Annotated in this window: 59 protein-coding genes, 6 pseudogenes, 4 riboswitches and 1 other annotated feature; of the genes and pseudogenes, 21 read left to right on the plus strand and 44 right to left on the minus strand. The window is 36.9% G+C overall.

Going from position 1 to position 57671, the window contains the following annotated elements:
• Window positions 1-277: 277 nt before the first annotated feature.
• The 3 genes from L3V42_RS10885 to L3V42_RS10895 all read left to right on the plus strand — a co-directional run bounded on the left by L3V42_RS10885 (window position 278) and on the right by L3V42_RS10895 (window position 3660).
• Window positions 278-613 carry an ArsR/SmtB family transcription factor gene (locus tag L3V42_RS10885; RefSeq protein ID WP_235762855.1) on the plus strand — a complete coding sequence of 112 codons (336 nt, stop codon included), beginning with the start codon at window positions 278-280 and terminating at the stop codon, window positions 611-613.
• Between the two features lie 17 nt (window positions 614-630).
• The gene (locus tag L3V42_RS10890) at window positions 631-1575 is read left to right on the plus strand and encodes a cation diffusion facilitator family transporter (protein WP_238471979.1); all 945 of its coding nucleotides are present in this window, start codon (window positions 631-633) and stop codon (window positions 1573-1575) included.
• A 240-nt stretch (window positions 1576-1815) separates the two neighbouring features.
• Window positions 1816-3660, plus strand: a complete 1845-nt coding sequence (locus L3V42_RS10895; RefSeq protein ID WP_235762803.1) for a monovalent cation:proton antiporter family protein — start codon at window positions 1816-1818, stop codon at window positions 3658-3660.
• 89 nt (window positions 3661-3749) lie between these two features.
• On the opposite strand, the gene L3V42_RS10900 is transcribed toward L3V42_RS10895, so the two are convergent.
• The 5 genes and pseudogenes from L3V42_RS10900 to L3V42_RS10920 form a co-directional block, all read right to left on the minus strand.
• Window positions 3750-4301, minus strand: coding sequence for a GNAT family N-acetyltransferase (locus L3V42_RS10900; protein WP_235762804.1), 552 nt, complete (start codon window positions 4299-4301; stop codon window positions 3750-3752).
• Window positions 4302-4324: 23 nt separating this feature from the next.
• Window positions 4325-5968: pseudogene (metG, locus tag L3V42_RS10905) on the minus strand (methionine--tRNA ligase).
• Window positions 5969-6025: 57 nt separating this feature from the next.
• Window positions 6026-6292, minus strand: a binding site (T-box leader).
• A gap of 104 nt (window positions 6293-6396) precedes the next feature.
• Entirely contained in the window at window positions 6397-6750 is a 354-nt protein-coding gene (locus L3V42_RS10910; RefSeq protein WP_235762806.1) for a VOC family protein, read from the minus strand.
• Window positions 6751-7058: 308 nt separating this feature from the next.
• Window positions 7059-7535: an HIT family protein gene (locus L3V42_RS10915; RefSeq protein WP_238471980.1), complete on the minus strand. Its 477-nt coding sequence runs from the start codon at window positions 7533-7535 to the stop codon at window positions 7059-7061.
• 148 nt (window positions 7536-7683) lie between these two features.
• Window positions 7684-7851, minus strand: a complete 168-nt coding sequence (locus L3V42_RS10920; protein ID WP_438822759.1) for an aldo/keto reductase — start codon at window positions 7849-7851, stop codon at window positions 7684-7686.
• Window positions 7852-8036: 185 nt separating this feature from the next.
• Between L3V42_RS10920 and L3V42_RS10925 the strand changes: the two are divergent.
• Window positions 8037-8427, plus strand: a pseudogene (locus L3V42_RS10925) (OsmC family protein).
• A gap of 73 nt (window positions 8428-8500) precedes the next feature.
• On the opposite strand, the gene L3V42_RS10930 reads toward L3V42_RS10925, so the two are convergent.
• Window positions 8501-9127, minus strand: coding sequence for a metal-dependent hydrolase (locus L3V42_RS10930; RefSeq protein ID WP_238471981.1), 627 nt, complete (start codon window positions 9125-9127; stop codon window positions 8501-8503).
• A gap of 296 nt (window positions 9128-9423) precedes the next feature.
• Between L3V42_RS10930 and dacB the strand changes: the two genes are divergently transcribed.
• The 7 genes from dacB (at window position 9424) to L3V42_RS10965 (ending at window position 15436) form a co-directional block, all read left to right on the plus strand.
• Window positions 9424-10959 carry a D-alanyl-D-alanine carboxypeptidase/D-alanyl-D-alanine endopeptidase gene (dacB, locus tag L3V42_RS10935; RefSeq protein WP_238471982.1) on the plus strand — a complete coding sequence of 512 codons (1536 nt, stop codon included), beginning with the start codon at window positions 9424-9426 and terminating at the stop codon, window positions 10957-10959.
• A 488-nt stretch (window positions 10960-11447) separates the two neighbouring features.
• A complete protein-coding gene (locus L3V42_RS10940; RefSeq protein ID WP_238471983.1) occupies window positions 11448-12236 on the plus strand; it encodes a MerR family transcriptional regulator in 789 nt (262 codons plus the stop codon).
• 95 nt (window positions 12237-12331) lie between these two features.
• Window positions 12332-12479: riboswitch (FMN riboswitch) on the plus strand.
• A 346-nt stretch (window positions 12480-12825) separates the two neighbouring features.
• Entirely contained in the window at window positions 12826-13482 is a 657-nt protein-coding gene (gene ribE / locus L3V42_RS10945; protein ID WP_238471984.1) for a riboflavin synthase, read from the plus strand.
• Window positions 13475-14107, plus strand: a complete 633-nt coding sequence (ribB, locus tag L3V42_RS10950) for a 3,4-dihydroxy-2-butanone-4-phosphate synthase (protein WP_369412886.1) — start codon at window positions 13475-13477, stop codon at window positions 14105-14107. The genes ribE and ribB overlap by 8 nt, the downstream gene beginning before the upstream one ends.
• A 29-nt stretch (window positions 14108-14136) precedes the next feature.
• Window positions 14137-14601: a 6,7-dimethyl-8-ribityllumazine synthase gene (gene ribH, locus L3V42_RS10955; protein WP_238471985.1), complete on the plus strand. Its 465-nt coding sequence runs from the start codon at window positions 14137-14139 to the stop codon at window positions 14599-14601.
• A gap of 182 nt (window positions 14602-14783) precedes the next feature.
• Window positions 14784-14984 carry a helix-turn-helix transcriptional regulator gene (locus L3V42_RS10960; RefSeq protein ID WP_235762814.1) on the plus strand — a complete coding sequence of 67 codons (201 nt, stop codon included), beginning with the start codon at window positions 14784-14786 and terminating at the stop codon, window positions 14982-14984.
• Entirely contained in the window at window positions 14981-15436 is a 456-nt protein-coding gene (locus L3V42_RS10965) for a DUF3278 domain-containing protein (RefSeq protein WP_238471986.1), read from the plus strand. The genes L3V42_RS10960 and L3V42_RS10965 overlap by 4 nt, the downstream gene beginning before the upstream one ends.
• Before the next feature lie 926 nt (window positions 15437-16362).
• Here L3V42_RS10965 and L3V42_RS10970 read toward each other — a convergent pair.
• The 3 genes from L3V42_RS10970 to L3V42_RS10980 form a co-directional block, all read right to left on the minus strand.
• Window positions 16363-17286, minus strand: a complete 924-nt coding sequence (locus L3V42_RS10970) for a glycine betaine ABC transporter substrate-binding protein (RefSeq protein ID WP_235762816.1) — start codon at window positions 17284-17286, stop codon at window positions 16363-16365.
• A gap of 191 nt (window positions 17287-17477) precedes the next feature.
• Window positions 17478-18014: an OmpA family protein gene (locus L3V42_RS10975; protein WP_235762817.1), complete on the minus strand. Its 537-nt coding sequence runs from the start codon at window positions 18012-18014 to the stop codon at window positions 17478-17480.
• 513 nt (window positions 18015-18527) lie between these two features.
• A complete protein-coding gene (locus L3V42_RS10980) occupies window positions 18528-19733 on the minus strand; it encodes a Bcr/CflA family efflux MFS transporter (protein WP_238472054.1) in 1206 nt (401 codons plus the stop codon).
• A 210-nt stretch (window positions 19734-19943) separates the two neighbouring features.
• Here L3V42_RS10980 and L3V42_RS10985 point away from each other — a divergent pair, with 210 nt between their 5' ends.
• The 7 genes and pseudogenes from L3V42_RS10985 (at window position 19944) to L3V42_RS11010 (ending at window position 24465) form a co-directional block, all read left to right on the plus strand.
• Window positions 19944-21353 (plus strand): SulP family inorganic anion transporter, encoded by a 1410-nt coding sequence (locus L3V42_RS10985; RefSeq protein ID WP_235762818.1) that lies wholly within the window; start codon window positions 19944-19946, stop codon window positions 21351-21353.
• A gap of 12 nt (window positions 21354-21365) precedes the next feature.
• The gene (locus tag L3V42_RS10990; protein WP_235762819.1) at window positions 21366-21779 is read left to right on the plus strand and encodes a universal stress protein; all 414 of its coding nucleotides are present in this window, start codon (window positions 21366-21368) and stop codon (window positions 21777-21779) included.
• Between the two features lie 399 nt (window positions 21780-22178).
• Window positions 22179-22484: a PadR family transcriptional regulator gene (locus L3V42_RS10995; RefSeq protein WP_235762820.1), complete on the plus strand. Its 306-nt coding sequence runs from the start codon at window positions 22179-22181 to the stop codon at window positions 22482-22484.
• Entirely contained in the window at window positions 22481-22924 is a 444-nt protein-coding gene (locus L3V42_RS11000) for a hypothetical protein (protein WP_238471987.1), read from the plus strand. Before L3V42_RS10995 ends, L3V42_RS11000 begins: the two co-directional genes overlap by 4 nt.
• Window positions 22925-23269: 345 nt before the next feature.
• A pseudogene (locus L3V42_RS18645) lies at window positions 23270-23353 on the plus strand (hypothetical protein); the annotation flags it as partial.
• On the plus strand, window positions 23327-23731 hold the full coding sequence (locus tag L3V42_RS11005) for a helix-turn-helix domain-containing protein (RefSeq protein ID WP_439651889.1): 405 nt from the start codon (window positions 23327-23329) through the stop codon (window positions 23729-23731). The pseudogene L3V42_RS18645 and the gene L3V42_RS11005, both read left to right, overlap by 27 nt.
• 8 nt (window positions 23732-23739) lie before the next feature.
• The gene (locus tag L3V42_RS11010; protein ID WP_238471989.1) at window positions 23740-24465 is read left to right on the plus strand and encodes a transposase; all 726 of its coding nucleotides are present in this window, start codon (window positions 23740-23742) and stop codon (window positions 24463-24465) included.
• Between the two features lie 31 nt (window positions 24466-24496).
• On the opposite strand, the gene L3V42_RS11015 is transcribed toward L3V42_RS11010, so the two are convergent.
• Window positions 24497-24886 carry an EamA family transporter gene (locus L3V42_RS11015; RefSeq protein ID WP_235762824.1) on the minus strand — a complete coding sequence of 130 codons (390 nt, stop codon included), beginning with the start codon at window positions 24884-24886 and terminating at the stop codon, window positions 24497-24499.
• Between the two features lie 40 nt (window positions 24887-24926).
• On the opposite strand from L3V42_RS11015, the gene L3V42_RS18515 reads away from it, so the two are divergent.
• A complete protein-coding gene (locus L3V42_RS18515; RefSeq protein ID WP_369412890.1) occupies window positions 24927-25154 on the plus strand; it encodes a helix-turn-helix transcriptional regulator in 228 nt (75 codons plus the stop codon).
• A 23-nt stretch (window positions 25155-25177) separates the two neighbouring features.
• On the opposite strand, the gene L3V42_RS11020 is transcribed toward L3V42_RS18515, so the two are convergent.
• The 17 genes from L3V42_RS11020 to L3V42_RS11100 form a co-directional block, all read right to left on the minus strand.
• A complete protein-coding gene (locus L3V42_RS11020) occupies window positions 25178-27055 on the minus strand; it encodes a heavy metal translocating P-type ATPase (RefSeq protein ID WP_238471990.1) in 1878 nt (625 codons plus the stop codon).
• 205 nt (window positions 27056-27260) lie between these two features.
• A complete protein-coding gene (locus tag L3V42_RS11025; protein ID WP_235762826.1) occupies window positions 27261-27659 on the minus strand; it encodes a PAS domain-containing protein in 399 nt (132 codons plus the stop codon).
• The gene (locus L3V42_RS11030) at window positions 27604-27975 is read right to left on the minus strand and encodes a hypothetical protein (protein WP_238471991.1); all 372 of its coding nucleotides are present in this window, start codon (window positions 27973-27975) and stop codon (window positions 27604-27606) included. The genes L3V42_RS11025 and L3V42_RS11030 overlap by 56 nt, the downstream gene beginning before the upstream one ends.
• Window positions 27972-28211: a DUF438 domain-containing protein gene (locus L3V42_RS11035; protein ID WP_235762828.1), complete on the minus strand. Its 240-nt coding sequence runs from the start codon at window positions 28209-28211 to the stop codon at window positions 27972-27974. Before L3V42_RS11035 ends, L3V42_RS11030 begins: the two co-directional genes overlap by 4 nt.
• A 123-nt stretch (window positions 28212-28334) precedes the next feature.
• Window positions 28335-29036: a hypothetical protein gene (locus L3V42_RS11040; RefSeq protein WP_235762829.1), complete on the minus strand. Its 702-nt coding sequence runs from the start codon at window positions 29034-29036 to the stop codon at window positions 28335-28337.
• Window positions 29029-29895 carry an ABC transporter ATP-binding protein gene (locus L3V42_RS11045; protein WP_235762830.1) on the minus strand — a complete coding sequence of 289 codons (867 nt, stop codon included), beginning with the start codon at window positions 29893-29895 and terminating at the stop codon, window positions 29029-29031. The genes L3V42_RS11040 and L3V42_RS11045 overlap by 8 nt, the downstream gene beginning before the upstream one ends.
• A complete protein-coding gene (locus tag L3V42_RS11050; RefSeq protein WP_235762831.1) occupies window positions 29885-30262 on the minus strand; it encodes a GntR family transcriptional regulator in 378 nt (125 codons plus the stop codon). The genes L3V42_RS11045 and L3V42_RS11050 overlap by 11 nt, the downstream gene beginning before the upstream one ends.
• A 198-nt stretch (window positions 30263-30460) precedes the next feature.
• Window positions 30461-31801, minus strand: coding sequence for an LLM class flavin-dependent oxidoreductase (locus tag L3V42_RS11055; protein ID WP_310739812.1), 1341 nt, complete (start codon window positions 31799-31801; stop codon window positions 30461-30463).
• A gap of 33 nt (window positions 31802-31834) precedes the next feature.
• Window positions 31835-32683, minus strand: a complete 849-nt coding sequence (locus tag L3V42_RS11060; RefSeq protein WP_235762858.1) for a MetQ/NlpA family ABC transporter substrate-binding protein — start codon at window positions 32681-32683, stop codon at window positions 31835-31837.
• Window positions 32684-32715: 32 nt separating this feature from the next.
• Entirely contained in the window at window positions 32716-33366 is a 651-nt protein-coding gene (locus L3V42_RS11065; protein WP_235762832.1) for a methionine ABC transporter permease, read from the minus strand.
• On the minus strand, window positions 33308-34387 hold the full coding sequence (locus L3V42_RS11070) for a methionine ABC transporter ATP-binding protein (protein ID WP_235762833.1): 1080 nt from the start codon (window positions 34385-34387) through the stop codon (window positions 33308-33310). The genes L3V42_RS11065 and L3V42_RS11070 overlap by 59 nt, the downstream gene beginning before the upstream one ends.
• A gap of 32 nt (window positions 34388-34419) precedes the next feature.
• A complete protein-coding gene (locus L3V42_RS11075) occupies window positions 34420-35226 on the minus strand; it encodes a MetQ/NlpA family ABC transporter substrate-binding protein (protein ID WP_439651890.1) in 807 nt (268 codons plus the stop codon).
• Between the two features lie 46 nt (window positions 35227-35272).
• Window positions 35273-36460, minus strand: a complete 1188-nt coding sequence (locus tag L3V42_RS11080) for an amidohydrolase (protein WP_235762835.1) — start codon at window positions 36458-36460, stop codon at window positions 35273-35275.
• 14 nt (window positions 36461-36474) lie between these two features.
• Window positions 36475-36993, minus strand: a complete 519-nt coding sequence (locus tag L3V42_RS11085; protein WP_238471993.1) for a GNAT family N-acetyltransferase — start codon at window positions 36991-36993, stop codon at window positions 36475-36477.
• 21 nt (window positions 36994-37014) lie between these two features.
• Window positions 37015-38028, minus strand: coding sequence for an LLM class flavin-dependent oxidoreductase (locus L3V42_RS11090; protein WP_238471994.1), 1014 nt, complete (start codon window positions 38026-38028; stop codon window positions 37015-37017).
• Window positions 38029-38173: 145 nt separating this feature from the next.
• Window positions 38174-38338: a DUF2292 domain-containing protein gene (locus L3V42_RS11095; protein WP_238471995.1), complete on the minus strand. Its 165-nt coding sequence runs from the start codon at window positions 38336-38338 to the stop codon at window positions 38174-38176.
• Window positions 38339-38429: 91 nt separating this feature from the next.
• Window positions 38430-38534: riboswitch (SAM riboswitch) on the minus strand.
• Window positions 38535-38962: 428 nt separating this feature from the next.
• Entirely contained in the window at window positions 38963-39460 is a 498-nt protein-coding gene (locus tag L3V42_RS11100) for a GNAT family N-acetyltransferase (protein WP_238471996.1), read from the minus strand.
• Between the two features lie 142 nt (window positions 39461-39602).
• Window positions 39603-39704: riboswitch (SAM riboswitch) on the plus strand.
• Between the two features lie 85 nt (window positions 39705-39789).
• Here L3V42_RS11100 and L3V42_RS11105 point away from each other — a divergent pair.
• Window positions 39790-40839, plus strand: coding sequence for a homocysteine S-methyltransferase family protein (locus tag L3V42_RS11105; protein ID WP_235762840.1), 1050 nt, complete (start codon window positions 39790-39792; stop codon window positions 40837-40839).
• An 896-nt stretch (window positions 40840-41735) separates the two neighbouring features.
• On the opposite strand, the gene L3V42_RS11110 is transcribed toward L3V42_RS11105, so the two are convergent.
• The 11 genes and pseudogenes from L3V42_RS11110 to L3V42_RS11155 form a co-directional block, all read right to left on the minus strand.
• Window positions 41736-42296, minus strand: coding sequence for a LemA family protein (locus L3V42_RS11110; RefSeq protein WP_235762841.1), 561 nt, complete (start codon window positions 42294-42296; stop codon window positions 41736-41738).
• A gap of 17 nt (window positions 42297-42313) precedes the next feature.
• Window positions 42314-43393, minus strand: coding sequence for a DUF3137 domain-containing protein (locus tag L3V42_RS11115; RefSeq protein WP_235762842.1), 1080 nt, complete (start codon window positions 43391-43393; stop codon window positions 42314-42316).
• 875 nt (window positions 43394-44268) lie between these two features.
• Window positions 44269-44583, minus strand: a complete 315-nt coding sequence (locus tag L3V42_RS11120; protein WP_238471997.1) for a hypothetical protein — start codon at window positions 44581-44583, stop codon at window positions 44269-44271.
• Window positions 44584-45193: 610 nt separating this feature from the next.
• Window positions 45194-46213: an ABC transporter substrate-binding protein gene (locus tag L3V42_RS11125; RefSeq protein WP_235762844.1), complete on the minus strand. Its 1020-nt coding sequence runs from the start codon at window positions 46211-46213 to the stop codon at window positions 45194-45196.
• Window position 46214: 1 nt separating this feature from the next.
• The gene (locus L3V42_RS11130) at window positions 46215-46955 is read right to left on the minus strand and encodes an ABC transporter permease (RefSeq protein WP_238471998.1); all 741 of its coding nucleotides are present in this window, start codon (window positions 46953-46955) and stop codon (window positions 46215-46217) included.
• Window positions 46956-46958: 3 nt separating this feature from the next.
• Window positions 46959-47735, minus strand: a complete 777-nt coding sequence (locus L3V42_RS11135) for an ABC transporter ATP-binding protein (protein WP_238471999.1) — start codon at window positions 47733-47735, stop codon at window positions 46959-46961.
• 21 nt (window positions 47736-47756) lie between these two features.
• Window positions 47757-49052 (minus strand): acetylornithine deacetylase, encoded by a 1296-nt coding sequence (locus L3V42_RS11140; protein WP_238472000.1) that lies wholly within the window; start codon window positions 49050-49052, stop codon window positions 47757-47759.
• 681 nt (window positions 49053-49733) lie between these two features.
• Window positions 49734-49967 (minus strand): thiaminase II/PqqC family protein, encoded by a 234-nt coding sequence (locus L3V42_RS11145; RefSeq protein ID WP_235762848.1) that lies wholly within the window; start codon window positions 49965-49967, stop codon window positions 49734-49736.
• Between the two features lie 214 nt (window positions 49968-50181).
• Window positions 50182-50282: riboswitch (TPP riboswitch) on the minus strand.
• A gap of 1112 nt (window positions 50283-51394) precedes the next feature.
• Window positions 51395-51766, minus strand: coding sequence for a response regulator (locus L3V42_RS11150; protein WP_369412887.1), 372 nt, complete (start codon window positions 51764-51766; stop codon window positions 51395-51397).
• 16 nt (window positions 51767-51782) lie between these two features.
• Window positions 51783-51947: pseudogene (gene sda / locus L3V42_RS18520) on the minus strand (sporulation histidine kinase inhibitor Sda); the annotation flags it as partial.
• Window positions 51948-51970: 23 nt separating this feature from the next.
• A complete protein-coding gene (locus L3V42_RS11155) occupies window positions 51971-52525 on the minus strand; it encodes a PilZ domain-containing protein (RefSeq protein WP_235764056.1) in 555 nt (184 codons plus the stop codon).
• A gap of 100 nt (window positions 52526-52625) precedes the next feature.
• Here L3V42_RS11155 and L3V42_RS11160 point away from each other — a divergent pair.
• A pseudogene (locus tag L3V42_RS11160) lies at window positions 52626-53366 on the plus strand (IS4 family transposase); the annotation flags it as partial.
• Here the strand turns inward: L3V42_RS11160 and L3V42_RS18525 are convergent.
• The 6 genes and pseudogenes from L3V42_RS18525 to L3V42_RS18690 form a co-directional block, all read right to left on the minus strand.
• The gene (locus L3V42_RS18525) at window positions 53324-53728 is read right to left on the minus strand and encodes an EAL domain-containing protein (protein ID WP_369010274.1); all 405 of its coding nucleotides are present in this window, start codon (window positions 53726-53728) and stop codon (window positions 53324-53326) included. The pseudogene L3V42_RS11160 and the gene L3V42_RS18525 sit on opposite strands and share 43 nt — an antisense overlap.
• Before the next feature lie 167 nt (window positions 53729-53895).
• Window positions 53896-54318, minus strand: a complete 423-nt coding sequence (locus L3V42_RS11165; RefSeq protein WP_235764055.1) for a hypothetical protein — start codon at window positions 54316-54318, stop codon at window positions 53896-53898.
• Window positions 54319-54330: 12 nt separating this feature from the next.
• Window positions 54331-54552 (minus strand): type II toxin-antitoxin system RelE/ParE family toxin, encoded by a 222-nt coding sequence (locus L3V42_RS11170; protein WP_340455720.1) that lies wholly within the window; start codon window positions 54550-54552, stop codon window positions 54331-54333.
• 703 nt (window positions 54553-55255) lie between these two features.
• Complete coding sequence (locus L3V42_RS11175; RefSeq protein ID WP_238472002.1) at window positions 55256-56554, minus strand: hypothetical protein; 1299 nt, start codon at window positions 56552-56554, stop codon at window positions 55256-55258.
• Between the two features lie 373 nt (window positions 56555-56927).
• Complete coding sequence (locus L3V42_RS18685) at window positions 56928-57254, minus strand: WCX domain-containing protein (protein ID WP_500797182.1); 327 nt, start codon at window positions 57252-57254, stop codon at window positions 56928-56930.
• Between the two features lie 36 nt (window positions 57255-57290).
• Window positions 57291-57473 (minus strand): annotated as a pseudogene (locus tag L3V42_RS18690) (WYL domain-containing protein); the annotation flags it as partial.
• Window positions 57474-57671 lie beyond the last annotated feature (198 nt).

A 57671-nucleotide genomic window follows, 5' to 3' on the forward strand; every position in this document is an offset into this window, starting at 1 on the left:
CACAATACAGCTTGAACCCTTTCATCCAATGTGTGTTTCATTACTTTCTCAGACATAATAAAAACTCCCTTTATAGTAGTAGAGATCTTTTATTATTTCTCTGTCTACTATAAAGGGAGCATATCACTGACCCCATGTCCCACTTAAATCATAGCATAGGTTGACTAGGATTTATGACTTGTTTCTTGACATTTAATATGTTTTATCATAAATTATATACATGAGCATGTGTTCATACATTGAGATGAATTAATGAATAGATGGAGGAGCTGAAATGATGATGGAGGAGCAAGAACGGGAACAGTTATTTACGGAAGATACGGAGCATTTGGATGAAGAGACATTGTTTGTCGTGTCACAAACGTTTAAAGCATTGAGTGATCCGACACGCATTCGAATCTTGAATTTATTATGTACAGGGGAACATTCCGTGAACGATATTGCAGAAACATTAAATTTAAGCCAATCCAGTGTCTCCCATCAGTTACGTTTCTTGAAAAATTTACGATTGGTTAAATACAGAAGAGCTGGGAGAACCTTATATTATTCAGAAGATGACGAGCACGTTATGAATTTATTGAAGCAAGCAATCAAGCATGCTTTACATCATTGATGGAGGAGGAACTTGAATTGGGACACAATCATGCACATGATCATTCGCATGGTGCAAATAAAAAAGTTTTACGGATAAGTTTTATTATCATTTCTCTCTATATGATTGTAGAGGCGGTTGGCGGGTTTCTTACAAATAGCCTTGCCTTACTGGCCGATGCGGGTCATATGTTAAGTGACGCCATCTCCCTCGGCATTGCCTTACTCGCTTTTACACTCGGTGAAAAAGCAGCGAACTATAGTAAAACATATGGTTATAAACGTTTTGAAATATTAGCCGCCGTCCTTAACGGTGTAACACTCATTATCATTGCCGGTTATATTTTCTATGAAGCAATCGGACGTTTCCAAAATCCGCCTGAAGTTGCTTCAACAGGGATGTTAGTCATTGCAATAATTGGGCTGTTCATTAATATCCTTGTCGCTTGGATCATGTTTCGCGGCGGAGATGTGGAAGATAACTTGAATATGCGCGGAGCATACTTGCATGTCATCAGTGATATGCTCGGTTCGATTGGTGCAATTATCGCTGCTCTGCTTATCATTTTCTTTAACTGGGGCTGGGCGGACCCGCTCGCAAGCGTTATTGTCGCTGCCCTCGTCCTTCGCAGTGGTTACTATGTTACAAAATCGGGACTCCATGTTCTAATGGAAGGAACACCGGATAATGTGGATATGGAAAAAGTGGTAAAAACCATTCAAAATGCTAACGGTGTTCAAGGCGTTCATGACTTGCATGTCTGGTCGATTACAAGCGGATTAAATGCTCTTTCCTGTCACGCGGTTGTTGACGAAGAAATGTCCATCGCGGAAAGTGAGGCGTTGCTCCGCCAGATTGAGCACGACTTGGAACAGCAAAATATTCACCATATGACGATTCAGCTAGAGACAATTGCACATTTACACGACAATTCAATTCTTTGCAAGATGCAGCCGGAATCACCGGGACATCACCACCATTAATAAAGGAAGTCCTTTAGATAAGGGCTTCCTTTTTAATCTAAAATTACTTTATATTAATTATACATATCAGACACACAGATTGTTATTTTACAAGACTCTTTTTCTTCATGTTTCCGACATAAAAAACCCCTTGATAGATTAAATTAGACAAAAGAATTATTCTGTTGTTTAATAGTGCTTTACAACTTTGCGTATTCCATGTTATATTGACAATTATTTTAAAAAAAGGGGGATTATAAAATGGAACATGGTGCAACTTCAATTGTATCTCTCATGATCGTTACGGGTGTTGCGTTTTTCATTCCAATTCTGCTCGAACGATTGAAATTAAAAGTGATACCGATTGTGGTAGCAGAAATTATTGCTGGAATCATCATTGGTCAGAGCGGCCTGAATCTGATTGATGTCGATAACGCATGGCTTACTCTGCTATCCAGTTTAGGTCTTATATATTTGATGTTTTTAAGTGGTTTGGAAATTGACTTTAACTCCTTCCGTGTGAAGAAGGGGAATAACTCTGGGAAGTCGAAGGAAATTAATCCCTTCCTCGTCTCAAGTACTATTTTTGTCTTTATGTTAGCTCTTGCTTACGGATTCTCTTTAATACTTGTTTCTCTTGGGATGATTGATGATCCGTATTTCATGACGATTATCTTATCAACGATTTCCTTAGGTGTTGTCGTACCGGTACTAAAGGAAAGGAAAGTGCTGAATACAAAATTAGGGCAAACCGTATTGCTCATCGCAGTCATATCTGACTTTGTCACGATGATTTTGTTTGCTTATTATTTAGCTGTAAAAGACGGAGACACGACGATTGTCTGGTGGATCATTCTGCTTGTTGCCCTCGTATTTATGCTTTATTTCATACTGAACTTTTACCGAAAGAAAACGAACATGGCATTGATTGATGCGCTAAAAAGAGGGACAGCGCAAATCGGAACGCGCGGTATCTTTGCATTAATCCTATTATTCGTAGCTTTATCGGAAACAATGGGCGTAGAGAATATCCTTGGCGCTTTCTTAGCCGGAGTTGTTGTGTCATTGCTTTCACCAGACAGAGAGTTCGTCCATCAGCTAGATAGTTTCGGCTATGGATTCTTGATTCCTATCTTCTTTGTTATGGTTGGGGTGGAGTTTGATTTCGGTTCTTTACTGGAAAACCGCAGTATTTTGCTGCTCATCCCGGTTGTGTTAATATTTCTTTTCCTGACACGTAATCTGCCGACATTGCTTCTTAAACGCTGGTTCTCTTGGAATGAAGTGTTCAGCTCAGGAATGTTACTGACATCCACTCTTAGCCTTGCAATTGTGGCCGCTACCGTATCGCTGCAAATGGGAATCATTTCAGAGGGAATGAACAGCGCGATTGTACTCGTTGCGATTTTAACCTGTTTTACTTCACCGATATTATATGCAAGAATATTGCCTGAAGTAGAGGAAACAGAAAGAAGCTTAGCTATTATAGGTGCTAACCGTGCGGCACTCCGAGCAAGCCTTAACTTTCAAAAGAGTAATTATAAGGTAACGATTTTTTCCGAGAAGCAAGGGAAGTTAAAATCAGAATCAGATAGCGAATTTCCGATCATTGAAATGAACAACATGACGTTGGAAAAGTTAATCGAAATGAATCTCTTTGAATCCTTCGATGGGATTATAGTTGCAACGAGTAATGATAATTTCAACGTGGAGATTGCCAATTACGCGAATGCAATCGGCTATGAAAACATCATTATCCGAATTGAAGAGCCGACATTGAATAAACAATATACAGATATGGGATTGGCGATTTATTCGAATGCATTCGCAGGAGAAATGGTGTTAAAAGCGATGGTGCATAGTCCGAGTCTTGTGCGTCTATTAACGGATAATGATGAGATTATTCGTGAATTTGTTTTAGATGGTATGAGATATGACCGGATACCGCTTCGTAAGCTGCCATTCTTGGGTGATACGCTTATCCTGTCCATTTATCGCGGGGAACGGGCGATTACACCGAATGGAGATACGATTTTACAACAAGGTGACCGTTTGATTATTAGCGGCAGCGGAGATTCGATGGAAAAAGTGGCAGAATATTTATAAAGGGAATTATTCCCTTAGCGTGATGGAGATACTGAGTGTAGACTTCATCACGCTATTTTTCTTCAGCGGATTGTGTATAACCAATATATTTATTTTTTTAAATACCAATCAAGAAATGTCGCTTTTTCTATTACGTTCAACAAGCAAAGGTCATCCACTTGTTTCTCCAATTTCTTATATTCATCTGGAAATTCTGACCGTACATCTATTTTTACATAAGGAAGCTTTTCCTGCGCTTTTTGAGAGCGTATATTAGTTAACTTGGCACCAGCGAAGACATATTCCATATTAAGTTCTGTAAAGGCAGTATATAGAATAGCTTCTTTTGCTAATTCATTATACCCTTTCCCCCAATAAGGATGACCGATCCACGTACCGATGTGACAAGTCTTTTTCACGTTATCTATTTCTTTTAAGGTTATTACCCCGATTAACTCATCATTTTCATTCAGGATTACTCTCGAATATTGTTTTCCTAATCGTTCATTCTCTTGCACAAATTCAATAAATTGAATTGTTCCATCGATTGAGGTTTGATCATTATTCAGTCCTAATGATTCCCTAACCTGTGGAGCTTGCGAGAGCGAAGATATTGTTTTTGCATATTTTTTATCATGGGGAGCTAATACTATCTTTTTCATTTATAACCCTCCAGCATAGAATTTTAATTTAATAAAGATGATTGTTGCTTTAACTTCTTAATCTCTATATCAATCATTGAGAGATCAAGTCTTTCAAAAAGCGGATGCACATTCGCTATTGTAGATGTTAATTTGTCTAACGGTTCCCATTTTAAAGCTGGCAGTTGTAAGAGCTTCTTAATTTCATCACTTGAAAACGGCAGAAATGGACTTAATAATTGTGCTATATTCGCAATGATATAAATACAAGTAATTAACGTATCTGCACATGCATCAGCAGATTCGTTTACTTGAACCCACGGTTTTTGTGTATCGAAATATTTATTCGCTCCACGGATAAATTCGAAAAGTGATTCTAAAGCTTGTTTGAAATGACCAGCTTCAATCAGCGAGCCAATTTGAGGATACAGCTTTTGAACGTCGTCTTTAATCTTATGGTCAACCTCCCCATCGGGCACGTTTCCTCCAAAAGATTTCTCGATAAATTTTAATGTACGATTTATCAAATTTCCGTACGCACCTAATAATTCGGCATTATGACTATAGACGAACTCTCTCCACGAAAAATCTGAATCTCGATTCTCTGGTGCATTTATCGTTAAGAAATACCTGATCGAGTCGGGATGATACGTTTCCAGTATTTCAGGTATCCATACTGCCCAATTTTTACTTGTAGATAGCTTTTTCTTCTCAATGGTCACATACTCATTGGAGATGATCTGCGTTGGTAATCCACTTTCCCCGATCCCTAATAATATTGACGGCCAAATGATGGAATGAAATGGGATATTATCTTTTCCATGTATATAATAAGACTTTGTATCTTTACTCCAAAAAACAGAATCATCTTTATTATTATTTTCAGCCCAAATTTTACTAGCAGAATAATAGCCTGAAACAGCTTCAATCCACACGTAAATCCTTTTGTCTTCATAACCAGTAACAGGAACCGGAACACCGATTGATAAATCCCTTGATACTGCCCGATCAGGCAGCCCCTCTTTTAGATATCTCTCCGATAAGCTAATTGCATTACCACGCCATAATCTTTTATCTTAGGCATTCTCCACATATTCCTGCAACTTGTCCTGAAATGCGCTTAATTTGAAATAGAAATGTTCTGTGTTTCTCGTTGTCGGAGGCTTCTCGCATACCTTACATTTTCTTTCTAACAGATCTAAGGGTTCCAAGATTTTTGAACAATGATCGCATTGATCCCCTCTGGCTTCCTTCCCGCAATTTGGACAGAGACCTTCTACAAATCGATCAGGTAAAAACTGCTCACAGGTATTGCAATAAGCCTGCTCAACTTCTTTTTTATAGATTTTTCCATTCGTTAATAGCTTTAAAAATATCTCTTGAACAATTTCATGATGTCGTTTTGCATCTGTTCGTATATAGCAATCATAAGTGAACCCAAGTTTCTTAAAGCTTTCATTAAACTCCTGATGATATTTATCCGCTATTTCCTCCGGCTTGACCCCTTCCTGCTTCGCTCTAATTGTGATTGGTGTTCCATTACAATCACTGCCAGAGACGTATAGCACATGATCTCCCTTCATTCTATGATAACGCGCCAGGATATCCCCAGATAATAAACTTGCAATGTGTCCAATGTGCAACGAACCATTTGCATAAGGCCAAGCTCCACCAATCAATACATTCATTTCATTTCCTCCTTAAAAAAATGCATATAAAAAACCCCATCCCCAGATAAAATATTATCCAAGGACGAGGTTATACCCGTGTTACCACCTTTATTCACTAATCACTCACATGATCAGCCTCAACAAGTACGGAACATGATTTTATGTTCTTATACCCTGACATTTATAACGAGTGCCAACTCTCGTCACAGCCTAACCCTTTCAGCAAGTTCAGCTGTGCAGCTCAGAGACCATATTCAAACAATTTATTCCTGCTTCTTTTCACCTGCCGAAGCTCTCTGTAAAGGACTTAAATTGATTTACTCTTCTCATCAATGCTTTTGTTATACATAATTATTATACTTAATTATATAGTTTACACATTTTTTATTTTAAAGCAACACCCAAAATTAATCTCTATTTTAATTATAGGACTCGTTTACATACTATTAACATTGGCAAACCATTAAAGTATTCCCGTCAGGATCTTTAAAATTAAAATAATGATTATGTTCAATTTCGGTAATTAAATTAACTCCTTTATTACTCATAAAATGAAATGCTTCCTCAATATCTTTTGTGTTGAAATGGAACGCTGGAGTTTTAAATATTCTATCCTCTGAGTAAATCTTGCTATCTAATACAATCCCTGTCCCTTCCATAGGAATAACGTAAAGATGGTCAAATAGAATTTCCCCTTCTGCTTTTACTCCTAAGATATCGCAGTACCAATCTCTCGCTTTTTCAATGTTGCTTACTGGGATAAATACTGTTCCAATTTGTTTTAAGATAGGATTTTCCATCAAATACCCCCTTAGGTGAATATCCTTTTCGATAAGCCCAATTAATTTAATAATGGAATGAATTTCATAATTACCAAAGTCAGCTTCACCATCACCATATGTAGTTGGGAACGAACCAACTCAGCTACATATGGTGATCGTGATGCATTAAATACGTATTATGAAATTCATTAACTTGGTACCATTTCTCTCAAAATAAGCTCTGTTTTCAAGCTCAAACGCAAATAACTTCTCATCATCTGACTCTCGTAATTTCTCAATTGTTATATTCATTATCTACCATACCGCCTCGTCAAAACTATTATTTATTATAGATGGGCTTCTATCCACTTCTTCAGCTTCTCTGCATAAATTGCCCTTTTTTCGGGCTTTGTTTGCAATCCTCTTGTCAGGTAAAAAAAATCTCGCTTATATCTCGGATAAACATGGAGGTGATAATGCCAAACATCTTGACTTCCTGCTGGCTCATTATGTTGTCGCGTGGTAATACCATCACAACGATATGTATCTTTCATTGCAAAGGCAACAATTTGAGCGGCTTGATGAATTTCGCCTGCATACTCTTTAGGAAGTTCATATATGTTTTCAACATGTTGATTAGGCACAATTAGAACGTGTCCTTTATTATTTGGCCACCATTTACTAGCTATGAAGGCGGTTACATAATCATTTTTGAATATCACATCTTCTTGTTTTGTTCCATTATTAGGTACATCTAGACCCGATATGACTCGGCAAAATGGGCATTCATATCCTTTTGGCATATGTGTTATTGGTTTTATCATATGTCTCTAGCTCCTATAAGTCTTTACCATTTTTTTATTTATAGCTATTGGTCCATTACTGTCTCATTGAAATGGCAACCATGATCACAACGCTTTCTCAAGAATTATTTTCGCTTCACCAGCTTTATCCGTATAAGTCCCAATCACATCAGACCCTAGCATCCTTACTATATTTCCCGGTCAGTAACCCAGCTACAAGCGGGAAAAATTGAACAAACGAAATATTGTTATCCGTTGCATATGGCAATAATTCCTTTTCAGCACTGCGATAAATAATGACTTGCACACATAGAATCAAAAATAAAATAATCGTCATACATAAGATTAAAAGGCCAAAAAGGATTAAAATAGTAAATTCCTCCTTCACACCTTTATGATACGTTAATTCCGTTTTTTGTAAATACTTCTTTTTAAAAATATGCTTATCATTTTAATACAATTTTCACACTTTTATATTATAATCGATGAATGTGTGAATATATATTGAAGGTAGGGAAAAAATTGAAGTTTAAGATGAATGAACATGGATTTGAGTCAAGCTTTGAATTTGGTGATCTAAAAGTATCGGGGCAGAGTGAATATGGTTATCGACCGTTTCAATTAATGATTTCTTCTATCGTTGGTTGCAGTGGTGGCGTGTTAAGAAATATACTCGAAAAAATGCGCTTGTCATATGATGATATTACAATCGGCGGAAGTAACACGAAATGAGGAAAAAGCAAATCGGATTGAAAAAATCCACTTGATTTACACGATAAAAGCTGAAGATATTCCACAGAAGAAAGCTGAAAAAGCGATTCAGCTTACACGTAAAAACTGTGCAATGCTGCAATCTGTAGTAGATAGCATTGCGGTAACAGAAGAAGTGCACCTGAAATCTCCGCGTGATTAATAGTTAAACTCAGAAATTATTTTATTGTCCCCCATATTTGTTGATATGGGGGCAATAACTTTCTATGTATCTTTTAAAAGTCCTTCGATGATAACGGCAGTAATAATTTGATTCCCCGATCATTGAACGGAAGGAACTTGCTATCCGTAATCAAGTGGCTAATATAACCGGCAAGACATGTATAATAAACACCCTGTATTCCAAGAGACTCATCCAGCTTCAGTGCAATATAACTAAAGAATATCACTCCGATTATCGAATGGGTATAACTTCGATGGGGAACAAATGAAGCAATTAGCATGTAGATTCCAAAGAGAATCAACCAAATTTCCTGAAGCGAAATACCTCCAGCAATGACTCCTACACTTGTGAGTGTGAGCATATGCTTCTGTTTTAACTTTGAAGAGATTGCCAGCATGGCAAGTCCTATTCCCATTCCCAGGTATTGCCGATTATCTTCCCCCTCAAAAAAGCTGTAAATAATCATTAATAGCCCAATAAGCTGTGCAATCGACCGCACGAATTTATGGGATAAAGTAATTTTTCCACGTAGCTTCCCATCAATGTCCAAGTCTGGAACTAAAGCCGAAACACTCCCTAACCCGATTAACAGAATGGTTACGGAAGGATCTGCCTGAACCATATTTGCTGCAACGAAGCCTATTGCTCCGCCAACTGTTGCATGTGCTGTACCATTCATCTTGCTGCTCCTTTATCTGCGTTGTTATTTTTTATGCATTCGAATGAATTTCATAATTACCAAAGTCGGCTTTCCCATCACCATATGTAGTTGGGAACGAACCAACTCAACTACATATGGTGATGGTGAAGCATTAAATACGTATTATGAAATTCATTAATACATTTATTTTACTACAAAACAAAAACTTTTTTATCCTGCACCTCTCACCATCATAATTTTCAGCTCACCCGGATATAATTCAATAATGGACATACTTCTTTTACTCGTTCGATATTGAAATAGGATGTGGATACATGAAATCAAAACCCTTTCTTAAAATGATGCTGTTTTTCATCGTTATTATAATTGTTGCAAGTCTTCCGTCCGTATTCCCGGAGGAACCCTTGTTCTTAGAAGCATCAAAGGAGGATCATTCAATGACGCTGGCTGAAAATAAAACGTTGGAAGAAAAAATCAATAGCCTTTTAGAAAATGAACAGCTTGACGGAGCTGTCGTTGGAGTCACTGTGAAACAAGCTGCGAATGGAGATTTATTATATTCCCATAATGGAGACATTCGCCTTCACCCGGCGTCCAATATGAAATTACTTACTGGAGCTGCTGCTTTAGAAACGCTTGGGTCTGATTATCAGTTCCAAACTGAAATTTTATCAGATGGAGAGCTGAATGGGAATACATTACATGGTAATTTGTTTATAAAAGGAAAAGGAGACCCGACATTATTAAAGTCTGATCTCAATCAATTTGCTAGAGAACTGAAAGCCCAAGGGATTGAAACCATCGATGGCGACCTAGTTGGTGACGATACATGGTACGATGATGTGCGACTTTCTCAGGACTTGAACTGGTCGGATGAGCCATTTCATACTGGAGCTCAAGTTTCTGCTTTAACACTTTCACCGAATGAAGATTATGATGCTGGAACAGTGATTGTTGATGTGATGCCCTCCGAAAGTACAGAAGGAAAAGCTCAGGTTCGGGTAAGTCCTGAAACGGATTATGTTAATATTGTAAATCAGACACAGCTCGTGCAAGCAGGAGGGGCACAAGATATTTCAATTGAACGAGAGCATGGGACGAATCGTATTATCGTAGAAGGAACGATGCCTGTAAATGGAACGTTGTCACGTTCCTGGGTCTCGGTATGGGAACCAACCGGGTATGTCCTTGCCGTATTCCGTGACGCTCTAGCTGAACAGGGAATTCAATTTACAGATGAATCTCGTAATATGTCGGGAGCAACTCCTGAACAAGCTCAGGTCGTTGCTAGCAAAAAATCTATCCCACTTTCTGAGTTGCTCATTCCTTTTATGAAATTAAGCAATAATGGGCTTGGAGAAGCTTTAACGAAGGAAATGGGGAAAGTAATGCGTGGGACAGGCACTTGGGATAAGGGACTTGAAGTAATAGAAGATGTCGTGACGGAAATTGGTGTAGAGCGAGAATCCTTCCTCCTTCGTGACGGTTCAGGAATGTCGCATAAGACACTGATTTCAGCAAATAATATCACGCATATTTTATATAATATTCAGAGCGAGAACTGGTTTGACGTATTTGAGTACTCCCTGCCCGTTGCTGGAGAAACGGACAGATTGATAGGCGGAACACTGCGGAATCGGCTGACTAAAGAACCCGCCAAAGGAAATGTAAAAGCTAAAACAGGCTTGATTACAGGGGTATCCACCCTGTCTGGTTATGTGACAAGTCTAGATGGGGAGAAACTTATTTTTTCTATTTTGCTTAATAATCATTTAGGTTCGAGTGAGTCTATACAGGAAATTGAAAATGAAATCGTAATGGTGCTAGCTGGGCATGAATTTCTGGAGTGATCGGTGGACATGCGTTCCCGCGCATGTCCATTTTTTTGTTAATTTCTAAGGCCGTGAAGAGGGAGCTGATTTTGGTAGTTTATAAGTATTCTTATCGCCTTATGTGACGATGCGGAGGGTCTTTTCAGTAGTTTAGATGTTCCGTTATCGACCAAAAAGTTAAGAGAGGAATACATGTAGTCGATTAAACACCTTATTATCGACTGCAACACATGAAGAATAAGCCAATCAGTCGTTTAGGAGCCTTCTCATCTACTGAACACGTTAGATACAGCTGGCATCGGTTGTTTATACGCACCCTAATCAACCAAACGAGCTTGCAATTTCCCAAGACAGTCGATTGGATCCGTTTATCTCACTCCCCGATTGCCATCACCTTATCCATTCGTTTTTGTTATCACATTCCTTTTTTAAACACGTTCCCTCTTGCCCCCTCCGTTACGTCACATGATAACTTATAATTAACAATAAGATGGAGGGATTTCCTTATGAATCAAGAAACACCCAAGTTTTCAATCCGTGAGTTCAGCAAACGAGCCAGAATAACTGTACGTACATTACGGTTTTATGAAGAGTTAGGGTTACTCGTACCAACTGAAAGAAATGAATCAGGCCACAGACTTTACGGATTAAATGAACTCGCGAAACTGCAACAAATTCAATCAATGAAATTTCTCGGTTACCCACTACAGGAGATTAAAGAGTTCATAAAAGATGAAATTGAGGTTGCAGCACAGCTTGAGAAATCATTACCCTGGCAGCACAAGCTTTTAACCGAAAAGCGGGATGAGTTAAATCGATCCATAGAAGCTGTGGAGCGAGTACAGAATTTGCTCAAGGAAGGAATAGCGGTCAATTGGACAGTGTTAAGTTCTCTACTTTTTCAAATCGAACACGAGGAAGATTTAAAGGAATGGGCAAAAGAGTATCTCCCGGAAAAGGTAGCTGAGAAATACTTTTCCCTTCCAAAGGAATATCAACAAAAGCTGGACGTAGAAATGCTCGATTGGCTAGCTAAGCTAGAAAAATTGATGCAGGATAGTGTCCCTGCAAATTCACCAGAAGCTTTTGAATTACTAATGGAACTAACCGAACTGGCAACAAGACATGTTGAGGATAAAGAAGCGTTTGCAATCGAACTCGAAAAGGCGCAGGAGTTAATGGATCAAGAGATAATGGATTTTCAGTTTCCTACCATGCTAACTCCTGAACAAGAATCCTATTTAATGAAAATTGGTGAGGAGATGGAAGCCCTGTACAAGGATAGTGAGGAATAGAGTTAGAGAAGTGCGTATTTCCATTTCCCCAAATAAGTTTATCTAGTTGCCACATTTTCTCAGACATGATATTTTAATAGAAGTATAATATTTTCCAATAACTTCGGGGCAAGGTGAAAATCCTTACCGGCGGTGTTCAAGCTTCGTGCTTGTAAGTCCGTGACCCGTACTCTCTTTTAGGAGACGGTGGAGCTGGTGTAATTCCAGCACCGACAGTTACAGTCTGGATGGGAGAAGTTATTGTGAAAATATATGCGATGCCGATTCTCGTATTCTCTCTTTTAAAATAGAAAGGAGCTGCAGCAAGTAAATTAATATAGAGGAATCATTCAATCGAGCATTTTTTATTGATACGGTAAAAAATTACAAGCCTTACTCCTAATGGCTACATGCAAGAATAAACGGAATTCCTACTATGCACCCTCGCATATTTCCGTATTTCATGTTCTGACATGCATGTTTTTATATAACCGTACTCCAATCAAACTCTTTCCTTACCACCCAAACGCCCCGCGGTGGAAAGAATTCAAATATATTTATACACAAAACACAAAGAGCAAAGCGATCTCTAAAAGGAGGTTTTATTTCATTGTTTACTGGAATTGTGGAAGAAATTGGAACAATCCAATCGATTAAGCGTAATCCCAATTCATTACAATTTAAAATCACTTGCAAAACTGTCCTGTCCGATGTAAATTCCGGAGACAGTATATCCGTAAATGGTGTATGTTTAACCGTTAATGAATATGGACCCGCTTATTTCACAGCTGACGTCATGCCGGAAACAGTTAAGGCGACGACTCTCCAGACGTTACAGATCGGAAGCCCTGTTAATTTAGAGCGGGCAATGGCAGCAAACGGTCGATTTGGCGGTCATTTTGTCAGTGGACATGTCGATGGCACAGGTGAAATCATTTCTGTTCGCAGTCATGAAAATGCAAAATACATGGAAATCAAGACAGATAAGCAATTGCTGAAATATTTTATCGATAAAGGATCTGTCACAGTTGATGGCACTTCTTTAACCATCTTTGAAATTACAGAGCATGGATTTGTCATTTCCCTAATCCCTGTCACACAGGCAGACTCGGTTATTGGTGGGAAACAGCTTGGTGATTTCGTGAATATCGAATGCGATATGCTCGCGAAATATATGGAAAATTTACTTGCCAAAAGATCAGAACAACCAGCAACGAATGGAATTACAAAGGCTACACTAGCCGAAAATGGATTTTTAGATGGATGAGGTGAATAAATTGTACGCAACGGTAGAGCAAGCGATTGAGGTATTGAAGAATGGCAAAGCAATTATTGTAGTAGATGATGAAGACCGAGAAAATGAAGGAGACTTTTTAGCTTTAGGTAAATTTGCAACACCGGAAATGATTAACTTTATGGCAAGCGAAGGAAAAGGGTTGATTTGTGTCCCTATTGAAGAGGAAAAAGCAGAACAGCTTTCCTTACCTTTAATGGCACCGGAGAATACAGACCCTTACCGGACTGCATTCACTGTGTCGATTGATCATGTTTCCACACATACCGGAATCTCAGCATTTGAACGTTCAACAACAATTTTAGAAATGTTAGATTCTGAAGCTAAAGCAGCTGACTTCAATAAACCTGGCCATATTTTTCCGCTTATTGCAAAAGCTGGCGGTGTAGTCGAGCGACCTGGTCATACTGAAGCTGCAGTTGATCTAGCTAAGCTTGCTGATGCGGAACCAGTTGGAGTCATTTGCGAAATTATGAATCCAGATGGAACAATGGCGCGCGGTGAACAACTGAAAGAAACTGCCGAACGCTTTGATTTAGTGATCTTGACAATTAAGGATTTAGTGGAATATCGAAAGAAAAGAGAAACGCTAGTCTAATACAATACGAAAAATAAAGGAGAAGAGAAATGAGTAATATTTTCGAAGGTCATTTGGTAGGAACGGATTTAAAAATTGGAATTGTCGTTGGGAGATTTAATGATTTTATCACTGGCAAGCTGCTCGCCGGAGCAGAAGATGCCCTGCGCAGGCATGGGGTAAACGAACAGGATGTTGATGTCGCATGGGTGCCAGGAGCTTTTGAAATTCCTGTTGTCGCGAAAAAGTTAGCTGCATCTAAAAAATATGATGCGGTTATTACGCTTGGTACCGTCATTCGTGGCTCTACCCCGCATTTTGATTATGTGTGTAATGAGGTGGCTAAAGGTGTAGCTGCAATTAATATGCAAGAAGGAATTCCAGCCATTTTTGGTGTCATTACAACAGACACGATTGAACAGGCCATTGAACGGGCTGGTACGAAAGCCGGAAATAAAGGCTGGGATGCTGCAACAGCGGCTATTGAGATGGCGAATTTGATGAAGCAGATTTAATGATCAGTTGCATAAAGAGCTCTCCACGTTTTGATTTGGAGAGTTCTTTTTTTATAACATAAACATTCAGATTCTCCTCCAGTCTTTAAGTAATTCATCTTGCAATTGACATTCTCCCCCTCCTAATGTAAGATATAAATTACAAAGGCAAACTATATCTTACATCTAAAGTGGGTTTACAAATGAAAAATAACGTAAAATTAACTCGAATTAAAAATTCCATGACACAGGCGCAGCTCGCGCGCGAGGTTGGCGTCACCAGGCAAACAATTGGGCTCATTGAAAAAGGCGAATATAACCCGAGTCTCCAGCTCTGTATTAATTTAGCAAAGTCACTTAACAAAACATTGGATGAATTATTTTGGGAGGTCGATACGGAATGAAATCTTGGATATCTTTTTTATTACCGGATGATGAATACAAGGAAAAAAAGATGCTCTATTTTTACGCAGAAGGAGCAATTATTCTTTTTCTTTCCCTCATTGTAATGATGATCTGCAACAACTTTTTTAATCTGGAAGCGGAAACTGTCTTACTCGCAGCCATTGCCATCTTCCTCTTTTATGTAACAGGAAGATATATGATAGCAGGGATTGAATATACGGATATTGCTACAAAGCATGCTTACAAAAAAGAGTTAAGAAATATATCCGTTAGAACAATTGGATTTGTTGTTATTTTTTTGGCATTATACTTGATTTTCGTTAATATACCTTCGAGTCTCCATAAATGGGGTGAACTTTTAGGTTTATTGATAAGTGTCAGTACAGTATGTTTTTTATCTAGTTACATCTCCTTAAATCGTTCTTATAAGAAAAATAAGAAACTATTATAATCTTGGAAAAAAACGCATTTTCTTCAGTCTGTTAAGACGAAAAAGTGTGTTTTAAATTTTTTATTATGAACTGAAGTATATTTAGATTCATGTTTGTTTTTGTCTGAAGAACTCTTTTATAAGACGGTTTTGTGGACTTGGAGTTTATTTTGTCTAATAGAACTCTCTTACAGGACAGGTTCCGGGATTTAGAGCTGAATCTGTCTAAGAGGACTCTCTTACGGGACAGGTTCCGAGATTTAGAGCTGAATCTGTCTAACAGGACTCTCTTACGGGACAAGTTCACGGATTTAGAGCTAATCTTGTCTAACAGGACTCTCTTACGGGACAACTTCACGGATTTAGAGCTGAATTTGTCTAACAGGACTCTCTTACGGGACAAGTTCACGGATTTAGAGCTGAATTTGTCTAAGAGGACTCTCTTACGGGACAAGTTCCGAGATTTAGAGCTGAATCTGTCTAACAGGACTCTCTTACGGGACAACTTCACGGATTTAGAGCTAATCTTGTCTAACAGGACTCTCTTACGGGACAAGTTCACGGATTTAGAGCTGAATCTGTCTAACAGGACTCTCTTACGGGACAAGTTCCGAGATTTAGAGCTGAATTTGTCTAACAGGACTCTCTTACGGGACAAGTTCACGGATTTAGAGCTGAATTTGTCTGCTAGAACGCTCCTATGAGACATTTTCCTTAACTTAGAGTCGATTCTATCTAATAGAGTGCTTCTATAAGACAAGTACACACATTCAGAACCGATTGTGTCTCATAGAGAAACATCCCCTGCCAAATCATAATTGCTAATACAACTTTGTTAAAGCATTTAGTTCAACTTAGATAGCAAAATAGGTAATCTAAAAAGGCCAGATATTACATCTGACCTTCCACCACATCATTCACCAAAATCGAGTAAGGTGACAAGCCCCTTACTTCGTCGGCAATTCTTCAATACTATCAATATCCATATAACCCGGGACGACGAATCCTTGCTGGGCCCCTTCCAGGTTCGGACCTAAGTCAACAATGTCATCTTTATATTGTTCGGCATAAGTAGCAGCTCCTACTGGAAGCCAAGCGATAAGCATGCCATCGATTTCTTCCTCTGAAAGACTTTCGAATGCGATACCCATATCAAGTGGAGTCAATTCGACCGTGTAACCTAATTCTTCAAGCATTAAAGCAACAACATTCGTTGATGATAGTTCCGTATCCCAATTCACATAGCCTAATTCAATAGTCTCTCCATCAACTGGTTCGATCCCTTCCGTCCAAACTTCGACTTTGTCCCGGTTATCTGCAATCCATTCTTCTGCAGCCTCTCGTGGTTCTACTTCATCGCTTTGGCCAAATTTGGACATGACTTCATTCATGTCATCTACTTCCCAGAAGAAATTATCGAGAAACTGGTAAGCTGCTGGCTGGTCCTCCTCAAGCCCATGTCGTACCATCGTATGAATATTTTCCGATTCACCTAATGTACCTTGTGGATCCTCTAAGAATTTCAAATCATATTCACTGAACATCCAATGCGGCTCCCATAGTGTTACCACAATCGGCTCCTCATTCGCAATCGCACCTTGAAGTTCTGTTAACATCGCTGGTTCTGAACTCGGCAGCAGCTCCAAGTCCAAATTGTATGCTTCGACCGTTTCTGCAGCAATATTCATCGTTCCAGACCCAGGATCAATCCCGACAATTTCCGTGAGTTCAGATGCAGAATTTTCTTCCCCTTCTTCAGCAGTAGAATCACTATCCTCAGATTCACCCTGACATGCTGCGAGCAGAAGTAAAACGAACATACTTATTAAAATAATCCCTTTCTCTCTTATCCAGTTCATTGTTTTAAGCAAACCCTCTTCCTATTCCAGATTTTTTTCAAATAATAGGACGATAATATAATAGAAAAACATTTAGAGCAATGCTCTAATATCGTGATTTTCCGCCATATTAATGATTCAAGATAGTTCAGTGGGCTTATCGTAATAAATCGTGCAAATTCCATCCATGTTTGAATTATCAGTTATCAAACACTTGATACCTCTTATTTTTCTGCGGCTTCTCCTTGCAATAGTATTTCTACCCGGCGGTTACGTTGCCTTCCCTCATCTGTTTCTTCATTTGTTGCTATCGGCTCATATTGTCCAAAACCTTCTACTTCTACTTCAAATTCAAATACAGAATCATTTTTCAAATTGGAGAGAAACAACGCATGAACATTTTCAGCCCGGTCTTCAGAAAGTGGCTGGTTGATATCATTTCCACTCACATTATCCGTGGGACAATGGATTTTAATGAGTCCTGCGTAATCATCACTCTCAAGCCAATCTGCAATCTCCTGAATAACTTGCTCTCCCTCTCCAGTAACATCACTTTCCCCAAACTCAAATAGGATTTCGTCAGATAAAATAAGCTTGATTTCTTCTCCATCCTTGGTTACATCGATATCGTCCGGGGCATCTTCATATTCTGGTTTTAAGGGGATGATCAACTCAATCACCTGTTCCGTCTGATCCTCGTAACGCAGCTTTACAATATCACCTTTTACGTTCTCAAATTCTTCTCCGTATGCATCAAGCACAGCGCTGCCGCGCGGAGGATTGAATCCCGATTGAGCATATATTCTAATAAATCCTTCATCGGTCAACGACTTATATTAAACCGGCATATAGAACGTCCCATCTTTTCTCCAGTTTCTCCCATATATAGATTGTAACTCATCGCTCTTTTCATGTAAGGAAGAAATCGACGACGGATCGAATCGTAATTCCAATCGTATCGGTTCATTTTTATGCTGCTCGTAAAATGTTTCGTCAAATGCAATCGAATCATTAATTTCACCGTTTTCTCCGACGACCAGTATCGTACTCGTTACGTAGCCTCCATAAGGATACCCATAAGCACGAACACTAACAACAAATCTAATATAATTCTCCGCCGGGTGAAACGGGCACTAAGCATTCCCACCCAGCGCCCAATAAAAACTCATCCCAGCAAATACGATCGTCCAGACAACACCGAGAATAATAAATTTCTTATTCCTTTGCATAGATACCTCCTCATTAGAGTGATGGAGTCATAACAAAGTTAAAGCTTATTCTTCTGTCTTATCTTTTCTCACAATTGTAAAGAACACAGTAAACCCAATCAGAGTTGTTGTAAACATGATTGACCCCATCGGAACAGCCGACGCCTCATTGATACCTGCGAGCGGAGAGCATAGAGAGCCGAGCAATAAAGGAAGCATTCCAAGTACCGCACTCGCACTTCCAGCCCGATGTCCTTGCTCTCTCATCCCTAATGTGAATGTACTTGTCGTAATCATTCCCATCGTGATCATATAAATAAAAATCAAAAAGACAATGGCAGCTAAAGGACCTTTGATAATCGTCATGATAAGCAATAAAGATGTTGCAGAAAGCGCAACGATGACTGCAGACTGAAGCATTTTTTTCACCGGGATCATACCACTGAAACGCCCGATTAGAAAGCTTCCCGTAATAATTGCCAAGCCATTGATTCCAAATAACACACTAAATACTTGCGGGGATACCCCGTAGATACCCTGGTAAACAAATGGCGTCCCTGACACATATGCAAAACTGCCACCGTGAATAAATCCAACAACTAAAGCATAACCGATAAACGAGCGATCCGTAAATAAACTTCCCATCGTTTTTAACGAAGCACCAACTGAGCTTGGAATCCGATTTTCAGGAGGCAAGGTTTCTTTAAGGTTCAAAGCGACAATGACAACCATGATAAAGCCGATCAAGGCCAATAAATAAAAAATACTCTTCCAATTTGTTGACTCAAACGACAAAATAAACCCGCCAATCATTGGAGCCATCATCGGAGCAACAGCGTTTATCACCATTAACAATGAAAAGAACTTGGTTAGCTCTGGTCCACTAAATACATCTCGGACGACAGCACGCGAAAGAACAACTCCCGCTGCAGCAGTTAGTCCTTGTAAAAATCGTGCTGCGATTAAGACCATTATACTCGGCGCTAACGCACAGAGAACCGAAGCTAAGCCAAATAGTGTTGTTGCAATTAATAATGGCTTCCGTCTCCCTTGGGCATCGCTAATCGGGCCAACAACTAATTGACCAACTGCAAGCCCTAATAAACATGCGGTTAAACTTGCTTGTACAAGGGAAGCACTTGTATTAAATTCCTGAGCAATCCCGGGAAAACTCGGCAAATACATATCAATATTAAGTGGACCTAAAAATGCCAGCATTCCAAGCAGCAAAGCTAAGCCTACCCGGGTTGAACCTGTAGGATTATGTTGTATTGTTAATTCTCTTTGTAAATTCATTTACTCATTCCTTTTATTAAACTTAAAACAAATAACATGGATAATGTATCACACCTGATAAAATTTTAAAAAGGAAAAGCCCGGCTTCATTAAACAACTGAGCAACAACCAGACTGGTTTACTACCTCATCCTTTCAAAACATGGTAAACTAAATCCATTAATCCACTAAATGAAAGGAGTATCAAATGCATACAATTAAACAACAGTGGTTTGGGAATATTCGAGCAGATCTTCTGGCAGGAATTGTCGTCGGTCTTGCGCTTATACCTGAAGCATTAGCTTTTGCATTCATTGCAGGAGTTGATCCGCGAGTGGCGCTCTATGCCTCTTTTGTTATGGCAGTAGTCATCGCATTTGCCGGTGGACGTCCAGCCATGGTATCAGCTGCTACTGGAGCAATGGCATTAGTCATTGTCAGCTTGGTTGCCAACCACGGCCTCGAGTATTTATTAGCTGCGACCATTTTGACTGGGATCATTCAAATTTTTCTAGGACTATTTGGCGTCGCGAATCTCATGCGTTTTATCCCAAACTCGGTCATGCTCGGCTTTTTAAATGCTCTTGGAATTATGATTTTCCTCGCTCAAATGCCTTACTTGATTGGTGGAAATGCTGCTACATATATCTTCGCCATCATTACACTGGCTTTAGTGTATGTCATTCCGCGCTTTATTAAAGCAATACCTGCTCCGCTCATTGCAATTGTCGTTATGACAATCATTGCGATCATAAGTGGTGCAAGCATGCAGACTATTGGGGACTTAGGAACGATGCCGGATACATTGCCCGTCTTCTTATTTCCAGACATACCACTGACGCTTGAGACACTTAAAATTATTTTACCGTACTCTTTAGCTCTCGCTGTTGTCGGTCTGTTAGAATCACTCCTTACAGCACAAGTGTTGGACGACATGACAGACACGCCTAGTAATAAAAATAAAGAAGCAAGAGGCCAAGGTGTTGCCAACATCTTCACAGGATTTCTTGGCGGAATGGCAGGCTGTGCATTAATTGGACAATCTGTTATTAATGTAAAATCGGGCGGGAGAGGAAGATTGTCGACCTTTACGGCAGGGGTTTTCCTTATGTTTCTCATCCTTGTATTAGGAGATTTAGTCGCGATTATTCCAATGCCAGTTCTTGTAGGTATCATGATTATGGTAAGTGCTACGACATTTAACTGGAGTTCATTTAAATTTCTGAAGCAGGCACCTAAATCCGAATCCTTTGTCATGCTCGCGACAGTTGCAATTATATTATATACAAGCAACTTGGCGATTGGTGTAGTTGTTGGTGTTATTTTAAGCTCACTTATTTTTGTTGCGAAAGTTTCAAGAGTATCCGTTACGAAAAAAGGTCAAGCGTTTCATGTGAAAGGTCCACTGTTTTTCGCTTCCACGACTAAATTCATTAAAGCATTCGACGATGTTAATGCAAAAGAAATCACCATTAATTTCGCAGACAGTCAGTTGTGGGATGAATCAGCGGTAGGTGCAATTATTAAAGTCCAGCAAAAGCTAGAACAAAATGGAACGACCGTCCACATTAAAGGACTGAATGCATCAAGTGAACAATTGTACCATCAACTCATATAGGGAGGTATGGGAATGAATATTGCCGTAGCCATCGATGGTTCTGATAATGCATTGCGGGCTGTGGAACATGCTATCATGCTTGTCCGCCACTTACCCGATGCTGAGCTTGAATTTCTACATGTTGTTGATTATAACAAAGCGAAGGATGACTATCTTCTTTCGCAAAATCCTGAAGGACTGGCACTTAAACGGGAACAAAAGATACATCCAGCTACTGAACTCGCAAAATCAAAGGGTGTGGAAGCAAAGATGACGATATTAAAAGGAAATCCAAGCGCTGAAATCATTAAACATGTCAACAAAGAAGAAGTACAGCAACTTATTATCGGGAGCCGAGGATTAAATACATTTCAAGAAATGATTCTTGGAAGTGTCAGTCATAAAGTAATGAAACACGTAAACTGTCCGGTGACCATTGTCAAGTAAAAAAATAGCTGTTCTTATCAGAAACACACGATAAGAACAGCTATTTTTTATAATGTTTTATTATTTGAATGAATTTCATAATTACCAAAGTCGGCTTTTCCATCATCATATGTAGTTGGGAACGAACCAACTCAACTACATATGGTGATGGTGAAGCATTAAATACGTATTATGAAATTCATTAATTTATTTTGGGTATTCGGATTATCGTGTGGAAAACCCATATTAAAGTTTAATTTTTACATAATACTAAATCGGATAATCGTGTGGAAATACTTTTAACGATATAACTTAACACGAATTAATTTATTTTATTGACATTATCTCAAATATAGTTTACTATTACGTTATACGATATAACGCTGAACGTAATAATTATTGGAAGGGAGGAGTGGGAACGTGGTTAAGAAAAACAGATTTTCGGAACCTTCGTTATTGATATTAATAAGTCTTGCTGAAAAAAAACGTCACGGCTATGCAATTATGGAGGACATTGAAAAAAATTATGACATCAAGTTAGGCCCAGGTACATTATACGGAGCAATTTCACGTTTAGAGAAAGCAGGGTATATAAGTGTCCTTGAATCACAAGACCGTAAAAAGCCTTACAAACTGACAGAGGAAGGACAAATATATTTAACTGAGCAAATTAAAGAAATTCAAAAAGTTACCTCACTTGGTATGAAAAGGCTTGGTTTAGCATGAAGTGGTTTATTTATCTGTATCCTAAAAGCTGGAGAAGACGATATGGCAATGAGTTAATTGAGGTATTAAAACAAACAGACATGTCATTTAAAACAATATTTGACTTGCTTTTAGGCGTAATTGATGCTTGGCACATAGAACTAAGGGAAAGGGAGATTTATGGATTTCGTATGAGTCAAGTATTAGCTTTAATTAGCTTAATTAATGTCCTTATTATTTCAAAATTGATATCGTTAAGGGAGGTTATTTTGTTGGAACAAATTGCGTTGATAGTCGCTATGTTATCATTTTTCTTAGCGATTGTTGTTTTAATAGTGAATATGTTTAAAGTTGGAATTATACCAGCCTTTTCAATTAAAACAAGGTTAGCTAAAATATCAGTTGGTTTAATGGGATCTTATGCAATCTTTTTTGTAACATTTTTAGTCTTAGCAAATTAATTAAGTAATCAAACATTGTGTTACTAAAGAGTTGTACGGTTCTTTCCCTCACAGACAAGTATAAATGATTTTTAGGAAGAATCCATTTTTGAACCAAGCCTCTCAAAGTGGATTCTTTTTTTGTTTTATTAATTTTGAAATTCAAATAGAAATTTGACATACCTTTTTTAATTTAGAAACGATAAATTAGTAAAGGATAGTATTAATGTTAACCAATATGATTAATCTACCAAACTTTAATATTCTGGATATGAAAGAAAGTATGATTATAGATTCTTAGTTGAGACTACTGCTCTATCTCCTTCACATTATTCAAAGTGAGGTACCGTTGCAAACTTATATAAACATGGTAAGAAACAACAGTTATTTTTCGACCTGCCAATGCATGCAAAACGTGTTGGTATTTATGTCAATCGCCAACGATATAAATGTAGGGAATGTAATGAAACATTTTTTGAAAATCTGCCAGATATGGATGTCAATCGTTCTGTTACTAATAGGCTAATTTATTGGATTAAAGAAGCAAGCCTTGAAAAGATGTTTACCAGTGTTGCAGAAGAGATTGGTGTTGATGAGAAAACTGTACGAAACATCTTTAATGACTACGTTGATGAGCTTGAAGCTCAAACTGATTTTAGAACTCCTAAATGGCTTAGTATTGATGAAGTCCATTTGCTTAAAAACTATCGTTGTGTCATCACTGATGTTGAAAACAAGTCAGTAATTGACATCTTACGGAAACGTAATAAGGATACTGTTATCAGTTACCTTTCAAAGCTCCAAGACATTGAAAAATTGAACTTGTAGCAATGGATATGTGGAATCCATATAAGAATGCTGTTAACACAGTGATACCACATGCCAAAATCGTTATTGATAAATTCCATGTCGTTAAATTAGCCAATGAATCCTTAGAGAAAATCCGAAAAGCTAACCGTCAAAATGTGTCAGCAAAAGAACGCAGACAACTTATGAGAGATCGTTATGTGCTTCTTACAAGGAGTAAAGACTTAATAGACTTTGATGACCAGATAAAGCTACAAATATGGACTCAAAACTTTCCACTGCTTGGGCAGGCTTATGAACTTAAAGAGAAATTCTTTGACATCTATGAAGCCGAATCAATCAACAATGCTTATAAACTCTATCAAAATTGGCTTTCAAATGTATCTAAAGAATTAATGACTTATTTTGAAGATCTGATTAAGGCTATGAATAATTGGGAAGAAGAAATATTCAATTACTTCGATTTTCCTATTACAAACGCTTATACGGAGTCCCTAAATCGTTTAATTAAGACAATGAACCATGTTGGTCGTGGTTACTCTTTTGAAGCCCTTAGAGCAAAAATTTTGTTTACTCAAGGCTATCGTAAAGTTAAAAAGAAAAAGAAATTTAAAGAAGTTGAAGTTACTTTCGGAAAAATGTTACCAGACCAATTCCCAAATTGGTCACAAACTGGTTATGAATGGGTGTATGAAGAAATTTATGGTGCTGATTTTTCCACACTGATTAAAGCTATGGAAGAGGGTACTTTTTAACCCTCTTTCCACACTATTTTCCGATTACCCTTTATTTTTTCCCTATCGATAAATAAACGACGAGAACTAAAATTAAAATCATTCCGACAACCTGCCAAGCCCCAAATGGCAGGTTCAGCCAAATGATACTGCTTACTACGTCAGTTAAAGGTTCCACCGTCCCAAGCAAAGTTGTTTCCTTCGCCTCTAAATACTCCAAACTCTTAATAAACATCCAAAAAGCGAGGGTTGTTCCGAAGATTATTGTAAAAGCTAAAACAATTACAGTTACAAATGACGAATCCTGTACATCAACTTTCCATACAGGATGGACAAAATTCATACAAACTCCCGCAATCAACATCGCCCATCCTACAACGGTTACCGAGGAATAAAGATCGAGTAATTTACGAGCATAAAGTGTGTAGAAGGCAATCCACACCCATTACAATAATCCAATTAAACTCGAAACGTTAGCAGGAATTACTCACTTAAGCAAAGCGGAAACGATTCGGGTTTTTAAAAGACATGTTGGACGAACACCCTTCAACTATATTCTCGATTATCGGTTGGAGCGCAGCATTAATTTACTGATTGGAACGAGAAGCACGATAACAGAAATTGCACTAGAATGCGGCTTTTCCAATGTGAGTTATTTCATTGAAAAGTTTAAAGAAGCATTCCATATGACACCTCGAAAATATAGATAAGAAAAAAGGTCAAGGTAAATCAATCAAACCTTGACCTCATAGGCTGGGTGAGTTGCCAACTCTGTTTCTTCCTCTCCTTGTCTTAACAAGCGTAATCCATTCAAGATGACAAGTATCGTGGAGCCTTCATGAAATAACACAGCGAGTGGCAAATTCAATAAACCAAATAGGTTCCATATAACTAAGGCGAGAATCACCCCAACGGAAAATGTGACGTTTAAAGCAATAATTCGATTTAATCTGTGACTCAACTTAAAGCTATAAAAAAGTTTGGCTAAGTTGTTTTTCACAATAACAACATCAGAAGATTCCATTGCAACAGATGAACCGCTCCCCATCGCAATTCCGATATCCGCATTCGCAAGTGCAGGTGCATCATTGATTCCGTCACCGATCATTCCAACAACCTTCCCTGCTTGCTGGCTTTCATGGATGTACTTAATTTTATCTTCCGGCAAGCATGAAGCAGCATATTCGGTCGCACCAACTTCTTTTGCAACTTTTTTTGCAACCGTTTCGTTATCACCTGTTAGAAGCGCAACACGAATTCCATCATTTTGAAATCCTGCCACCGCGTCAGCCGATTCTTTCCGTACCCGGTCTGCAAGCGAGAAATAACCAACGATTTTGTTATCTTTTCCTACAAAAATATTCGTATTTCCGTCAACTGCCTTCTTTCGGTACTCATGAACATCCTCATAATGATCAAATGCAGAAGGTTTTCCGATTTGAATGGCACCTTTTTTCATTCCCGAACCAGCTACCTCTTCCACCGGTTCACTCCGATTAACTTGATCCAAATTCAAATCCTTAAATGTATCTACAACCGCCTTTGCAATTGGGTGACTGGACTGCTGCTCCATGTATACGACTTCTCTTAATACATCCTCATCTGCTGCGTATTCTACAACTTCGAAGTCACCATGTGTGAGTGTACCAGTCTTATCACTATAAAGCACATCCATTGTACTGAGTGCTTCCATTGCCGCCCCACCTTTGAACAACACACCATTCCTTGCCCCGTTGCTGATTGCACTGAGCGTTGCCGGTGTAGCGGATGCGACAAGTGCACATGGACTTGCCACTGTCAGCATAACCATCCCACGATAAAATGCTTCTTGAAAGCTGAAATCAGTAAATGTATAAAGAATGAAAACAAAAATCGGAACTCCTACCAACACACTGATCACATATTTCGTTTCAATCCGGTCGATAAATTTCGATACTTTGGACGGGCGGTTTTGTGCTTCTTCAACCATCCGAATAATATTGGAAAAAATAGTCTCATCACTTGATTTGTTTACCTTTAGATAAAAAGCATTTCCTTCATTAACGGTTCCTGCAAATACTTCGTGCCCTTTTTCTTTACGGACAGGTACAGACTCTCCGGTTAATGCAGCTTCGTTTACCATTGTCTGCCGGTCCGTGAGTCCATCAATTGGGATTAAGTCTCCTTTTGATACAACGACTATGTCCCCCACCTTTAAATCTTCTGTAGGTATCTCGACAACTGTACCATTATCTTTTATAACTTGTGCAATTGAGGGAATGTGGGACATGAGCTCAGAAATGGCGTTAGTGGATTTAGCCGACGCATAATCTTCAAGTGCTTCCGCTCCAGCGAAAATGAGCAGCAAAATCGCTCCTTCTGATTCATACTGAATGGTAACCGCACCAAGCGCAGCCAAGATCATAAGTAAGTCAACATTAGGAGACTTCGATTGAACGGTATCCACTATTGCATTCTTCGCAGCAAAAAAGCCTAAAAAGAAAATGGCTGCATAAAATGAAAGACGGCTTGCCATTTCAACAAAAGGCATGAGAATAAATCCGAGAATGATAAAAAATATACCAATAAGCAGAAACTGGCCTGGACGGCTTTTGACTAGATAGTTGAACATGTTACGCATCCTTTCTAAAAGAAAATTTAACCGCTTAAACTACATAAATTATTAATTTATAATTATTATAAATTAATAATACCATTAGAAAGGATTTACATCAACAAAAAAAGCAGCCTATAGCATAAGATGCGGTACATTTTATCCCGGTGTAACCGTCCGTAACCCCCCCACTGATTGAAGTTTCACTTTATCACATTATCTTTTAAAAAACTTTTTCTAATTTACTCACTTCCTTTTTTACTTCACGAGGCAAATCGAGGAATGGCTGAATATCCTGTACGTATTCTAAAATCCCCACGTATTCCCCATTTTCATCAAATACACCTTTATACGTGATATGGATAACGTTCCCTTCTTTTTTGAACCACATCGTTTCCGAGGTGCGTTTTTTTGTTTTCAGATCACGGATCAGTTGCATAACCTTCTTCAGACTTTTCGGTGGATGGCAATTTGCGACATTCCGCCCAATCGAGCTTGGGGTTCGCACAAACATCATATCAGCCGCTTCTACTTTTTCATTGAAATATTTGAATATATCGTTCTTATCAACGAATGTTATTTCTAACGGCAAGTTGTTCAAAATAATATCCGCTTCCTTCATCGTTAAATATCCGCCGACGAACGGCAAAACGGCAAATGTCTCTCGCTTCGTTCCAATTCCAGTTCACTATTTCCCTTTCCTTGTTGCATAAGCCACACCCGTTCAGATTGCCACTCTTCTTGCGGGTAATAAGACAATAACCGAATACATTACTTTCCGTTGCAATTTGCAACCAATCCTTCTCTGTGAAGACGGTCTTCATTAGCGACAATAGAAATGCCTCTTCGTCAAACAGCATCTCTTTCATTTTCTGCTCAAAAAGACGATATGACTTTACTATATAGAAAAATTCTATTTCGGGGAGTTGCTCCATCATTCGTTTTGTCCCCTTGTATAACGTACGGATCCGGTCATCATTCCCCCACATGATCCGGCAAGGTGATTGCCATTTTTTAATTCCTGTACAATTAATTGGATGGTTGTCATGTCTACATCTTGAATCTGCCGTGCAAGGCATGTTTCGATGATTTCTGATGACTCTCCCCTCTGCAAACGAAGCAATATAGCTTTTAATCCATCTATTAGTTCCTTATTAATCGGAGCGTTAACCATTTCCTCACCATCCTTTAATATTCTCATATCAAGTATAAGCGAGGAAAAGTCATCCGTAGAGGGTTCTTGCAATTGTTCACAAATTGTTTAAGTATGGTCACTTCGATGGGTTACGCATTTTGTTTATACCTTCCTCACAACAGTCACCCTCCGTATAAACAGATAGCTAATTAGATATAATCCAATACCAATTAGGAAGATTGTTACAAAAGTCAGCATGGACACATCAGGTATAAGATTCACAAACGCTTCAATTAACCAGCCTTCAAAAAGACCGTACATAGTTACGACTAGTAATACCCCCAAGGTAATTCTTCCACCTAATAAACCAAAATGGTAAAATATTAATCCGATGATAAATAGTAATGCCATGAGAAAGAACATAACGAATGTATCAATAACTGTTCTTGTTAACCAAGTATCTGAGAGCAGCATAGCAGGATGTCCAAAGATATAATTTGTAATACCGAATAGATTGAGGAGACGTTCGAAAATCAATTGCAATGTATTCCCTGCTACTGCGATGAATAGAGAATAACCGAAGAAGAAGTACATATAGCTCAGAAAAATATTTTTCCGAATCGCACCCATTTTCAACCCGAATGGAATATCCTTCTTAACACTTTGAAAAGCTATAATCGCAACATTCGTATAGGTTGCAAACGGAAACGCCCAAAAAAATTGACTATCTGCTACATCCATTAGGAAATAAGCCATAATACTAGTTGCAACCGTAATTGTAATAAGAATCAACCAAAATATCTTCACTTGATGCTTCATATCTTGTGCATAATAATAAATGAGTCCTTTTACTTGGTTATTCATACGTGTGTGCTCCTTTCTTCTCTGTTAAATAAATCATTAATTCTTGTATAGGTATTCCTTCTGCATCTAACCCGAATTCCTTCGCTTCTTCTATGGAACCATAGGTATAGACAATAGCATTTCCAGCCAGATCTTTTCGTTCGATTACTTCTTTATCCTGTAAAAAATCATCAACCTTTTCTGCTGGTCCAGATACGGCTACCGTTTTCGCCCTTAATACTTCTGAATCCTCTTGCAAAACAACAGATCCTTCCTGCAAAATTATTACTTCTTCAAACATTAAACTCACCTCATCAATTAAATGAGTGGAAAAGATTATTGTTCTTGGATAATCCTCATAATCTTCCAATAATAATTCATAAAAACGTTTCCGAGATGGGGCGTCCATGCCAATATATGGTTCATCGAAAACGGTAATCGGGGCCCTGCTTGCTAAGCCAACCGTAATACCTAAGGCAGACTCCATTCCTTTTGATAAAGCTTTTATCTTTAGACGGGTCGTCAAGTTAAATTCCTTCAATAAATCTTCAGCAAAAGATTGGTCCCAATTCGGATAAAAGTAAGAGAATATCTTTAACACATCTTTGATTTTCAGCTCTTTCGGGAAATTATCGGATTCCTTAATCAAGCAAATTGATTCCATCAATTCCTGCTGATCGAATGAATTTTCACCATTAATTTTTATTTCACCACTGGTTGGCATGATTTGGCCACTGAGAATATTCATGAATGTCGTTTTCCCAGCACCGTTTCTCCCTAGCAGACCGTAAATTTTATTTTCCTCGAGGGTAAAAAATACATGATTTAATGCATACTGTTCACCATACCTCTTACTTAGATTATTCACTTCAATCTTCATTTCCTTCATCCTTCCTTTGTAACATTTCTATAAGCTCCTCATCTGTCATTTGCAGCTTTTTTGCTTCTTCTTTGAGTGGCAGCATGTAATTGTCATAGAAGGTCTGTTTTCTTTTCTTCATCACAATCTCTTTTGCTGTGTCAGTAACAAACATGCCGACCCCTCTCCTTTTTACTAATATTCCTTCTCCTACAAGTTCATTAATCCCTTTTCCAGCAGTAGCAGGATTAATTTGATAAAAGGCAGCAAATTCATTCGTGGATGGCACCCGTGTCCCTGTCTGATAAGTTTCATCCATAATCGAGTCCTCAATCAAATCCTTAATCTGCATGAAAATTGGCTTGCTATCATCTAATTTTTTATTCATTTAAGTTCATCCCTTAGTTGGTTAGTTACTTATGTAATTAACCCTATAACATATTCAGATAAATGTCAATCCTATTTGAATTTGTATTGAAATAAACATGAAAAAACTCGGGATTCTTAGGAAAGAAAACCCGAGTGATTATTGGATTTAGACCAGCTTTTGCAAAATGGTATGATTACAATAGTCGTGGACGTAATACTAGTTTTTAACTTCTTCCTTTGTAAATCGATTTTTTGGTTTCTTTAGACCAAGATGTTCGCGTAGTGTGTCACCTTCGTAATCCAATCGGAATAAACCTCTTTCCTGTAATATTGGAACTACCAATTCCACAAAATCCTCTAAATCCCTTGGTAGTAGCGGGAATTGTATCATAAAGCCATCTGTTGCCTTTTCCTTAAACCATTTTTCCATCTCATCTGCTACTTGTGTTGGTGTACCAATAAATCCATCCCTTTTAGCAGCACCGAAAAATCTTGTGTAGAGATCACCAACCTTGAGATTCTCTTCCTGAATGATTCTTTTCATTTCATTGAATTGGCTTTGAATACTATTTACTCTCGGAAATTCCACTTCTTTTGCTGGCGTATCTAGAGAATATTTAGAGAAATCCACATTTCCCATATATCCAGAAACAAACTTTAAACTTTCATATGGATCGATTAGTTTTTGCAACTCATTATATTTTTCTTGTGCAATTGCTTCCGTTTCTCCTACGATTGGTGATATTCCATGCAGAATGTGAAGCTCCTCTTCCCTTCTCCCAAACTCATTTAATTGTGACTTTAATTTTTGATAAAATTGTTTCGATTCTTCGATAGTATCCCAATGGGTAAAAACAACTTCAGCAGTACGAGCGGCCAGTCTTTGGCCTGGAACGGAAGCACCTGCCTGAATGATGACCGGCTGGCCTTGCTCTGACCTTGCAATATTTAATGGTCCTTTTACCGAAAAATACTCACCACTGTAATGAAGCTCATGAACCTTATTCGGATCATAAAACTCCCCAGTTTCTTTATTATATATAAAAGCATCATCTTCCCAAGAATCCCACAGTCCCTTCACAATATCTACGAACTCCTCAGCTCGCTCATATCGGTGATCATGTTCCCAATGATTTTCTCGACTAAAGTTTAATGCAGTCTGTCCTGTAGCATCAGCAGTTGTGACTACATTCCATGCAGCACGGCCATCACTTATGTGATCAACAGAAGCAAATTGACGTGCAAGGGTATATGGTTCGTTGTATGTTGTCGAAGAGGTAGCTCCGACCCCTATTTTCTCCGTTGCTGATGCTAAAGCCGTTATTAGTACAACTGGATCGAATCGATTCAATATTTGTGGGTGTGACTCGTGATTAATTGCCAGGCTATCTGCAATAAAAGCAATATCGAACTTTCCTTTTTCAGCAATCTGGGCTAACTTTTGCAAGGCCCTCACATCAATATTCGCATTTGGATTTACTGTTGGATGTTGCCAGGAAGCAACATGCATTCCTGTTCCAATTAAATAAGCTGCTAATTTTATTTGTCTTTTAGTCACTTTTCTCTCCCCTTAATTTATTAAACTTAATCTCTAGTTACTTGAATAGGACTCTTTGTAATTACTTAATTCTTCTAAAGAAATAATTGTTGGAAGATAATTTCCTTTGTAAGTTTCCTCAATAAATTTAGCTGTATCATCGGATTGATAAATTTCTACTACTTTTTGAAATGTTTCATTGTCTTTATCCTGTTCTCTTGCCGCAATAACATTTATATAGGGCTTCGCGGTTTCACTTTCATGAATAAGTGCATCTTTTAATGTTAGTCCCGCCTCTAATGAGACTCCGTTATTAATCACCGAACCAGCCGTATCTTCCATTACACGGGGTGTGTTCGCACTATCTACAGGAACAATTTCAATATTTTTTGGATTCTCTTTAATTTTATCTTCTCCGCCATATCCATCAAAGTCATCGACAACAGTTAATAAACCGGCTTCTTGTAATAACAGTAATGCCCTCCCCCAGTTGGGAGCATCATTTGGAACAGCTACCTGTGCTTCATCTGGGATATCATTTATCGTTTGATAAGTACTGGAGTACAAACCAAGCGGAGCAATAATTGTTGTACCAATTGGAACAATATCTGAAGAGGTATTCTCATTAAATGAATCAAGATATGCAACGTGTTGGAATGCATTTATATCGATATCTCCTTCTATCAAGGCCTGATTAGGATCATATGCAGAGGAGAAATTAACAATTTCAATTTCTATTCCTTCTTCCTCCGCTTGTTTTTTTAAATATTCCCACGTCCTAAGTTCGGAATTTCGAATACCGACCTTAACTTTTGATTTTTCTGCTTCTGCACTAGAATTATTTGAACACGCAACTAATAATAGACCAAAGACTAAAAGAATAGGAAAGATCCACTTTTTCATCATCATGCCTCCTGACTAATTTACTGCCTTAATTACATTCTTCTTGCCTTGCGTTCCAATCTATTTCCTATTTCTTGAACTCCCTGGACAATAATCACTAAAATAATAACTGTTACAAGAATTGTGATTGAACTAAAACGCTGGTAGCCATATGTGATTGCTACATCACCTAATCCCCCACCACCAATCGCTCCAGCCATTGCCGTTGCTCCAACTAAACCGATTGTCGCCGTCGTTAAACTTAATATTAAAGAAGAGAAGGCTTCCGGCATTAAAAAGCGATAGATGATTTGAAGTGGTGTCGCCCCCATAGCTTTTGCTGCTTCAATAATCCCTTCATCCACTTCTAATAAAGAATTTTCTACTAATCTTGAAAAATAAGGTCCAATGTGAAGTACAAGCGGAACAATTGCTGCCGTCGTTCCGATTGATGTACCAGCAATCAGCCTTGTAAATGGAATAATAGCCACAAGTAAAATAATAAATGGAATTGAACGAAAAATATTAACAATTGGATTTACAACCGAATAAATCAACCGGTTTTCAAGAATATGACCTTTTCTTGTAACAACTAATAATATTCCTAAGAAAATCCCGATCAATCCTCCGAAAAAGAGTGAGACACTAACCATGTAAAGCGTTTCCCACAAAGCGTTCAATATCAATTCCGCGCTCACTTCCATCTTCAAAAACCTCCTTTACTTTTACGTTTTGCTTCATAATAAATTCAATTGCCCGCTTAATTTCATACTCATCACCAATTAACTCTACAATTAAATTACCAAAAGGAATGCCTTGCAATTCTGTAATATTGCCAAACAAAACATTGATTTCCACAGGATAAACTTTTGCCGTTTTTGAAATGATCGGTTGTCCCGAGTTAATTCCAAAAAATTCAATTTTAAAAATACGACTAAAGTGACTATTTTCTTTCAACAATCGATAGACACTTATGGGAACTTCATCCCGAACAACTGATTTGACGAATTTACGTGTTGTATCCGTCTTCGGATGGGCAAAAATATCATAGACATTTCCTGATTCAATAATTTGGCCATCTTCCATGACAGCAACTCGATTGCAAATTTGTTTAATCACTTCCATCTCATGTGTAATAATTAATATTGTGATTTTATATTCTTCATTTACTTGTTTTAATAAATTTAGTATCGATTTTGTCGTTTCTGGATCTAGTGCCGACGTAGGCTCATCACACAGTAATATAGAAGGATTTGTAACAAGCGCACGAGCGATTCCAACACGCTGCTTTTGCCCGCCTGACAGCTGTTCTGGATAATTTTCAGCCTTCTCTTCTATACCAACAAAACGAAGGATTTCATATACACGATTTTCTACTGCTTTCTTATTATATCCACTTAACAATAAAGGCATTGCTACGTTATGGAAAACAGTCTTAGAATGGACTAGATTAAAATGCTGGAAAATCATCCCGATATCCTTCTTCGCCTCACGTATTTCATGCTGGGATAGGTTTGCTAAATTCCTTCCCTCAACAATCACTTCACCTGATGTCGGATACTCTAATAAGTTAACGGTACGTAAGAGTGTACTTTTACCAGCTCCACTGAAACCTATTACCCCAAATATATCTCCTTTTTTAATCGTTAAATTTATATCTTTTAATGCTTCTACTTTATTCCCATTACTTTCAAACACCTTCGAAGTCTGGTGGAATTCTATCAATATAACCCCTCCTTTTCTTCCTCTGATTTACATTAAAATGCTGGAACGACTGCTTCTCCGTAATTTTCAAGGATGAACCCTCTAACTTTCTCCGTTGTCAACGCATCTATAAGCTTTTGAACCGGTTCACTATCCTTGTTGTCTGGCCTAGACACAAGCACATTCACATATGGTGAGTCGGCTCCTTCAATGATCAATGAATCTTCTAATGGGTTAAAATCAGCTTCAAGCGCATAGTTTGTATTAATTGCTGCAGCTTCCACATCATCCAGTGAATGAACTAAGAGTGGTGGATCGACTGGAACAAATTCTAGATTTTTACTATTCTCTGTTATATCTTCTAGTAAGAAGTCACCTGATTTCGTTTCATCTAATTCAATAATTCCATTATCTGCAAATAATTCGAGTGCCCTTGAGAAATTTGAAGGATTATTCGGTATGGCGATTTGTGCTCCCTCGGATAATTCATCAATTGAATTAATTTCCTTTGAGTAGATGCCAAACGGTTCAATGTGAATCCCTTCCACGACTACTAAATCCAATCCACTATCTTCGTTAACTTGCTCCAAATACGGAGTGTGCTGAAAGAAGTTCACATCCAAATCCCCATCTGCTGTCTGCTGATTTGTTTGAATGCCATCTGTAGTAATCACTATTTCTAAATCGATACCGTCTTCTTCCAAATCTGGTGCAATAAATTCCAATATTTCCGCATGAGGTACAGATGAAGCGCCAATCTTTAACGTAACTTGCTCATTCTCTGTAGTAGCTTCTGTTCCGCAACCTACAACTGCAAATACTACAATCATTATTAGTACTAAAAGAATAGTATTTTTGATCTTCATTTTGTTCACTCCTAACCGCTTTTTAAATGAGAATAATCACTTATTTCCATTCAGGTTCATTATTTAATTCTCTTTTTTTATCTTGTTTCAACTGGAATCCTTGTAGTAAAGACAGCGCACTTTCATACAAAAAGTAAGAAGCCTTAATTAATGATGATTCATCAATTGTAAAAGCAGGGTGATGCCAATCTTCATTTCCATTCGTTCCAAAGAAAACAAAAGCACCAGGAATTTGTTGCTGATAAAAGGCGAAATCTTCTCCCCCCATTGTCGGTTCTGGATCTACCGTGTTTAAGCCTTGTTGTTGTGCAGCTTGGTAGATAGTTTCTATTGTTTCTGTGTCATTTATCACTGGGGGCGGTCCGGGAAACCAATCAATAATAGCCTCTCCCGAATATGCACGGACTGTATTTTCTACAATAGTTTGTACACTTCCTTTAATTTCTTCGCGAATTCTATCATTAAACGTTCGTGTCGTTCCTTCCAAAGTCACCTCACCCGGAATGACGTTCCACGTAGTTCCGCCTGTTATTCTAGTGACGCTGACAACAGCACTTTCTAATGGGGATATATTTCTGCTTACAATGGAATGAAGCGCCGTAACCATCTGTGAAGATGCAAGGATTGGATCTTTACCATTCTGCGGAATGGCGGCATGACTTCCTTTCCCCTTAACTGTAATCCGAAAGCGATCGACAGAGGCCATCACCGGTCCTGCTTTTAAACCAATTGTTCCAACTGGTAACTCAGGCTTATTATGAAGCCCAATAATTGCCTCCACTCCTTCAAGTTGCCCGTCATCAATCACCTGCTCTGCTCCACCACCTATCTCTTCAGCTGGCTGAAAAATGAATCTAATATTTCCTTTCAGCTTATTTTGATTTTTTTTTAATAGATAAGCTGCTCCGATTAATGCGGCGGTGTGGAAATCATGGCCACAAGCATGCATCACACCTTTAACTTTTGAAGCGTAAGATAAGCCCGTCTGTTCCTCAATCGGCAGTGCATCGATATCTGCCCGAAGCGCAATTGTCGGTCCCGGGCTTTTACCTTGTAATTGTGCGAATACTCCGGTTTTTAAGCTTGTTTTCCTCACATGAATCCCAGTATCCTGTAATTGCTTTTGAATAAATTTCGTTGTTTCAAATTCTTGGAGTGATAACTCAGGGTACTGATGTAAATAACGCCTAATTGAAATTAAATATTCCTGTAAATCAGATTGAATCATACAATTATCCCCCTCTAAACATCTAGTCTATAGCATTTACATAAAATATCTTCTCTCACAAAATCCTTTGACTCATCTCTTCTAAAACCGAACCCCTTATAAAGTTGGATCGCTCCATCCATAAACTCAGTTGTATGCAAATACATATTAGATTGCCCAGAAGTTTTGACTTCATTGATGGCAGTTGCTAATAATGCTTTTCCAACACCATAACCTCTAGCACGAGGAAGAACTGCTAATAATCGAATGATTGGTGCTTGAATTTCAAGTTCCGGCTTTCCATATGCCTTTTCCGATGACTTAAATAGTTGCAAGCTACCTATAATTTCCTGATTCCGTTTGGCTACCAATATTTTATCTACATTTGGACTGTCAACGGATGAGACAATTTTCCTTGAATAATCCTTCCATCCTTGCGGCGAATAATAACGCTCATACTGTTGATAACTTTCGCTTAAAACTTGACGAAGAATCTCAGCTTCGTCTATAAACAACTCACTTACTATAATTGGATTGCTTATTAATTTACCCATCGTTACCCCCAATTAATTTATTTAATATATTGTGGATTCAACCTTCTTCGTTAATTGGAATGGACTTAGTAGTTGGAAGGAACGTAGACGTTCTTCTTTTTTCCGCAGCGGAGTGTGTAGAATAAATTCGTCTATTTTGTACGTTTCATGAAGTCGGTTCAATTCACCATTCACAAATTCTTTCGTACCAGCAATAATATCTGCCGCCTTTTCTTCTACTTCAAATGGGCCTTCTGCCTGACTTTTATATGCCTGCACTTGCTCTTTTGATTGAACGGTTAATGTCCTCCCATCATGCAGATGTAAGATATATAATTTATGGTCTTTTGCTAATTCCTCAGCTTCTTGTTGTGTAGGTGCTGCTAAGACTGCTAAAGCGACAATACATTTTCCCTCATTAAAATTATCCTTATAGGTTCGAACTGTTTCTTGAAGCAATTCCTCATCACTATTTAAGAAGCCTGCAAAAACAAAGTTAACCCCTAAATCCGCTGCAAAAGTTGCACTAACGGTACTTCCTCCAAGCAAATAAATTTCTGGCTTCTTTTCTGGCTTTGGTAAAGCCTGAATACCTGCAAGTGGGTGACTATTTTTGATGGAATCGTCAATTAAATCCCTTAAAAAGGTTAAGCGTTCATTAAAGTCATTTCCATTCTTTAAATTTCCATGTTGTAAAGCTCTTGTAGATAATGGTAATCCTCCAGGTGCTTTTCCAATTCCAAGATCTACTCTTCCAGGAGCAAGGCTTGCTAACAGATTAAAGTTCTCCGCAACTTTATATGGACTATAATGTTGTAACATCACTCCACCTGATCCTATTTGGATTGAACTTGTATGTGCCAACAAATGTGAGATTAATACTTCTGGTGATGAACCAGCTACTTGCTCCATATGATGATGCTCTGCCACCCAGAACCGAGAATAGCCCCATGCTTCTGCCTCTTTCACCAATTGAATCGTGTCTTGTAATGCATCGGTGGCCGTCTTTCCTTCAAATACTGGACTTTGATCAAGAATTCCAAGTTGATAGCTCATTAATTTCCCCCATTTTTTGTTACTTTTTAATTAAAAAAAGACAGCTTTCTATTCTAGTAGATTAGAAGGCTGCCTTTAGTTGTCTAATCGGCATATTTATCACTCATTAACGTTCTGTAATAGCTCCACTGAATGATATCTCACTTCATGAAGTTCGCTGTTTTTTACCTTGTGGCTGGTAACGTTTTTTCTCTGTTGTTTCTATTTGGGTAATCTCATCATCATGAACGGTTATAATTAAGTTTCCATATTTTAATTTTTTTAATTCAGTTACGATGTCTGCGATTTTTTTATCATTAACATTTGCCACATAATCCCCCCTTTCCAGAGTATTTTTTAATTTAAAACTAAAAAACCCCTTCTTTTCAAATAAGAAGAGGTTTTAATTATACTTATCACCCTTCTTATCTACCAAGCACATCGGCTTGCTGGAATTGGCACAGTGCTTCAAAAAGTCTGTTGCCGAGGCATCAAAGGGCCAGTCCCTCCACCTCTCTGGATAAGAAAATATTTATTTAATTGTATTCGAATACGTTATAGATCTTTACATAACAAACGATACTCACTATAAAAAGATTACTTTTATTCTGATATTTCCTATAGTAACACTCAGGATTTACAATGTCAAGCATACTTTAAACATAACCGAAATTCGAACTTTATTAGTTATCCGTTGTAAGTTAATGCTACCTATCCTAAGAAACACTAGCACTTATGACAATATATTATGATATAAGTGGTAATTTATTTTCATTAACATGAACAGAAATCTTACACAAAATTTATTCTAGGTTAATGAATTTCATAATACGTATTTAATGCTTCACCATCACCATATGTAGTTGAGTTGGTTCGTTCCCAACTACATACGGTGATGGGAAAGCCGACTTTGGTAATTATGAAATTCATTCAAGTAAGTAAAACCTGAACTTGCCTATAATAATTTCGCCATATTATATTCAACCACAAATTCATCATCTATGAGTAAAGAGTGTCTTTTTGTCCCTTCCATTTCAAATTCAGCCTTCTTATACAGCGATAATCCGGCTTCATTCTTCGTCGCAACGGTTAACTCTAATCGGTGAATATGATGCTGCTTAGCCCAATGGTCCAACTTTTTAAATAATTTCGTTCCAATTCCTTGCTCTCTTTTGCCTTGCAATATGCCGATTACAATATAAACAGAATGCTTATTTCTTCGGGCTTTTCCACCTATGGCGAAAAGATAACCCACTAAATCTTCATCCATTTCCGCTACAAGTATTGTAGAATTTTCACTGGCTTGCATACTTTCAATCATCTCTAATTGGTTATCTGCTTGAATCCTTCTTTCATCAGCTTCCCAAAGCATGTACTTTGCACTATTTCCAACCTCTTTTATAAGATAAGCTAACTTTTCTGCATCTGGTGATTTAACTCCCCTAATGATCAATCGTTTTCTCCCCTTACTCTATTTTGTTGTAATCAATCTTATTACAAAATACAATTTTAATTTTAAAATATTTCCTAAATCCCCCTTGACTTTTACACGGAATCTATGTAGAGTAAAAATTACCAAAATTAAATATGTAATTCTCTTATCTAGAGAGGTGGAGGGACTGGCCCTTTGATACCTCGGCAACAGACTTTTTGAAGCACTGTGCCAATTCCAGTAGCGTTACGCTTGAAGATAAGAAGAGAAACCGAAATTGTAATTAAACCTCTTCTTACTTAAGAAGGGGTTTTTTAATATTTTATTTTAAAAAATAAGGAGGAGAAGTAATGAAACGTACTTTAGAACAAAGGTTGAAAGATGGAACAGTTATTGTCGGAGAAGGATATTTATTTGAATTGGAGCGGAGGGGCTATTTACAAGCAGGGTCATTTGTGCCTGAAGTTGCACTAGAAAACCCAGAAGCACTTAAACAGACCTATAGAGATTTTATGAATGCCGGGTCCGATGTAATCTTAGCATTTACGTATAATGGTCACCGAGAAAAACTTCGCATTATTGGTAAAGAAGATTTATTAGAGCCACTAAACCGGAGTGCCATTCGTTTGGCGAAAGAAGTAGCCAAAGAACATCCAACTGAGGAGGCACTTGTTGCAGGAAATATTTCAAATACAAATATTTTTGACCCAAATGACCCAGCTTCTAAAGAACAAGTGAGAAGTATGTTTGCAGAAATGGTGAAATGGTGTAAGGAAGAAGGCGTTGACTACATTGTTGGTGAAACATTTTATTATCATGAAGAGGCATTAATTGCCTTGGAAGAAATTCAAAAACAAGGTATACCTGCAGTCATTACGCTAGCCTTATTTGGAGAGAATATTCTAAGGGATGGATATACTGCAGATGAATCATGTAAGATTCTTTCTCAGGAAGGTGCATTAGTTGTTGGTCTGAACTGTTTCCGCGGACCGGATACAATGCATTCATACTTAGTGGACATCCGAAAAAATGTAGATGGCTATGTGGGCGCTCTGCCAATTCCATACCGTACGACAGAAGAAAATCCAACATTCTTTAATTTGCCTGATGCTGGATGTAGCTGCACATTGCCGACGGAAACAACTTTCCCGACTGCACTTGATCCGCTTTACCATAACCGTTTCGAATTAGCCGAGTGGGCAAAAGAAGCAAAAGATATTGGGATAAATTATATCGGCCTATGCTGCGGGGCTTCACCTGCAATGCTTAGAGAAGTTGCAGAGGCTGTCGGGGTTGAAACCGTGAATTCAAAGTTCTCTCCTAACATGGAGAAACACTTCTTATTTGGTAATGATGAAACACTTAAAAAGCACAACACAGAATATCGTACAAAGGCATAAGAGCATAGCTGATTTTAAATAAGTACCCAGAAGAGAAACTGAACATCTAATTTATTCGAATGAAATAGAATATAGTGCATACGAGCGATTAAGACTTCTCTATTCATTTAATCGTCTTTAAACAAAAAAAGCTCACCCTGCTAAAATACATTTGCTGCTGCCAGCACAAATCGATAGGGTGAGCTCTCTTCAATTTTTCTTAATCTAGCTCAATCGCTGTGGCCACGCTAACTCTTTCTTTGGTAATTCCATCTACATTATCCATTGCCCATTTAATAAATTCTATGACTCAACCGATTCAGATCAACTTAAATAAAAATTTTTAATTCCAAATCCTGGTAGTTTAGAAGATTTTATTGAACTAGTTGTTCTAGCAATGCAAAAAAGGGGTATTTACAGAACCGAATATAAAGGCCATACTTTTCGAGAACATCTAGGCTTAATATAATAGAATGTTTTTACTGATTCAGGTAGTAAAATAAGGAAAGCGGATGGTATTTATTAGGATAAATATATATTGGAAATAAATTGTAGGAGATCCGAACCCTTTTTTCGAAAGAATTCGGATCTTTGATGGGCGCCTGCATGAAATTATAACTTGGTAGCGGTATCCATTACAGACTTGGCAGCAGCCAGCGTCCTTGGTAGATATCCCCCACCTTAATAGCAACAAAAAGCATCCATTTTGTTCATCTTCTAGCATTTTCCTCAGCTTAAATTCTTTTTAAAATAACCAAATTAAAGATTTTGTTCATATATTTGCTGAACAATATTTTTAATTTCAGATCATCTCGCTCTTACAAGCGAGATGATAAAATAAGACTACAAACTATCATAACCATTCTTTTTTATATGACTTAGCCTTTCTCTATTTGAATTAACATTGCTTAAATGTGTTAAGACCACATATTATCCACGTCAATATCGTTTCGTTTATATGTTGTTGACTCGAACATTTTCTTTTCTTTAAATCCGAATATACTCGCAATAATGATTGCCGGAAATGCAACAATCCGTTTATTATGCACCGATACATTACTGTTGTAGTTGCGTCTTGCTGCCGATAATTTATCTTCAATTGCAATGATTGCTTGTTGTGTTTTACGAAATGCCTCATTAAATTTTGGATCAGGATAATTTTCCATCGTTGCCATTAAGTTAGGCATTGCTGCTTCAATTTGTATCCCCGCTTCAACTTTTTCATTCACTGAATCTGCTTGCGAAAAAGCACTTCTCATATTTGTTACTTTCGTTACAAGTTCCACTTCTCTTTTCGACTCTTCTTTTGCGGTTGAAATTACTTTTGTTAACATATCAAAACGCTCTTCCAAATATGTTTCAATGCCTCCAAAAGCTTCATCAACGTTAACCGCTGAGTGTTTCATTTTGTTATACGTTGAAATTGTATAAGACGCTATGAGTACTATTAATATGCCAATCGTAATTGCATAATACATAGAACATAACCTCACTTTTATTTTTTATATAATTTTAAGTTTAAATTTAAATCATCTATAAAGCGTAATACTAGATTTATATCCTTGAAATAATCATACACCGTATCAATGTTCAACTCTTTCATAATGTTTAAGATAAAATGATTCGATCCTGTATGGATGAGTATATACACTTGATTATTATAAAATGTAAAATAAGGAATGAATCGTCCCTTCTTTCTTTTCCCACGCTTTCGTTCGATTGTGTCAGGTACATAGTTCACGAATTCCAGTAAGTTTTCCATTGTATCGGTTTGCAAAATAACTCTTGCTTCAATCTGATCCGTTGAATGAACAACAAACTTCTTCATAAACATTGGATTTTCCAGTAGAACCTCTTGCATTATATGCTGCTTATCGAATTTTTTTAACTTTTTTCGATACTTTCTTTTCTTTAGCAACCAGCGAGGTTTAATCATCGTAAACGAACGACCAAAGTCTTTATTGAACTCTACTTTAAAAAGCAAACCAGCCGCTAACATTCCTAATGGTTTTTCAATAACTTTGCCTTTTTGCCGTTTTTTATAATCATTCCGAACGATCATCTCACTAAATGACAAATATGTATATGCATCTTCATCTCGGTCATACACATATCCCTTAATTAAATCATCTCCGAATCCAACGTCAGCTCTATGTTTAAATATACGCATTTCATTCACATCATCAATTGTTAATGAGCCATCCGGTTCATATGTAAAATATGAGTTCATAAATTTGACGAGTTTTGGCACAATAATCACTTTTGCCCTCGATTCTAACTTTTTCTTATGTCTCATCCAATAAAGACCTATCCATCCAGTAATGGCAATCGGAGCAGCTGGTATGATGAATAATGTAATATCGCGAAAGACATAATAAATGAATAGCAATAGGAATGGGGCTGCAATGATTTGAGGAATTAAACCTTTCATAAACTTTTTTCGTTCAACTTCCAGACTCTCTAGTTCTTCTTTTAAATGCTTTTCATAAAAAGCAATAAATTCTGTTTTTTCTTTCGCAAATAATTCAAGTCCATAAGCATTTCTTTTTACTTCTCGCATCTCTTCGGTAAGCATACATTCCCTCCTTGATATTTTAATCATATATTTTTCACCGTCTGATGTTAGTGATTCATTATAACAAAGAACAATAAAAAACTTGGCAACTTTCATACATGTATATACTCTACATTTTATCTCCTCAAATATAAGTATCCGAGGAGATAATTGTATTAAACTTTTAGATAAGTATTTTGAATCATATGACTGTTGCTAAAGCATCAAGCTACTACTGAGGGAATGCATGAACCTTCTATAAAACCGTTATATAGTAATCCATCGTCCTTAAATTGAACAATCTTTAAGTGGTTATTGTTTTTGATAAAAATACTTTATGGAAATTAAAGATAATAGCCGAGTGTGCTCCAATAGGAATCCGTCCAATTATTATATTTTTGTAATACACGTATTTGGTAAATTTCTCCGTAATTATTTAAATAATATACCTTTTCATTTCCCCCTGTCAATGGATGGACCATTTATTTTAAATTTACCGTTTTTCTAGTGCAATCGAATATTAAATTAGCAGGATATACTCGATTCTCATCTGTATTGTTTGATTACAAGTTTTCATTATACTTACCGAGAAGCTATAAAACTTGCATTTCCATTGTTATCACATCTCTTATATAAAATAAATTAATGAATTTCATAATACGTATTTAATGCTTCACCATCACCGTATGTAGTTGAGTTGGTTCGTTCCCAACTACATATGGTGATGGGAAAGCCGACTTTGGTAATTATGAAATTCATTCAAATGTTAAAAAAGCTAACGATTTGAGGTTTTTGAGAATCCATTGCTTGCTTAATCAATTTTGACTTTTAAATAAGAATTAGCACAATATTCCCCTTAATCACCCATTCAACAATTGCAGCCTGTTATGAAAAAATCACACTCCAGAGATTCCTGCAATTATGACAAAAGTAGTCCATAAAAAACCACAAATCAATAAGATAATTATCCCAAGCATTGATAAACCAAATATTAATTTTCCTTTTACTTTTTTTCCCCTAGTAATTGCTACCACTAAAAAAACCACACCCATTAGCCAAAGAAAATAAGTGAAAGCAACTCCAACCCAATACCAAACAAAATCATCCCCCCAGTACGCCATACGTTGAAATGGATCACTCATTAAAAATACACCTATTGCACATAATAACGATAAAAACACAAAAAACTCATTCTTTTTTATAAAGTTCATCTTATTACCTCCCTCTTATCTATGCCACAATATGAACTCTTAGACGATGCTTCAATCTTACAATAAATACCACTAACGTTGCATAAATTAAGACTAAAAAAATAAAACAGCCACTATTTAACGATGAAGCAAGGAAAAGTCCTTTATAACGGATTTAGTCAAGTGCATCCCGATTCGGCACGTCCTCCGATTCATTTCCAATAATCTCAGCGTCTAAAACCATGTTCCTTACAACTAGCTTCGCCTCCAGCACATCATACATATAAATTCCTTTTTCTCACCGGTTTCCTTGTCCGTATATACTTATTTAAACAATGAGTACAGTGTTTTTTATGAAAGGTAAATAGTCCTAGGCCACTGATGATCGTTTCCCAACATTTACCACTTATCCGGTATCGCTCAAAACAGCGTTTCGGAAGGAACCTTTTAATCAGGTAAGTACGCATTTTATCCATCTCTTCTGAGTTTAAGCAGGATAATTAATTGTGCTGTAATGAGGTAGTTATTCACCGACATCTTAAATGATAGAAACATAAAAGTCGCAGTGACATATAACATATCTCACTGCGACTTTTCGCTGTACTTAGGAAACTTAGAAAAAAAGAAATAGTTAAGGTTCAATATTAACGATTAACTCATCCATATCGGGGACTTCATCAATTAATTCATTTTTCTTCAACCACTCGGCTGTCTCTTCCCATGAGCTTATATCTTGTGTTCCAAATCCTGATTCACTTTTCATTTTTGGTAATAAAATGTTCATGCTTTCCATCTCTACTTCTTTATCAAGAGCAAAGTTAGCTTGGTCTTGATGATCAAGAATAATTTGTAGTGCATCTTCCGGATTTTCAACCATGAAGTCGAAGCCTTTTCGAGCAGCTTTCCAAAAAGCTTCTATATCTGCTTGCTCATTTTCCCATGTATCTTCACTTGTCACTGCAACTATTTCATAATAACTTGGTACCCCGTAATCAACTGGGTTAAAATAATCAATTTCGTACCCTTCGCTTCGTAAAACAGGAACTTCGTGATTGACATACATTCCGCTCACCGCATCGACCTGTTCAGAAATCAAGGAAGAGCCTAATTCAAATTCAACATTAATCATGTCAACTTTGTCATAATTTCCACCATCATAATTCACAATCGTTTTTACTAGTGCTTCGTTTATCGGTATTCCAGGATAGCCAACCTGCTTACCCTCTAGCTCTTTTGGTGAAGCCATTGGATTATCTGAACGATAAACAACATGATTTAATGGTTCTCTTACGATTGCAGCGACAGATTTTACAGGAATATCTTCGTTAGCTTTTGCCATAATTACATCTGGCTGGTAATATAATCCCATCGTAATATTTCCTGAAGCTGCGAGTGTAAGAGGATCGGTAGGATTTGCAGGAAATTGAAATTCCACATCTAATCCTTCCTCAGCAAAATAGCCTTTTTCATCAGCTACGTATAAATAACTGTGAACTGCATTTGGATACCAATCGAGCATGATGCTTACCTTTTTCATTTCATCGCTAGCAACAGAACTTTCTTCTTTTGTTTCACTTTTATCTTCACCACATGCACTTAATATTAAGAGAAGCAAAGCAATAGTGAATAAAAAAATAAAGTTTTTTTTCATTTTATATTCGTCTCCAATTCAATATGTATTTTTCTAATAAAACAACGGCAATAAATAAAAGAATACCTATAAGCGAAAGTAAAACAATCGGAGCAAATACTCCCGCCCCATCGAATTGCGTCATCATTCGACGGCTAAAATACCCTAATCCCGCTTGTGCACCGAGCCATTCACCAATTGCAGCACCAATAACACTCATAGGTACAGCCACTTTTAATCCTGAAAAAAAGGATGGTAAAGCAGAGGGCACTTCTAACTTGAAAAAAAGTTGTCTTTTAGAAGCACCCATGGATTGAAATAATTCCTTCAGATCCCTATTTGTAGACCGTAATCCATCAAATGTGCTTACAGTAATCGGGAAAAAAGTAATAATAATCGTTACAACAATTTTACTCCAAATAGAATATCCAAACCAAAGTACAAAAATTGGTGCCAGGGCGATAATAGGGATTGTCTGCGAGGTAATCAGCAATGGGTATAACGTTTGTTCTAATGTTTTTGACATACTCATGCCAATTGATAACAGAATACCCAGCGTTAAGGAAATAGCTAGGCCGATCGCAATAACGGAAAATGTAATAGGAAGATGATGTAAGAACAATTCTTCACGTAATTCCCATAGTTTCATCCCAATTTCAGTTGGAGCAGGAAGAATAAAAGATGTGTTAATCCGCCTTGCACCTATTTCCCATATAAGTAATAGGATAAAAGTCAATATAGTTGAATACATATAATTTTTCATGTGTTAAACCCTCATTCGGAAACGTTCTATTAAACTATTTTTTAGTTCAATTACCTTTTTTTGATCCAAATGGTGTTGCCGCCTCGGACGTTTGAGTGGAACTTTAACTTCCTCTAATGTTGTAACAGGGGTATCTGTAATAACAAAAATTCTATCAGATAAAAACAAAGCTTCGGAAATATCATGTGTAATAAATAAAATAGTCGATAATTGTTTCTCCCATTGTTCTAGTAGCCATTCCTGCATAAATAATTTTGTCATCGCATCAAGTGCAGAAAAAGGTTCATCTAGCAATAACACGTTCGAACCTGATAAAGTGGCACGTAAAAAGGAAACCCGTTGACGCATTCCACCAGATAGTTCATTTGGATATTTATTTTCATATCCTTTTAATCCAAATTCCCCCAACAGCCTATCTACTTTACTATCAGTATCCTTTTGCTTTTGTATTTCCAAAGGAAGGAATGCATTTTGTCTAACCGTTCTCCAAGGCATTAATAAATCTTGTTGTGGCATATACCCAACTTTACCTAAGCGTTTCTCCATCTCTTCACCATTGACATAAATAGAGCCGCTTTTTTGTTGTTCCAATCCAACTATGAGTCGGAAAATAGTTGTTTTTCCCGAGCCACTTGCACCAACAATACTGACAAATTCTCCTTTTGGAATAGAAAAACTCACATCTTTTAAAATTCGCATTTGTCCGGCAGCATTTTCGTAATCAAAATAGACATTTTTAAATTGAAGTGCTTGTTCGTCATTGTCTAGTATACTTTTCATGGATATTCATCCTTTTTATGCTTAAGTAATAAGATCATTTATTATTTTTTCTTGATTGGACCATTGATAAATAAAGTGAATCATCGTTTTTGTAAAGGAAACTAATTGATCGATAGATAACTGTTCGTTTACAGCATGTGCATGAAGAAAATCACCTGGTCCATAAATTGCGGCCGGAATGCCTGCTTCAGAGAACCAGCCTCCGTCTGTAACAGATGGTGAAACATCGATGGTCACAGGTTCAGCATGAATCTTATTGTGAGATTTTGATAATATTTTTATCGCCTGATGATTTGGATCTACTTCAAGAGAAGGAAAAATCTCCCCCTTATCTTGAATCATTGATGTTCCACCCCATTCAAATATTGGTGGATTCTCACGTAACCATATGTCCGCTTCAGCGACTCTTAAGAGATGGTCTTCTATTTCTTGGGTAACTTGTTCATAGGTTTCATCCGGATAGTAATGAACAGTAAGCCATAACCGGCACTCATCAGCAATAAATGCTGCATGACGACCACCTTCGATGACCGCTGGATTAATCGTATTTGTCCCAGGTGGATAGCCCTCATATTGCTTCGTTATTGCCCAATGACGTTCAAGCTCTTGAAGACCTTCTATTAATTTCGACATTTTTTCAATTGCGCTTGCACCAAATAAGCCTCCACCTGCATGGATCATATTTCTGCGGGTTGCATCATGAAAGGTCTTTTCACTTTTAACGGTAATCCAACCAGTAATGACACCACCTTGACCTTGGATGTGCAAATCACTTGTGTCCACAACGAGAGCAAAGTCGGCGTGATAACCCCGTTCACAGCATTGTAATGTACCTGCTTCTCCAACTTCTTCTCCAATTACGGATTGAAAGATAACATCACCTGCAAAGGTCATATCTCCTTCGTTTAATAACTTTAGTGCAAATAACGCTCCGGCAAGTCCACCTTTCATATCAGCAGCTCCACGACCAATGATGTTGCCATTTTGAATCATCGGTTGGAATGGATCTGATTTCCACGCTTCATCTTCTCTTACTTCTGCTACATCGATATGCCCATTTACAATGAGACTTTGATGGGTATCTGATTTCGTTCCCTTTTGCACGCCAACGACATTAGGGTCATTGGGATAAACATCCCACATATCGATAGAGAAACCAATCTGCTCTAAAAATTGAGCCACATATGTTTGTGCTTCTCTCGTATTTCGAGCAGGTGGAGCGGGTGTTTTAAATGAGATGAGAGTAGCTAGTAAATCTACTAACTCATCTTGACGTTCATCTACTTGAGCTATTATTTTGTTTAGATTACTCATCATGTATAACCTTCTTTCATAAGAGAGAACTTGATATTCACACATATAATACTTGAAAAAACGAGTAGGGAGAACGATATAAAAGCTTCCTGTTTTAAGGAGGCAATCAACAAGTCTCCTCACACGTGCAGCTTGGGGGAATCATGTTCGGTTTGTTTTCCAGTAGGAATTGTGTAAACTTTATCTACAGTAAATAGATGGTGTCAGTTTGGATAACTGTTTAAAGCATAAAGTGAGCTCAGCTGACTAAAAAGAGCTACTGCCAGCATCAGGAAGCAGCTCATGAGCCAATACACACATGTCGATAATTGTAGATGAATTATAATGACGATGCATTTGCGTTGTCACCGCTTCCTTACGCTAGTATGAACTAGATCAAGTTTAAGAATTAAGGAGAAGTCCTTTCTCAGTTTTATAGAAACTATGAGTAAAGAGTTACGCCAAAATACCCCTAGTGGTGAAATGTATGGAATTTTTCTTTTAACAAATAATTGTACCATCTATTTCAATTGATTCATCTATTCATCTATTTAATCACGGACAAAGATATCTTTAATTCTTTTCAACTCATGTTCAGGTTTATCTTTTGCAATGTCATTTATCAAGTCGATACAGTCATCAGCATTTTCAGGGAAATTTCCAAAAGACTGCGATAGCGCTTTCCATGCGCCGAGCTGTGTTTGACTAAGTCATATAACTTGTATAGACAGTCATAGTAGCTGAAGGTTCTGTTGCATCTAACTCTTCAGTCGAAATATTGAATTCCTCTGCATACTTACGATACAGATCCATTTCAAAATCCATTGTGACGTTAAGTAGATTAGTAAAAGTAGTCATTGTTTTTAAATCATTCGCTTTCGTACTACCAATCGCGAACACACGAGAGTATTCAATTAAGTATACGTAATCTTGTTCCATAATAATGAATGAATAAACTTCTCTTTATCGAGAGTACCTTCCCCAATCCCCTTCACAAATGGATGCTCTAAATAATTACCCAAACAGGTTCTACAGTTTTGAATAGGCGATCTGTAATCGTCATAATATCTTATCTCCTTCTTTCTATTTTGAATAATAAATCAAAAAAACCATTCCACTAATAGAGGGAATGGTAGAATAAAAGATACTGTTATACGTATCGCCACCACTTCCCTACGCTAGTATGACCTAGTTCAGGTTCAAAGGGTCAAGACATGTCTTTCTCAGCAAACTTTTGCTCCCCTAGTGATTCATCTATGCAATTAGCCTTATTATAATCATACATGTTTACCCTTGTCAAATATCGCTGGATTTGGGTTTGTATCAAGCTTTTCTCGGTAGATCTTTTAGGCATTATTTATGCAACGCCTGCGATAGTTCCACTACACGGACAAAAGTTAAGTCAATGATGGCGGACTAATAAATTCGCACCACATTAGGCATGTATAATGGTCTTTTTGATAGTGGCTCTCTTGTCCCCATTCACTGGCTCTATTATCCGCAAACGGTGGCTCAAAACTCCGCACTGCTGGCTCATTCTGTCCGCAATACTCACCTATTGTCTTTATTAAAAATGACGTACACTATGATATTCACCCTGCCAAGGTGATGAAACAATTAACTTACTGTCATCTCTAGTTACCGATAGAGTCTGCATATCCCAATAAATAAAGGGTCTGCAGACATTTTTAAGTTTAAGGTTATCTGTAATACTCATTAATGATTTCATGTTTCATGCCAAATTTATGCCACAAAAAAGCAATCACCCTCAGCTTATCCTGGCTAGTTGAGTGATTACTTTATCCTGACAAATCCCCGCCGCACTTGATGCGGGCAACTGTCTATATTCTAATATATAAACCTTTCTTATTCAATCGGAGACTTCAATAGCATCAAATGTGTGATCCATTTAGTTTAAATTCATGATACGGAAGCCTCATTATTATATAAGTTCTCCTGAGAAGTCATAAAAATATGCTGTATATTACCAACAACTATCAAGTTCTAACACAGCGTCTGTAATAGAATGATATTTCAAATCTATTAGGCGAGGTATCTTTTCTTGATAAAGCTCTTCGAAATCAGTGACCGGGATCGATATAAGTCTATAAACACTGATCTCACAAGGTTTTTTGTATGAAATGTGTAAAATTTGTGTAAAATAATTTTAAAAAGATACTTTAATGAATTTCATAATACGTATTTAATGCTTCACCATCACCATATGTAGTTGAGTTGGTTCGTTCCCAACTACATATGGTGATGGAAATGCCGACTTTGGTAATTATGAAATTCATTCACTTATGTCCGCAATGTTAATGAAGTTTTTATCTGCTTTATATAGTATACTTGAATAATAAATATAGTTAAGCAACTACCTTATCCAATACATTTAAAATTTCTTTAAGGTTGGACTTAACAAGAAAAGCCTTTGCTCCATTTTTTAAACACTCGTCTACATAAAAGTGGTGACCTAGAGATGAGCACATAATAACCTTAATTCCTGGATATAATCTTACTAAATGTTTTAGCGCTTGTATTCCGTCCATCTCATCCATAGTTACATCCATTATAACTATATCTGGTTTATATGAGTGAAATTTTAGTATTGCCTCTCGACCGTTTGAAGCTTCAGCTATGACATTATATTTTTTCGTATCGTTCAGTATATTTGCAATATACTTTCTCATAAAGGATGAATCATCAACTAAAAGTATGCTGTATATAGTAATCACCACTTTTTATTTACTAATTTTATTTTACTAGTTTTTTAGAAAAGAGTATTATTTTATTTAACGTTTTTCGCTTTTTAATATTAAAATCAATCCCTCTTCTCAACATTTCTTCTTTTAAGATTATTTTAAACTGCACGTCCACTTTGAGTTCAATGGCTTTTTTATACGGCTCAATTATTGTCTTATTAGATAAATAAGGATTTCATATTAAACTTCCTTTTGCTCAAGCATTTTTCTTCTTTTCTCAAGTTCTTTGTTTCTAATCAATTTGTTTAGGTCATTTTGCGCCCTAGTTTCTGCTTCAATGAATTTAACGCCATAAATAAGTTTATTACTATTAATGTGCTCCTCTTTTCGCATCAATAATCCTCTTATTTCAAATTCGTGATTATCAAATTCGAATTCCATTTTAATCTCAACAGCATCTTTAACAGGCAGATTATATATTGATTCTAAGTGTAATCCAGTAAAGCTAATGTCACTTATTATTCCTTCTCCCATACGGTTTTTAACTAAATCAATATCTTTGTCACCAATTTTTAGTATGTAAAATTTACATACTTCATTGCCTATTGGAAGACGTAGAAAATTTCTTCTCTCTTTATCTTTTAATTTTTCTTCTAAAGATACTATTTGTTCATTCAGTTCTTTAATATCCATTTCTTTTTGCTTTGAATATTTCCTATAAATTAATAACATTATTAAAAAAATTGAAAAAAATGATAATAATATTAAAAACATTATCAAGAATATACTATTCAATTTAAATCACCTGCTATATCATTAATTTGCTTAATTTATCTGGCTTTCCCATTAAAAACCCCTGTACATAATCAATATCTAATGAGTTTGCTGTAAATCAATGATATCTCGTGCACTTTCTGCAGGAATAGATACGTCTTATGTGTTAATGGATAGCTGGTTTACCCAGCAGCCACTAATTCAATCTATTGTGGAACAAGGTATGGATGTGATTCGCATGGTGAAAGCTACCAATCAACGTTATTTGATTGGTGAAAAACGTGTTAGTTTAAAAGAGCTTTATCTTCTAGCGACACCAACTTCAGGAAACAAAAGTATCTTGCGTTCCATTCATACAACGATGGCAAACGGAGTACCAGTAAAAGTTGTATTCGTTCGAAATCGTAATAAAAGAAGTGAATGGTTAGCTATCTTAAGTACAGACTGTACCTTAACAGAAACAGAAATTATTCGAATTTATGGAATGTGCTGGGACATTGAAGGCTTTTTCAAGGCGACAAAATCCCTATTGAAATTACAAAAGGAATTTCAAGGTAGATCCTATGATTTACTAATTAGCCACACGACTATTGTCTTTTCAAGATATATCCTTTTGTCTTGGCAAAATCGCTGTAGTACAGATGACCGCACACTTGGCGGAATGTTTTATGAACTTTGTGGCGAAGTAAATGAACTGGATTAGTCAGTTGCATTACAACAGCTAATCGAGCTTCTTGAAGATGCTTTGAATAAAACGAACAAGAAATTCAAAAAGTTAATCAAAAGTCAACTACAGTATTGGTTTGCGGGCTTACCTAGTTATATCAAGGTGTACCTGCCTAGTTTGAGCTGCGAAAATTGAGTCTCTAATACAAGGCAATTAGTCGTTATTTTTGAATTTTCAATTCTATCACATAATATATTTTTGAAGTTTGGCGAAACAAGAGTAGTTGGGTGGATGTTTAAAAACAAGTGAGTGTCTGAGGTAGTTTTATCTACGTAATCGTTAAAAGTCTGTATCGCCGTATTAATTGAGTATAAATCCAATTCAAATATCTTTTTTAAATTTATTGCTGTATTAAATAGTGATTCTGGATTTTTAGTACAGCTTGATCGTAATAAACCCTCATATCCTAAGATTTTAGAATCGTGAATATCGGTTATGAGTTGAAAAATGATGGTACAAACTATTATCCAACATATGTTGAAATTGATCCTTTTCATTAATATTCAATTATTCATACTCCCTACTATAAAACTTAATGTCACTTTTTATCGGAATTTGGAAAATGAATTCCAACATTAAATAATCATATCATATTGAATTTTTATTTTCAAATGTTTTTATAGGCCATTCGAACCATTAATACATCAAGTTAATAGATCTTTAATCATCCTTTAACAAATCGAATCAATGTTTGTTCCCTTAATTCCATTCCTTCCGTATACCAGTCTCGAATTGGGAGTGTTATTTCCGCTTCCTTCGAATTAAACTCCTCTCCAACCCAGCATGTATAAAATTCAAAAAACTCGCCCACGTCTAAATAGGAATCCATCATCTCGCATACTTGATGCAAACCAGTTTTGTTTTCTTCATAAAATTTTTCATCCTGATAAGGTGATAGTTCCATTCCCCAACTATTAAACGTTACTTCATATACATATGTCGTTGAAAACTGCGCTTCTTTTACTTCATCTAAACTTCCTTCATCAGAGAAACTCGGACCAACAAAAATTTTACCCTCCACAGGTTCTTCCTCATATCCCTTTTCTTCAATGGATACATTACTACCAATGTAACTTGTTAGACTCATCGTTTGTTCACCTCATAGCAAATCCTGATATTTTCGTTTACCATATAAAATCCGCATAATGATTACTTGTTTCAGCTGCTCATCTACAACATAAAAGATGATATAAGAACCAACAATAATTCTTCTATATCCTTTCAATTGTAGATATTCATCCACAAGTCGACTACCTGAATTCGGAAATTCCTTCAATTGCCTGATATTATTTTCTATCCGTTCTAATAAATCTGTTACAATGGTCCGGTTAAAAGCTCGCGGTCAATACTCAGGCTCAATTATATTAACAGTTCTCCATGTTGCTCATCTTCTAGTGAGATGTACTAAATTAATATACCCGATTAAAAAAATCTACACCAATCAGAACTAAACGAGCATTCCAATGGTCTCTTATGAAAATATCTTTATGCTTTCAATAAAGGATCGTACGTTCGTCATTTGTTTAAAAAATTATATATTCATGATAAAATAGAAATACAGCTGAAAGTTTTATGAGTAGGTGGTTGTCATATGTTCCTTTTCCTTTAATGAGGGAAAGGGTGATAATCATGGAGACATTCTTGGAGTTTTTAAAAGAAGTGTTGAAAGGGGATTGTGCGTGCAATTAGTGCATATCTTTTTCAATAAAACTTTTTAAACAAAGAGAAAACCGCCCGTCGCCGTAGGAAGCAGGGTGGTTCTCAAACAAAGAAATAATTTTTGACAACCACCACCTGTACGGCTGAGGCTGCGAAGAGTAGTGTTGACGCACTTCTCTTTTTTACTATCTATATTCATTTTACCTTAAATCATGCAAAAATCAATGTACTTATTGGCATTCCATTGTTAAATGATGCTATTTAACTCAACAAACAATTCATTTATTTAAATATATCTTAGGCTGACTAGTACATTTCTTGTTTCGGCTTTTTCGATAATGACTTTTCGGTATCAATTACCTCTATTATCTGAGATATAAAAGCTCTTTTATCTTTTCTTCTTTCCAAAAGGACATAGCCATTAAATTAAAAACAATAGTGACAGCAATTAATATAAGAAGCTTTATGGGCTCTTCCGCATAATAATCTGCCTCTTTTATGATAAAAAACATCCCCACACTAATAGCAATATTTGTATAAAACCATGCAAACAAATAGGTAATTAATAAAATAACTAATAGAAAAGCGATACCTGAATAATTAGACTTTCTATGTTCAAGAAAATCCTCCCATGTAAAAGTATGATTCACAGAAAGGACCAAAGCAATGACTAAAAGCACAGTGATCACTCGACCAATAATGAGTATTTTCCCAATAGGGACAGATGTTTTTCTACGTCCTTCTCTAACTCGTTTTTTTATTTTCTCAGGGTAGTACTTTTGTATGATTCGCGTTCTTGGAAAAATATTAGATTCTTTCACGTTTTTATGATATGAAGGTCTTATCCCAGCAGCATATTCCTCCTGGTATACGGCATAATAATGCCTTTCAAAATCTACTGCATAATAGGTTAGCGTAAAAGATATTGGGATGTATTTATGTCTTAAAACAATTACTCTTGAATCACGTGCGAGATTTCGGTGGCTCCTATACATGTGGTTATCGAATTTGGTAAAGAGAATAGAAAAATCTTTTGATAGCTCTTTTATTCTATTTTCATATTCCTCTATGTTTAACCATAGGTCAAAGAAGTAATAAAAATATTGGTGAACTTTTATTTCAAAGTATTTATTTGTAAAAGCATAGATGATACTTATTGCAAACAATGTAAAAAGGTTAAGAAAAGAATGTTTTTCAAGAGTTTCAAGACCAATAGAATTAAGTTCAGGCATGTTTTTCGTAAACATCATGAAAAAAGTTGCTATAAAAAATTGCCAATAAATAATCTTTAAAAATGTTTTAATCCAGTTATTAAAAAGAAGACTTGTTACACTGACACTCCGATCTCTAACCATAAATTTCTTATGCATTAAATATGAATATGTGAAGAATATAGCTATTATTGCAAGAATGCCTACTGGTATTCCAATAAAACGAAAATAAAACGAAAAATAACCATGATAATACGCTTCAAGAAAAGGAACCGTAACAAGGTACCAAGCTAGGACCGTTACAGATAGTTTTAGAGTGATTAAATAAAGCAAATAAATAACACTCTTTTTCTTCTTATAACTGGTCATATATGTAGAGAAAGGCAGAAAATATTCTATGATCTTGCTATTAAAAATAAAAAATGACAAAAAGAATGACATAAATGACTTCATATAATCGCTCCTGAAAAATTTTACGTTGTAATGTATTATAATTTTATAGTTTAGTCAATTTCACAATCCCGAATTGACACCATTAAGATACAACATCTAGTTGTCTTGGATCGTTCACAACTAGATGTTGAGTTGATATAGCTCATAAATGTAATTATGAAATTGACTCGGTTGTTTATACTTTATTGTTCCTCTGCCAATTGGAATACCTAAGCCAATAAATGCAATTGATAAAAATAACGTTCCAAAATCATCATTCCAGCCAAACTGTCCAACATTCTACTAATTAATAGATTAAAAAAACTTGAAATCCTTTGTTAATTTTTTTAAGATAATCTGTTCTATAATTTCTACAAGATTATCAAAGTTATTTTTATTGATAGTTTTTCCGAGTTTGATCAATATCTCTTTTTATCTCATCTACCAAACTCTGAGGTGATAATACTCTTACATGAAGGGAAAATTGCAATGCCCATTTTTTCATAGCTATTCTATTCACCATAACCCTAGCTGTTACTTCATCCTCTGTTTGATCGGAGAAAGTTATATTTTCTGTACCGAACCAATCGATAAACTTATTGAGGAAATATTTGTTAAATCTTAAACGTACGGAAACAGATTCGTCTGTAAACATATAAATATGCTCTGTCATATGTTTTGGCAGATTTAGCCCCTGTTCGAGCCCTTTTACTTCTTCCATCGGTTTACGTTTTCCCTTAAGCTTTTCAATGTTTGTAATCCGATCCAATCGATAGTGAGAGATGTTATCATACCGATCATTGTTACAAATTAAATAATAGCGCCCATTTGCCGCCACCAATTGATAAGGATTAATCAGATATTTTCTCGGAACACCATCTTGATCTGTTTGCGACTCTAAAACTAATCGTGCCCCCGGATCAATTCTTTTTGCGTTAATCGATGATTTTCATCTGTATGTTGTTGCAAAATTTTTAATAAATCTAAGATAAGTATTTTTTCTTGATTGTACACGCACACTACAGCCTCATATGTCATTAGATATTTTCGTTGCATGAAAAGATTTAAAAAAAGGCTTAGCAGGTTATTCCTCCCACGCGAACACTCTTTTCCGTTAGTTAGTCAGTGCCGCGCCCCG

Source organism: Oceanobacillus alkalisoli (assembly GCF_022213125.1).
Taxonomy (GTDB): Bacteria; Bacillota; Bacilli; order Bacillales; family Amphibacillaceae; genus Oceanobacillus; species Oceanobacillus alkalisoli.

Excerpts from the sequence above, each read along its gene's own strand:
- L3V42_RS11080 (WP_235762835.1), bottom strand. The coding sequence starts at position 36,460 with ATGATTCAATCTGATTTACAGGAATATTTAATTTCAATTAGGCGTTAT.
- L3V42_RS10940 (WP_238471983.1), top strand. The coding sequence starts at position 11,448 with ATGAATCAAGAAACACCCAAGTTTTCAATCCGTGAGTTCAGCAAACGA.
- L3V42_RS10900 (WP_235762804.1), bottom strand. The coding sequence starts at position 4,301 with ATGAAAAAGATAGTATTAGCTCCCCATGATAAAAAATATGCAAAAACA.
- L3V42_RS11105 (WP_235762840.1), top strand. The coding sequence starts at position 39,790 with ATGAAACGTACTTTAGAACAAAGGTTGAAAGATGGAACAGTTATTGTC.
- L3V42_RS11135 (WP_238471999.1), bottom strand. The coding sequence starts at position 47,735 with ATGAAAAGTATACTAGACAATGACGAACAAGCACTTCAATTTAAAAAT.
- L3V42_RS11115 (WP_235762842.1), bottom strand. The coding sequence starts at position 43,393 with ATGCTTACCGAAGAGATGCGAGAAGTAAAAAGAAATGCTTATGGACTT.
- L3V42_RS11065 (WP_235762832.1), bottom strand. The coding sequence starts at position 33,366 with ATGGAAGTGAGCGCGGAATTGATATTGAACGCTTTGTGGGAAACGCTT.
- L3V42_RS11090 (WP_238471994.1), bottom strand. The coding sequence starts at position 38,028 with ATGAGCTATCAACTTGGAATTCTTGATCAAAGTCCAGTATTTGAAGGA.
- L3V42_RS11040 (WP_235762829.1), bottom strand. The coding sequence starts at position 29,036 with ATGAATAACCAAGTAAAAGGACTCATTTATTATTATGCACAAGATATG.
- L3V42_RS10915 (WP_238471980.1), bottom strand. The coding sequence starts at position 7,535 with ATGATAAAACCAATAACACATATGCCAAAAGGATATGAATGCCCATTT.
- L3V42_RS11000 (WP_238471987.1), top strand. The coding sequence starts at position 22,481 with ATGAAGTGGTTTATTTATCTGTATCCTAAAAGCTGGAGAAGACGATAT.
- L3V42_RS11125 (WP_235762844.1), bottom strand. The coding sequence starts at position 46,213 with ATGAAAAAAAACTTTATTTTTTTATTCACTATTGCTTTGCTTCTCTTA.
- L3V42_RS11175 (WP_238472002.1), bottom strand. The coding sequence starts at position 56,554 with ATGAAGTCATTTATGTCATTCTTTTTGTCATTTTTTATTTTTAATAGC.
- L3V42_RS10920 (WP_438822759.1), bottom strand. The coding sequence starts at position 7,851 with ATGACGATTATTTTATTTTTGATTCTATGTGTGCAAGTCATTATTTAT.
- L3V42_RS11050 (WP_235762831.1), bottom strand. The coding sequence starts at position 30,262 with ATGAATAAAAAATTAGATGATAGCAAGCCAATTTTCATGCAGATTAAG.
- L3V42_RS10960 (WP_235762814.1), top strand. The coding sequence starts at position 14,784 with ATGAAAAATAACGTAAAATTAACTCGAATTAAAAATTCCATGACACAG.
- L3V42_RS10910 (WP_235762806.1), bottom strand. The coding sequence starts at position 6,750 with ATGGAAAATCCTATCTTAAAACAAATTGGAACAGTATTTATCCCAGTA.
- L3V42_RS11030 (WP_238471991.1), bottom strand. The coding sequence starts at position 27,975 with ATGATGGAGCAACTCCCCGAAATAGAATTTTTCTATATAGTAAAGTCA.
- L3V42_RS10895 (WP_235762803.1), top strand. The coding sequence starts at position 1,816 with ATGGAACATGGTGCAACTTCAATTGTATCTCTCATGATCGTTACGGGT.
- dacB (WP_238471982.1), top strand. The coding sequence starts at position 9,424 with ATGAAATCAAAACCCTTTCTTAAAATGATGCTGTTTTTCATCGTTATT.
- ribB (WP_369412886.1), top strand. The coding sequence starts at position 13,475 with ATGGATGAGGTGAATAAATTGTACGCAACGGTAGAGCAAGCGATTGAG.
- L3V42_RS11020 (WP_238471990.1), bottom strand. The coding sequence starts at position 27,055 with ATGTTCAACTATCTAGTCAAAAGCCGTCCAGGCCAGTTTCTGCTTATT.
- L3V42_RS10990 (WP_235762819.1), top strand. The coding sequence starts at position 21,366 with ATGAATATTGCCGTAGCCATCGATGGTTCTGATAATGCATTGCGGGCT.
- L3V42_RS18685 (WP_500797182.1), bottom strand. The coding sequence starts at position 57,254 with ATGGAAGAAGTAAAAGGGCTCGAACAGGGGCTAAATCTGCCAAAACAT.
- L3V42_RS11060 (WP_235762858.1), bottom strand. The coding sequence starts at position 32,683 with ATGAAAAAGTGGATCTTTCCTATTCTTTTAGTCTTTGGTCTATTATTA.
- L3V42_RS11110 (WP_235762841.1), bottom strand. The coding sequence starts at position 42,296 with ATGTATTATGCAATTACGATTGGCATATTAATAGTACTCATAGCGTCT.
- L3V42_RS11120 (WP_238471997.1), bottom strand. The coding sequence starts at position 44,583 with ATGAACTTTATAAAAAAGAATGAGTTTTTTGTGTTTTTATCGTTATTA.
- L3V42_RS18525 (WP_369010274.1), bottom strand. The coding sequence starts at position 53,728 with ATGAAAAGGATCAATTTCAACATATGTTGGATAATAGTTTGTACCATC.
- L3V42_RS10965 (WP_238471986.1), top strand. The coding sequence starts at position 14,981 with ATGAAATCTTGGATATCTTTTTTATTACCGGATGATGAATACAAGGAA.
- L3V42_RS11140 (WP_238472000.1), bottom strand. The coding sequence starts at position 49,052 with ATGATGAGTAATCTAAACAAAATAATAGCTCAAGTAGATGAACGTCAA.
- L3V42_RS11035 (WP_235762828.1), bottom strand. The coding sequence starts at position 28,211 with ATGGTTAACGCTCCGATTAATAAGGAACTAATAGATGGATTAAAAGCT.
- L3V42_RS11085 (WP_238471993.1), bottom strand. The coding sequence starts at position 36,993 with ATGGGTAAATTAATAAGCAATCCAATTATAGTAAGTGAGTTGTTTATA.
- L3V42_RS10930 (WP_238471981.1), bottom strand. The coding sequence starts at position 9,127 with ATGAATGGTACAGCACATGCAACAGTTGGCGGAGCAATAGGCTTCGTT.
- L3V42_RS11045 (WP_235762830.1), bottom strand. The coding sequence starts at position 29,895 with ATGAAGATTGAAGTGAATAATCTAAGTAAGAGGTATGGTGAACAGTAT.
- L3V42_RS11165 (WP_235764055.1), bottom strand. The coding sequence starts at position 54,318 with ATGAGTCTAACAAGTTACATTGGTAGTAATGTATCCATTGAAGAAAAG.
- L3V42_RS11010 (WP_238471989.1), top strand. The coding sequence starts at position 23,740 with ATGTGGAATCCATATAAGAATGCTGTTAACACAGTGATACCACATGCC.
- ribH (WP_238471985.1), top strand. The coding sequence starts at position 14,137 with ATGAGTAATATTTTCGAAGGTCATTTGGTAGGAACGGATTTAAAAATT.
- L3V42_RS11130 (WP_238471998.1), bottom strand. The coding sequence starts at position 46,955 with ATGAAAAATTATATGTATTCAACTATATTGACTTTTATCCTATTACTT.
- L3V42_RS10885 (WP_235762855.1), top strand. The coding sequence starts at position 278 with ATGATGGAGGAGCAAGAACGGGAACAGTTATTTACGGAAGATACGGAG.
- L3V42_RS11025 (WP_235762826.1), bottom strand. The coding sequence starts at position 27,659 with ATGAAGGAAGCGGATATTATTTTGAACAACTTGCCGTTAGAAATAACA.
- L3V42_RS11145 (WP_235762848.1), bottom strand. The coding sequence starts at position 49,967 with ATGGAACAAGATTACGTATACTTAATTGAATACTCTCGTGTGTTCGCG.
- L3V42_RS10985 (WP_235762818.1), top strand. The coding sequence starts at position 19,944 with ATGCATACAATTAAACAACAGTGGTTTGGGAATATTCGAGCAGATCTT.